The organism is Blautia sp. TF10-30 (assembly GCF_003481245.1).
In the GTDB taxonomy this organism is placed as follows: domain Bacteria; phylum Bacillota; class Clostridia; order Lachnospirales; family Lachnospiraceae; genus Fusicatenibacter; species Fusicatenibacter saccharivorans.
Window position 1 is genome coordinate 59,438 of record NZ_QUKM01000004.1, and the last position, 57,671, is coordinate 117,108.

54 protein-coding genes, 3 tRNA genes and 1 pseudogene (2 of these 58 running past the window's edge) are annotated in these 57,671 nt (G+C 44.5%); 52 read left to right on the plus strand and 6 right to left on the minus strand.

The features are described from left to right. From DXD02_RS05570 to DXD02_RS05610, 10 genes are all read left to right on the plus strand, one after another. A protein-coding gene (locus DXD02_RS05570; protein ID WP_118666510.1) for a transketolase family protein crosses the window boundary here: on the plus strand, window positions 1-2 show a 2-nt sliver of it. The gene continues 931 nt to the left of window position 1, outside the view; just 2 of its 933 coding nucleotides fall inside the window; its start codon lies off the left edge, out of view; only part of the stop codon is in view: it crosses the left edge, with 2 bases visible at window positions 1-2. A 347-nt stretch (window positions 3-349) separates the two neighbouring features. After that, window positions 350-1,837 carry an FGGY-family carbohydrate kinase gene (locus tag DXD02_RS05575; RefSeq protein WP_118666511.1) on the plus strand — a complete coding sequence of 496 codons (1,488 nt, stop codon included), beginning with the start codon at window positions 350-352 and terminating at the stop codon, window positions 1,835-1,837. 474 nt (window positions 1,838-2,311) lie between these two features. Next, a complete protein-coding gene (locus DXD02_RS16355) occupies window positions 2,312-2,431 on the plus strand; it encodes a DUF6783 domain-containing protein (protein WP_416388126.1) in 120 nt (39 codons plus the stop codon). A 62-nt stretch (window positions 2,432-2,493) separates the two neighbouring features. Further along, complete coding sequence (locus DXD02_RS05580; RefSeq protein WP_117509889.1) at window positions 2,494-3,213, plus strand: metallophosphoesterase; 720 nt, start codon at window positions 2,494-2,496, stop codon at window positions 3,211-3,213. Then, entirely contained in the window at window positions 3,210-3,437 is a 228-nt protein-coding gene (locus tag DXD02_RS05585) for a hypothetical protein (RefSeq protein WP_117509784.1), read from the plus strand. The genes DXD02_RS05580 and DXD02_RS05585 overlap by 4 nt, the downstream gene beginning before the upstream one ends. Next, entirely contained in the window at window positions 3,409-4,065 is a 657-nt protein-coding gene (locus DXD02_RS05590; RefSeq protein WP_117509785.1) for a metallophosphoesterase, read from the plus strand. The genes DXD02_RS05585 and DXD02_RS05590 overlap by 29 nt, the downstream gene beginning before the upstream one ends. An 18-nt stretch (window positions 4,066-4,083) precedes the next feature. Next, window positions 4,084-4,866 (plus strand): metallophosphoesterase, encoded by a 783-nt coding sequence (locus DXD02_RS05595; RefSeq protein WP_118666512.1) that lies wholly within the window; start codon window positions 4,084-4,086, stop codon window positions 4,864-4,866. 136 nt (window positions 4,867-5,002) lie between these two features. Beyond that, complete coding sequence (locus DXD02_RS05600) at window positions 5,003-6,058, plus strand: AAA family ATPase (RefSeq protein ID WP_118666513.1); 1,056 nt, start codon at window positions 5,003-5,005, stop codon at window positions 6,056-6,058. 19 nt (window positions 6,059-6,077) lie between these two features. Beyond that, complete coding sequence (locus DXD02_RS05605; protein WP_118666514.1) at window positions 6,078-7,907, plus strand: DUF2201 family putative metallopeptidase; 1,830 nt, start codon at window positions 6,078-6,080, stop codon at window positions 7,905-7,907. 125 nt (window positions 7,908-8,032) lie between these two features. Next, on the plus strand, window positions 8,033-8,722 hold the full coding sequence (locus DXD02_RS05610; protein WP_118666515.1) for a metallophosphoesterase family protein: 690 nt from the start codon (window positions 8,033-8,035) through the stop codon (window positions 8,720-8,722). A 112-nt stretch (window positions 8,723-8,834) separates the two neighbouring features. Here DXD02_RS05610 and DXD02_RS05615 read toward each other — a convergent pair whose 3' ends face one another. Beyond that, entirely contained in the window at window positions 8,835-9,026 is a 192-nt protein-coding gene (locus DXD02_RS05615; protein ID WP_055220177.1) for a YlcI/YnfO family protein, read from the minus strand. Between the two features lie 494 nt (window positions 9,027-9,520). Between DXD02_RS05615 and DXD02_RS05620 the strand changes: the two genes are divergently transcribed. The 11 genes from DXD02_RS05620 to DXD02_RS05670 all read left to right on the plus strand — a co-directional run bounded on the left by DXD02_RS05620 (window position 9,521) and on the right by DXD02_RS05670 (window position 22,691). Beyond that, on the plus strand, window positions 9,521-9,736 hold the full coding sequence (locus DXD02_RS05620) for a hypothetical protein (RefSeq protein ID WP_118666516.1): 216 nt from the start codon (window positions 9,521-9,523) through the stop codon (window positions 9,734-9,736). 159 nt (window positions 9,737-9,895) lie between these two features. Then, complete coding sequence (locus DXD02_RS05625) at window positions 9,896-11,170, plus strand: hypothetical protein (RefSeq protein ID WP_147399070.1); 1,275 nt, start codon at window positions 9,896-9,898, stop codon at window positions 11,168-11,170. 14 nt (window positions 11,171-11,184) lie between these two features. Then, a complete protein-coding gene (locus DXD02_RS05630) occupies window positions 11,185-13,056 on the plus strand; it encodes a hypothetical protein (protein WP_118666518.1) in 1,872 nt (623 codons plus the stop codon). A gap of 29 nt (window positions 13,057-13,085) precedes the next feature. After that, complete coding sequence (locus DXD02_RS05635; protein ID WP_118666519.1) at window positions 13,086-16,721, plus strand: hypothetical protein; 3,636 nt, start codon at window positions 13,086-13,088, stop codon at window positions 16,719-16,721. 146 nt (window positions 16,722-16,867) lie between these two features. Then, window positions 16,868-17,344 carry a hypothetical protein gene (locus tag DXD02_RS05640; RefSeq protein ID WP_118666520.1) on the plus strand — a complete coding sequence of 159 codons (477 nt, stop codon included), beginning with the start codon at window positions 16,868-16,870 and terminating at the stop codon, window positions 17,342-17,344. Between the two features lie 33 nt (window positions 17,345-17,377). Continuing rightward, on the plus strand, window positions 17,378-18,358 hold the full coding sequence (locus DXD02_RS05645; RefSeq protein ID WP_118666521.1) for a hypothetical protein: 981 nt from the start codon (window positions 17,378-17,380) through the stop codon (window positions 18,356-18,358). Between the two features lie 253 nt (window positions 18,359-18,611). Next, the gene (locus tag DXD02_RS05650) at window positions 18,612-20,273 is read left to right on the plus strand and encodes an AAA family ATPase (protein WP_330425984.1); all 1,662 of its coding nucleotides are present in this window, start codon (window positions 18,612-18,614) and stop codon (window positions 20,271-20,273) included. A 166-nt stretch (window positions 20,274-20,439) separates the two neighbouring features. Beyond that, window positions 20,440-20,628, plus strand: a complete 189-nt coding sequence (locus tag DXD02_RS05655; protein ID WP_118666522.1) for a hypothetical protein — start codon at window positions 20,440-20,442, stop codon at window positions 20,626-20,628. 24 nt (window positions 20,629-20,652) lie between these two features. Next, a complete protein-coding gene (locus DXD02_RS05660) occupies window positions 20,653-21,501 on the plus strand; it encodes a TIGR02452 family protein (protein ID WP_118666523.1) in 849 nt (282 codons plus the stop codon). 96 nt (window positions 21,502-21,597) lie between these two features. Beyond that, window positions 21,598-21,990 (plus strand): response regulator, encoded by a 393-nt coding sequence (locus DXD02_RS05665; protein WP_055228083.1) that lies wholly within the window; start codon window positions 21,598-21,600, stop codon window positions 21,988-21,990. Further along, window positions 21,987-22,691: a metallophosphoesterase gene (locus DXD02_RS05670; RefSeq protein WP_118666524.1), complete on the plus strand. Its 705-nt coding sequence runs from the start codon at window positions 21,987-21,989 to the stop codon at window positions 22,689-22,691. The genes DXD02_RS05665 and DXD02_RS05670 overlap by 4 nt, the downstream gene beginning before the upstream one ends. 884 nt (window positions 22,692-23,575) lie before the next feature. Here the strand turns inward: DXD02_RS05670 and DXD02_RS05675 are convergent. Next, window positions 23,576-24,854 (minus strand): annotated as a pseudogene (locus DXD02_RS05675) (IS110 family transposase). Window positions 24,855-25,188: 334 nt separating this feature from the next. Between DXD02_RS05675 and DXD02_RS05680 the strand changes: the two are divergent. From DXD02_RS05680 to DXD02_RS15405, 25 genes are all read left to right on the plus strand, one after another. Next, on the plus strand, window positions 25,189-26,043 hold the full coding sequence (locus DXD02_RS05680; protein ID WP_118666525.1) for a hypothetical protein: 855 nt from the start codon (window positions 25,189-25,191) through the stop codon (window positions 26,041-26,043). A gap of 45 nt (window positions 26,044-26,088) precedes the next feature. Beyond that, window positions 26,089-29,532: an RNA dependent RNA polymerase gene (locus DXD02_RS05685; RefSeq protein WP_118666526.1), complete on the plus strand. Its 3,444-nt coding sequence runs from the start codon at window positions 26,089-26,091 to the stop codon at window positions 29,530-29,532. Continuing rightward, window positions 29,522-30,547, plus strand: a complete 1,026-nt coding sequence (locus DXD02_RS05690) for a hypothetical protein (protein ID WP_118666527.1) — start codon at window positions 29,522-29,524, stop codon at window positions 30,545-30,547. The genes DXD02_RS05685 and DXD02_RS05690 overlap by 11 nt, the downstream gene beginning before the upstream one ends. Before the next feature lie 116 nt (window positions 30,548-30,663). Then, window positions 30,664-30,819 (plus strand): hypothetical protein, encoded by a 156-nt coding sequence (locus DXD02_RS15385; protein ID WP_158580127.1) that lies wholly within the window; start codon window positions 30,664-30,666, stop codon window positions 30,817-30,819. Window positions 30,820-31,245: 426 nt separating this feature from the next. Next, the gene (locus DXD02_RS05695; RefSeq protein WP_118666528.1) at window positions 31,246-31,542 is read left to right on the plus strand and encodes a hypothetical protein; all 297 of its coding nucleotides are present in this window, start codon (window positions 31,246-31,248) and stop codon (window positions 31,540-31,542) included. A 110-nt stretch (window positions 31,543-31,652) separates the two neighbouring features. After that, window positions 31,653-32,141, plus strand: a complete 489-nt coding sequence (locus DXD02_RS05700; protein ID WP_118666529.1) for an HAD domain-containing protein — start codon at window positions 31,653-31,655, stop codon at window positions 32,139-32,141. A gap of 19 nt (window positions 32,142-32,160) precedes the next feature. Continuing rightward, on the plus strand, window positions 32,161-32,979 hold the full coding sequence (locus tag DXD02_RS05705; RefSeq protein WP_118666530.1) for an endonuclease/exonuclease/phosphatase family protein: 819 nt from the start codon (window positions 32,161-32,163) through the stop codon (window positions 32,977-32,979). 231 nt (window positions 32,980-33,210) lie between these two features. Further along, window positions 33,211-33,894, plus strand: coding sequence for a hypothetical protein (locus DXD02_RS05710; RefSeq protein ID WP_147398239.1), 684 nt, complete (start codon window positions 33,211-33,213; stop codon window positions 33,892-33,894). A 96-nt stretch (window positions 33,895-33,990) separates the two neighbouring features. Then, window positions 33,991-34,437, plus strand: a complete 447-nt coding sequence (locus DXD02_RS05715) for a hypothetical protein (RefSeq protein ID WP_055228067.1) — start codon at window positions 33,991-33,993, stop codon at window positions 34,435-34,437. Between the two features lie 141 nt (window positions 34,438-34,578). Further along, window positions 34,579-35,154 carry a hypothetical protein gene (locus DXD02_RS05720; protein ID WP_055228066.1) on the plus strand — a complete coding sequence of 192 codons (576 nt, stop codon included), beginning with the start codon at window positions 34,579-34,581 and terminating at the stop codon, window positions 35,152-35,154. A 60-nt stretch (window positions 35,155-35,214) separates the two neighbouring features. Continuing rightward, complete coding sequence (locus DXD02_RS05725) at window positions 35,215-35,412, plus strand: hypothetical protein (RefSeq protein ID WP_055228065.1); 198 nt, start codon at window positions 35,215-35,217, stop codon at window positions 35,410-35,412. Between the two features lie 22 nt (window positions 35,413-35,434). After that, a complete protein-coding gene (locus DXD02_RS05730; protein ID WP_158576298.1) occupies window positions 35,435-35,878 on the plus strand; it encodes a DUF4253 domain-containing protein in 444 nt (147 codons plus the stop codon). Window positions 35,879-36,058: 180 nt separating this feature from the next. Further along, a complete protein-coding gene (locus tag DXD02_RS15390; RefSeq protein ID WP_156327583.1) occupies window positions 36,059-36,220 on the plus strand; it encodes a hypothetical protein in 162 nt (53 codons plus the stop codon). A gap of 12 nt (window positions 36,221-36,232) precedes the next feature. Beyond that, window positions 36,233-36,337: transfer RNA gene (locus DXD02_RS15395), tRNA-OTHER, on the plus strand. 54 nt (window positions 36,338-36,391) lie between these two features. Then, entirely contained in the window at window positions 36,392-36,982 is a 591-nt protein-coding gene (locus DXD02_RS05735) for a GNAT family N-acetyltransferase (protein WP_158576296.1), read from the plus strand. Beyond that, on the plus strand, window positions 36,972-37,550 hold the full coding sequence (locus tag DXD02_RS05740) for a hypothetical protein (RefSeq protein ID WP_118666534.1): 579 nt from the start codon (window positions 36,972-36,974) through the stop codon (window positions 37,548-37,550). Before DXD02_RS05735 ends, DXD02_RS05740 begins: the two co-directional genes overlap by 11 nt. 183 nt (window positions 37,551-37,733) lie before the next feature. Then, window positions 37,734-38,996, plus strand: coding sequence for a hypothetical protein (locus DXD02_RS05745; RefSeq protein ID WP_118666535.1), 1,263 nt, complete (start codon window positions 37,734-37,736; stop codon window positions 38,994-38,996). 151 nt (window positions 38,997-39,147) lie between these two features. Further along, entirely contained in the window at window positions 39,148-39,513 is a 366-nt protein-coding gene (locus DXD02_RS05750) for a DnaB-like helicase C-terminal domain-containing protein (RefSeq protein WP_118666536.1), read from the plus strand. A gap of 129 nt (window positions 39,514-39,642) precedes the next feature. Continuing rightward, window positions 39,643-39,999, plus strand: a complete 357-nt coding sequence (locus tag DXD02_RS05755; protein ID WP_055220036.1) for a DUF7352 domain-containing protein — start codon at window positions 39,643-39,645, stop codon at window positions 39,997-39,999. A gap of 69 nt (window positions 40,000-40,068) precedes the next feature. Next, window positions 40,069-42,132, plus strand: a complete 2,064-nt coding sequence (locus DXD02_RS05760; protein WP_118666537.1) for an AAA family ATPase — start codon at window positions 40,069-40,071, stop codon at window positions 42,130-42,132. Window positions 42,133-42,316: 184 nt separating this feature from the next. After that, on the plus strand, window positions 42,317-42,943 hold the full coding sequence (locus DXD02_RS05765) for an HD domain-containing protein (RefSeq protein WP_117804915.1): 627 nt from the start codon (window positions 42,317-42,319) through the stop codon (window positions 42,941-42,943). A 345-nt stretch (window positions 42,944-43,288) separates the two neighbouring features. Further along, window positions 43,289-43,411, plus strand: a tRNA-Phe gene (locus tag DXD02_RS15400). 212 nt (window positions 43,412-43,623) lie between these two features. Beyond that, entirely contained in the window at window positions 43,624-45,084 is a 1,461-nt protein-coding gene (locus tag DXD02_RS05770) for a DUF2828 family protein (protein WP_117804947.1), read from the plus strand. A 97-nt stretch (window positions 45,085-45,181) separates the two neighbouring features. Then, the gene (locus DXD02_RS05775; RefSeq protein WP_117509821.1) at window positions 45,182-45,871 is read left to right on the plus strand and encodes a hypothetical protein; all 690 of its coding nucleotides are present in this window, start codon (window positions 45,182-45,184) and stop codon (window positions 45,869-45,871) included. 280 nt (window positions 45,872-46,151) lie between these two features. Continuing rightward, window positions 46,152-46,270 (plus strand) — tRNA-Phe (locus DXD02_RS15405). A 271-nt stretch (window positions 46,271-46,541) separates the two neighbouring features. Here the strand turns inward: DXD02_RS15405 and DXD02_RS05780 are convergent. Genes DXD02_RS05780 through DXD02_RS05790 form a run of 3 tightly spaced genes read right to left on the minus strand, consistent with a single transcriptional unit; the run spans window position 46,542 to window position 49,563 of the window. Continuing rightward, window positions 46,542-47,729, minus strand: coding sequence for a pyridoxal phosphate-dependent aminotransferase (locus tag DXD02_RS05780; protein WP_117509822.1), 1,188 nt, complete (start codon window positions 47,727-47,729; stop codon window positions 46,542-46,544). Between the two features lie 55 nt (window positions 47,730-47,784). After that, entirely contained in the window at window positions 47,785-48,441 is a 657-nt protein-coding gene (locus DXD02_RS05785; protein ID WP_243106429.1) for a glycerol-3-phosphate acyltransferase, read from the minus strand. Window positions 48,442-48,447: 6 nt separating this feature from the next. Continuing rightward, window positions 48,448-49,563: an MGDG synthase family glycosyltransferase gene (locus DXD02_RS05790; protein WP_118666538.1), complete on the minus strand. Its 1,116-nt coding sequence runs from the start codon at window positions 49,561-49,563 to the stop codon at window positions 48,448-48,450. Between the two features lie 405 nt (window positions 49,564-49,968). Between DXD02_RS05790 and DXD02_RS05795 the strand changes: the two genes are divergently transcribed. Beyond that, on the plus strand, window positions 49,969-52,398 hold the full coding sequence (locus DXD02_RS05795) for a glycoside hydrolase family 3 protein (protein WP_118666539.1): 2,430 nt from the start codon (window positions 49,969-49,971) through the stop codon (window positions 52,396-52,398). A 195-nt stretch (window positions 52,399-52,593) separates the two neighbouring features. Here DXD02_RS05795 and DXD02_RS05800 read toward each other — a convergent pair whose 3' ends face one another. Continuing rightward, window positions 52,594-53,967, minus strand: a complete 1,374-nt coding sequence (locus tag DXD02_RS05800) for an MATE family efflux transporter (RefSeq protein WP_118666540.1) — start codon at window positions 53,965-53,967, stop codon at window positions 52,594-52,596. 278 nt (window positions 53,968-54,245) lie between these two features. On the opposite strand from DXD02_RS05800, the gene DXD02_RS05805 reads away from it, so the two are divergent. The 5 genes from DXD02_RS05805 to DXD02_RS05820 form a co-directional block, all read left to right on the plus strand. Then, window positions 54,246-54,806 (plus strand): biotin transporter BioY, encoded by a 561-nt coding sequence (locus DXD02_RS05805; protein ID WP_022461328.1) that lies wholly within the window; start codon window positions 54,246-54,248, stop codon window positions 54,804-54,806. A 290-nt stretch (window positions 54,807-55,096) separates the two neighbouring features. After that, a complete protein-coding gene (locus DXD02_RS05810; protein ID WP_243106431.1) occupies window positions 55,097-55,852 on the plus strand; it encodes a transglycosylase domain-containing protein in 756 nt (251 codons plus the stop codon). A 22-nt stretch (window positions 55,853-55,874) separates the two neighbouring features. Then, window positions 55,875-56,012: a hypothetical protein gene (locus DXD02_RS15410; RefSeq protein ID WP_156327580.1), complete on the plus strand. Its 138-nt coding sequence runs from the start codon at window positions 55,875-55,877 to the stop codon at window positions 56,010-56,012. A gap of 157 nt (window positions 56,013-56,169) precedes the next feature. Beyond that, window positions 56,170-56,742 (plus strand): M48 family metallopeptidase, encoded by a 573-nt coding sequence (locus tag DXD02_RS05815; RefSeq protein ID WP_118666541.1) that lies wholly within the window; start codon window positions 56,170-56,172, stop codon window positions 56,740-56,742. A gap of 18 nt (window positions 56,743-56,760) precedes the next feature. Then, window positions 56,761-57,671 carry the 5' portion of a hypothetical protein gene (locus DXD02_RS05820; protein ID WP_118666542.1) on the plus strand. The gene runs 49 nt beyond the window's last position, so the window shows 911 of its 960 coding nt (coding positions 1-911); it begins with the start codon at window positions 56,761-56,763; its stop codon lies off the right edge, out of view.

The window sequence follows — 57,671 nt, forward strand, 5'->3', positions numbered from 1 at the left end:
AACCAGAAATGGAATCAGCGGTGAATGTGATAGCCCGCAGGGAACTGTAAACTGCCGCAGGTCTGCGTATGCCATGTTCCTGCGTGCCCGGGCGGAAGAAAATCCGGGAACGCAGGAACTTTTTCTATATAATTAGGAATAAATCGTTCTGCGGAAATAATCAGGAATAAATCGTTCTGCGGAAGATTTTGGAATGTGTGGTAATCGCCAAAGATCTTGCCTATAGGGGCAGGGTGAATGCCGCGACAATAGAAAATGACGCATGGTGTGTTGAAAAACAGGGTGTATTCAGCGTTATTCGAGATGGGGATCTGGATATTTATAAAATTTTAGGAATGGAGCTGGAAAAATGGAGAAAAGGTATATCATCGGAATTGACCAGAGCACGCAGGGAACGAAAGCGCTGCTCTTTGACGAGGAGGGACATTTACTCCGCCGTACCGACTTGCCGCACCGGCAGATTGTCAATGAAAAGGGATGGGTGTCCCATGATCTGAATGAGATTTACCGGAATACAGTACAGACGGTAAAAACGCTGGTGGCAGAGTCCGGTGTTGCACCGGAAGAAATCGCCGGAATCGGCATCAGCAATCAGCGTGAGACGACGGCGATCTGGGACAAGGCGACCGGGGAACCGCTGGAAGAGGCAATTGTATGGCAGTGCGGCCGCGCAAGCGGCATTGCGCAGGAGATTGCGGAGCAGGGGCACGCAGAGAAGATCCGCGAGGCGACGGGTCTGCAGCTTTCGGCTTATTTTCCTGCTGCAAAGATGGCGTGGCTGCTTCGAAACGGCGGAGAAGAAAGACAGAAACGTGCTGCAGACGGGAAACTCTGCCTGGGTACGATTGACAGCTGGCTGGTTTACAAGCTGACGGGGGATCATGCATTTAAAACAGATTTTTCAAATGCGTCGAGAACGCAGTTGTTTAATTTGAAAACACTGGCATGGGATAAGAAGATCTGTGAGATGTTCGGGATTCCGGTCTGTGCGCTGGCCAGGGTGTGCAATTCCGATGCGGTGTATGGAGCCACGACGATGGAAGGATTGTTTTCCGAGCCGGTTCCGATCTGTGGTGTATTAGGCGACTCTCATGCGGCTCTGTTCGGACAGGGCTGTTTAAAACCGGGCATGATCAAGGCGACGTACGGAACGGGTTCTTCGCTGATGATGAACATTGGAGACAAGCCGATTAAAAGCAGTCACGGCGTTGTGACATCTCTTGCGTGGGGAAGAGGCGGCAAGGTGGACTATGTGCTGGAAGGCAATCTGAACTACACCGGAGCTGTGATTACCTGGCTGAAGGATGACCTGAAGCTGATTTCTTCGGCAAAAGAGACGGAAGGACTGGCAGGGGAGGCAAATCCGGCAGACCGCACGTATCTGGTTCCGGCATTTACCGGGCTTGGCGCGCCGTACTGGGATGAGAAAGCAACGGCATCGATCAGCGGAATTACCCGCACCACAGGAAAAGCTGAGGTGGTAAAAGCGGCACTCGATTGCATTGCCTACCAGATCACCGACCTTGTCCGTGCGATGGAGCAGGATACCGGCATGCGGATCGAGGAACTCCGTGTAGACGGCGGCCCGACACGAAACGGATATCTGATGCAGTTCCAGAGTGATATTACGAATAAACGCGTAAATATTCCGGACGCGGAGGAGCTTTCCGGGATTGGAGCGGCTTATATGGCGGGTATTTCGGCAGGTGTGTATGATCTGGAGAAGCTCGCGGGAAATATGAAACGAAGTGTGTATGAACCGAAGATGGACGATGAAATCCGGGAGAAAAAATATGCCGGATGGAAAGCGGCGGTCGACGGGGTATTAAGTAAATAGGGGACGGACGGTGTAAAAGGCCTCCCGCCCCACAGAGCACAAGTCCCCGGACAGGCACTGTTTCGGAGGGCAAGAGGCTCTGTGCGGCGGGAGATTTTTTGCGCCTGACGGTGGGATGACGAAGGGGGGACGCGGGCATTACTGTGCACTCGGCAAATACGCGTTTGCGATAAGAAAACGAAGACGCATACGTGCGTGATTGAGAAATTTGAAAAATAAAATAATCTACAAACAAAAAGGAACGATTTGGATAGAACGTTCCTTTTTTGCATATAGAGAATAAATTGTACAGAAATAAAAGGCGCTGTATAAACAGCGCGTAATGCTGATAGAATGCGAGAAAACAGCAAGAAAAAGAGGATTAAACTTGTAGTTCAATGAAGAAAAAAATAGATGTGGTATAGTATCAAGAAAAAGGGATTTCGCATGAAGGAAATTTCAATAGAAGATGTATTAGAGCGTGTCTGAAAAATCATTTCCACAAACTGGGACTCGCAGCTTGCGAAAAGCCTTTTTCAGACACGCTCTAGAGTGTACATTATGCAAAAAAGGAGGGACAAGAGTTTGTCCGGTAAAAAACAGGAAGTATGGTAAGATAAGCTGGTAATGGAGAACGTATGCAGATTCGTATGGATGAAAAAGGGAGGATTCTGTTTATGGCTACTTACGTTATTTCTGATATTCACGGTGAGTATGAGAAATTTATGGAGCTGCTGGAAGAAATTGAGTTGAAAGATACAGATACGCTCTATGTTCTGGGTGATGTTTTAGACCGGGGTGAGCATCCGATTAAGGTGGTATTGAAACTGATGGAAATGCCGAATGCGTTCTGTATCGTGGGGAACCATGAGGTGATGGCGCTGGAATGTCTGCGGTTTCTCTGTCAGGAAATCACAGATCTTGCCATCGAGGAAGTGGATGCTGAACTGTTGGACAATCTGGTTCGCTGGAAGTATAACGGCGGTGATGCTACGATCCGGGAATTTCGGGCGCTGGATCCCGAGATGCGGGAGGAAGTACTGAATTTTCTGGAGGATTTCAGTCTGTATGAGGAGCTTACAGTGGGAGAAAAACAGTATCTGCTGGTGCATGGAGGGCTGGGGGGATTCACACCGGAAAAGAGGATCGAGGAATATTCCCTGCACGATCTTGTATGGGCCAGACCAGATTATCAGAAGGAATACTTTGCGGATACAAATCTGGTAACAGGACATACACCGACGCAGACGATTCCGGAAAATGATAATCCCGGGTATATTTATAAAAAATATCACCACATTGCGATCGACTGCGGCGCATGCTTCCCGGGAGGGCGGCTGGCGGCAATCTGTCTGGAAACGGGGGAAGAGTTTTACAGTTCGGACAACAATGGGTGAACGATTTTAGACGTTCCATGATGCCAGTATCAGAAGACCGGGATTCGGAACCAGCAGAACAAGCGGGAAGATTTTTGAAACAGGACATGCCAAAACACAAGCAGGAAAGCCGTTTTGGGAAAAATGAGCGGATAACAAAAGCTTTGAAGATTGCAGGAGCTGACACGAAAGCTGCGAAAGAAAAGGAGATTTTGGATGCACTATATTATTACCGATATACATAACGACAGCTGGCGGTTCATGAAATTGCTGGAAAAAATTGATCTCAAAGAGGACGACCACCTGTATCTGCTTGGTGATTTGTTTGACCGCTGCATGGATCATCCAGACCCGGCGGGCGTGTATTTTCAGGTATTGAAGCTGGGGAAAAAATGTACTGTGATCCGCGGCAACCACGATCATTGGCTTGCCAATTACATTTTCCACTATTACGGGATGGATGAGAGAGACCGCGCCCTCCTGCAGCCGTATCCGTACAATTCCTTCCATCTTTTACAGGAACGCCTGACGGAAGTTGATTTAAAGCAGCTCGCAGAGCGCATCCTTTCCTGGCCGGTACAGGTGGAAATCGAGGTAGATGGTCAGCCGTATCTGCTTGCCCATGCCTGTACGGCAGAACCGGGGAAATGGAAACTGGACAACTATTATCTGATGGGGGATTTGTGGTACAAGGTTTTTCTTCATGAGGGAGTGCATGGATATATTTCCGTCTGCGGCCATCAGAACATGGGAAATGGATCCATCTGGAAGAATAAAAAAGAAAACGTCTATCTGTGTGACTGCGGCTGCGGCTTTGAGAATGGAAGACTGGGATGCCTTTGCCTGGAAACGAAGGAAACTTTCTACGTATAAACAAACAGAGGAAAAGCAATGAAGCGATATATGATGTCGGATATTCACGGATTTCTGGAGGCATTCGAGGCAGCTCTGAAAAAAACAGATCTTTCGGGGAAAAACCAGCTGATTCTGTTGGGCGATTACATAGATTATGGGCCAGATGGCCGGGCGGTGCTGGAAAAAGTCAGGGCATTGCAGGAAAAATATGGTTCGGAAAAAGTCATTGCCCTGATGGGAAACCATGAAAAAGCACTGCTGGACTGGCTGGAAGAATATGCGGATGTCAACCGGCATATCGGCAGTGTGGAGCAATATCGCAGCCGGGAATGGCTGGCATCGGATGCAGATGGAGACTATGAAACGCTGCACAGCTTTCTGAAAGAAAAACATTTTCAAGAGTTTCTGGAAAAAGAAGCACACCTCTCAGAGGATTCCAGAAATGCAGAAGCAGTACGGCTGATGTTCGAAGATGCGGGGGATCTGATCACCTGGATGCGCCATTTTCCTTACTTTTATGAAACAGAACGCCAGATTCTGGTGCACGCCGGAATTGCCGAATGGGGCGGTAAAGACTGGCTGTGCGTGACCAGCGAGGAGCTGATGGTGGGGAAAAGAACGGTAAGCCGCGGAGCATTCTATAAGGATGTGATTGCGGGCCACATTTCCACGGCAAAAATCAGTGGAAACAGAATATATGACGGTATCTGGCATGACGGTCAGAGTCATTATTATCTCGACGGAACCACCTGGCGGAGTGGAAAAATTCCGGTGCTGGAATATGACAGTGAAACTGGAAAATACAGAGAAATATGGTGAGACACGTTGTAATGCAGCACAGTAAGATCACGGCAGGGCAGAAAAAGTGATTTAGTCAAATCAAGCAAGTGGTAAAGTGGATTGCGAATATCCGCTTTGAAAAGACACAGGATCGAAACAGAAGGGAGTACATCAGATGCATTTACCAATCAGTGTAACACAGGATGAATTATTAGAAGTATTGCTTCAGGTTGCGCCGGTGCGGCCGGTTTTTATCTGGGGTGCGCCCGGCATCGGAAAATCCGCGTTAGTGGAAAAATTCGCAGATGAAGTCGGCCTGCCGTGTGTGTCGCTCCTTGGAAGCCAGCTCGCGCCGGAGGACATTATCGGCATTCCGCAGATCCGGGGCGAGACATCGGAATTCCTTCCGCCGAAGATGATCGCCAGAAAAGAGCCGTATGTCCTGTTCCTGGACGAACTCAACGCCTGTACGCAGGAAGTGCAGAAAGCCTTCTATTCTCTGATCCATGAGCGGCGGATCGGAGAATACCATCTTCCGGAGGGAAGCATTGTGATCGGAGCAGGAAACCGTGCCGAGGACAGCGCGATCGTAAAAACGATGTCGTCCGCCCTTTTAAACCGTATGTTCCATGTGCAGCTGAAAGCGGATGTGGGACAGTGGATCAAGTGGGCGCAGGCAGAAGGACTCCATCCGTGGGTCATTGACTATATCATCCAGCGGCCGGATCACCTCTTTTCCGAACCGCCGAAAACCGAAGAACCGTTTTCCACCCCGCGTTCCTGGCACATGCTGAGCGATGCGTTGAAGGAATACCGGGCCGGGGAGCAGAATATTTCGCAGGAAACATTAAAAATGATGGCGTACGCCTGCCTCTTGGAACAGCATGCGGGGATGTTTCTTGCTTACACAAAAACACTGCGCAACACACATCTCCTGGATGACATTATCGCGCAGAAAGCAAAATGGCCGGACAAGCCGGAAAACCGGGATGTGCTGTATTTTCTCGCACAGTCCTTCCGCGCCAGACTGCTTGCAGAACTGCCGAAAAGCAAACAGGGAATTTCCGGCGGCATGCTTTCCTTTGCGTACCGCGCCAAGGGCATGATCAAAGAACTCGCAGTCATCAATTTCGAAATCGCCCAGATGACCGTCGCAGCTGATGGAGCGGAGGCACTGCCGGACTGGTTTATGATGGAAATCATCCGCGATCTGCCGCGGCTCGTCGGATGAAAAAAGGAAGGAGAAAAGGATGCCATACGTTCGAAGCCGGTATTACCGCGAAGAAGAAAAGCCGGCCGGGTACCGCAGAGTGGAGGCCGGCTTTGGTTTGCTGGAAAAAAATACACTGTTTCATCAACTGGATGGGTACATCACTGCAAAGCCCTCCCATCTGAATGCAAAAGGAAGTCTGGCCTGTGTTATGAAAGATGGAAATATCTACGTCAACATGCGGGCGAACCTGTCGCCGGAACAATGGTGCTATGTGATGGCACACAACCTTCTGCACCTGGCGTTCGGCCACTTTGACAAAGCGAGCATCCCTTCCGACTGCGAATTTGTCCCGGCACTCTGGAACAAAGCCTGTGATATCTACATTACCAGATTCCTTTATGACATCCGCCTCGGCGAGCCGATCTGCGCAGATCCGGCGGAAGCATATCCGATCAAACTGAACAGCGAGCAGAAAATTTATGAATATCTGTTGAAGCACCAGGATAATGGTGCGCAGATCTGTGGGACAAACTCTGAAAAATTAAAGGATATGATCGGGGTAGAGCGGCCGATCGTTTATAAAAAGGGAGAAAGAAATGCATATGCTGAAAAATTTTCCTATGCAGTCACTCATTCCATCAAATCTGCACTCTGCGATGCGGGAGGATACGATCTTAAAACGAAAAAGAATACCGTCATTTCCAGAGCAGCAGAATGGTTCCTGTCCCATTATCCGCTGCTCGGAGGTCTTGCGGCTGCATTTAAAATTGTGGAGGACATTGAAATGTGCCATCGGTATGAAATCCATATTGCCGCGGTTGACGCAGAGCAGGGAATCATTTATGCCAATCCGTCGTGCGGATTTTCGGAGGAAGAGTGGATTTTTGTTCTCGCGCATGAATATCTCCATGCCGGACTGCAGCACCAGAAACGGTGCAATGGGCGTGACTTCTTTCTGTGGAACATCGCCTGCGACTACGTCATCAACGACTGGCTGCACGAAATGGAGATCGGCAGAATGCCGCCGGATGGGCTGTTGTATGATGAAACACTTCACAACAAATCGGCAGAAAGTATCTATGATCTGATCGTGAAAGAGATCCGAAAGTACAAAAAACGAAACACCTTCCGGGGCTTTGGCAGAGGTGATATGTTTAACGGAAACAGACCGCATTTTACTGGAAGAGAAAACGGGGTCAGCCTGGATGAACTGCTGAAAAACGCACTGCGGGAGGGATTGGATTACCATCAGGAGCACAATCGTGGTTTCCTGCCGGCCGGGCTGGTGCAGGAAATCAGGGCGCTTGCGATGCCGGTCATTCCCTGGGATGCCGCGCTGGCGAAGTGGTTTGATGTACAGTTTCCACCGCTGGAAAAACACCGCACCTATGCGCGGCCGAGCAGACGGCAGGGTGCCACGCCGGATATTCCAAGGCCAGGATATGCGTATTACGAGCAGGATCTGGAGAGCCGGACATTCGGTGTGGTCGTGGACACGTCCGGTTCCATGAGTGCAAAACAGATCGGTATGGCACTCGGCTCCATCGCCAGCTATGCCGCGGCGAAAGATGTTCCGTTCGTGAGAATCATTTTCTGTGATGCCAAAGCGACGGATGCGGGATATCTGGCACCGGAAGATATTGCCGGACGGGTAAAAGTCACGGGACGAGGAGGAACCATACTGCAGCCGGGCGTGGATTGTCTGGAACAGGCGAACGATTTTCCAAAGGACGGGCCGATTCTGATTATTACGGACGGGGAGATTGAGAATGACCTGAAGGTAAGACGAGAGCATGCATTTCTGCTTCCGAGAGGAAATCGGCTGCCGTTCCGGGCACGGGGAGAAGTGTTTTATTTTCGGGAATAGTGCGGCGTAGTCTGTGTCTCTGCAAGAAACGATAGCAGCGGCAGAGAAAGCGGACAGAATTTGCGGATGATGTTTTGCGATACTTTAGAGAACAGAAACAGAGAACACGAAAGGAGACGCTGAGAATGAGCATTGTCATTACAGGCGATACCCATGGCACCTTTGATATTGGAAAAGTTGTACGCTATTTTAACGAGCACGAAGACGACTACACCCGGGATGACTATCTGATCATCTGCGGAGATGTCGGCATCTGCGGCTTTTCTGCAGCATACGAAGCGAATACGAGAGCCGTTTTCCGAAGTCTGCCGGTGACGACACTGTTTATCGACGGAAATCATGAGAACTTCGAACAGCTGAACTCCTACGCCGTGGAGCAGTGGAACGGCGGAAAGGTGCATATCATTGAGGACAACATGATCCATCTGATGCGCGGCCAGATCTTTACGATTGACGGGCTGAAATTCTTTACCTTCGGAGGGGCTTACAGCATTGACAAAATGTCCCGCGCGGAGGGAATTTCGTGGTTCCCGGAGGAAATTCCGTCACGGGAAGAGTACGAAGAAGGATGGAAAAATCTGGAAAAAGAAGATTTCCGGGTGGACTACATACTGACCCACACCGCCCCAAGAGATGTGGCCGCGGCAATGGGGTATGGAGAGCTGTCTGACGATGAGGTGGAACTCCGCCAGTACCTGCAGCGCGTGGCGGATGAGACAGAGTTTCAGAAATGGTATTTCGGACACTTTCATGAAGATGCGGAAGTGGAAGAGGTGTTTGTGTGTCTGTATGATGAGGTTGTGGAATTGAGTTAGGACAGGATCTTGTCCTGAAAAAAATAAGAAGCATGGTAAGATAAAATAGAAGCAGAGAACAGCCAGAAAATGCACGTCGAACCATAAAAATCTGCTTTGAAAAAAATAAAAGTTAATTGTGTTCTTCTGACGGGGCGTCCATGTGATCCAGCGCATACTCACACGCCTGAATCACAAAACTGGAAAAGGTAATGTCCTGGTCAGAATCGGAAATTGCCTGTTCGATCTGATCGATCAGGTGAATGGGGAAACGGATGGTTTTGTTTTCCGTTTCCTTGCGGTTGCCTTTTAACTGAAATGCCATATCAAACTCCATTCTGCTGCCGGAGAATATAAGAACGGAGCATGCTTCCGGATCTTATGTGGAAACTACGGGCAGCATAAAACATAACAAAGGTGTTTCAAAAAAGGTTCGGCAAAAAATAAATTTTTCGAATCTGCGAAATCGAAAAATGAAGAAAAAGCTGTTTTGGGGACAGCTTATTTCAGTGCGCTTTTTTCTGGCTGTATTCTGATTTTAAAGAGTACTGGAAGTCCAGTCTGTTTTATTGTATTGCATGACTCACTTGAAATATGCATTGCAAAATGCAAGACAAAATATATTGCAAATAAAGAGAGAATGTATTACACTAAAAGAAAAAATGCGAAAAGTAGACAAGGTGAAATGAAAAGATAAAATTTGTGGTGGCTATTATATTTTCATTAGCCCAAGAGTTTGTCGGAAAGGGGTGGAAACATTCGATTAAAGAACAATATCACTTATACCACAAACAAAACAATGACAGGAGGAAAAGAAATATGTCATCAAATGATCATTACATTGTAGATTATCAAAAATTTGGAGGAATCAAATTGTATAAAGTTCATGGATTTATGGGGGATTATATCGAACTTGACAATTCCGTCGTAGAAAGAAAAGTGTGCAGCCTGGAAGAAGCAAGAAGCGGAAAACATAAATTCTATGAAAAAGAATCGGGAAGGGAAATCAAGTTTGATGAGATTCCATGGAAGTAAAAAAGAATAGGTATAACTGGTTTTTCAGCACCAAAATAGGAAAATAACAGCCTCTTCAGAAACAGAGATAGATGCTTTTGAAGAGGCTGTTGTATCAAAATAACAATAGATGGGGGAAAGAAGATGAAAAGAAAATTTATCATATTTTGGACAATGATAATGGCATTATTTTTAATGCTGACCGCCTGCTCCGGCAGTGTACCAAAAGATAGTGATGTTGAGGAAGATATCCGTACGTTTGGAAAAGGAAAAATTCTGGAAGAAAATGAGACCATCACAAAGATTGAAATCAAAAATCGCGATACCGACAAAAAGCAGAAAACAGACAAGGTATTAACTAATATTACGACAGAAAAAGATGATGTTTCCTATGAAAAGAAAGTAACGTTGACATATCACAAATACAACAATGGCTGGGAAGTGCAGGATATATATGCAAATCCGCCGGGAGAATGGGTTGTAAAACCGCTGAAGGAGGTTTCGGAAGAGCAAATCAACAGTACCCTTGCAAACGAATCCGTCGTAGTCGATGGGGAAACATGGTCCATGGATGAGTGGACGGAATACAGCTTTACGGTAAAGAATCACAAGGCAGATCTGAACAAAGGAACAGACGCGGTTACGGTTGAAGTGACTTTAGACGGCGATGTAGAAAAAGCATCGGGTACAATGACAGCAAACTATGAATTTCAGGTTGACCAGTGGGAACTGGTTGCAGTAACAGATCAGGAAGAGATGACAGCAGAAATAAAATCGGACAAAGCATTGAATGTTACAGCAGATGAACTGTTGGACAAACTGGATGGCGGAGTGATCGTGCCTGGCGGTGATGACATGGGCTATGTTGACCAGGAAGCGGACATGGATGACTGGAGATCACAGAATCTACAAATCCGGAAAACAGAAGTAAAGGGATTTGAACTGAAAAGCCAGGAAACAACGGATCAGGGAAGAGATCAGATTTATATGTGCAGTGGAACGATCGAAAGAGAAAATGTTGAGTTCGATCTGGAAGCACAGTTTGAGTACACCTATGAAGGCGGATGGAATGACCCGATGGTCAGCGCAAAAGCAGACCTGACATCCATCGACATCAGCGGAAAGTGGACAGGAACTTATGTCGGGGCAGGAGACAATGGAAAGGTAGAGTTAGACTTTACAAAAGAAGGCGAAAATGAGTGGAGTGTAATCTACAGCTATTATCCAGATGAAATCCTGGAAGGCATCATTGAGAATGGCAGTTACACAGCCAGAGGAACATTCGATAGGGAGAGTATGCATTTTAACCTGACAGCAGGGGACTGGATTCTGAAACCAACGGATCCAATGTCTTTTGAAAAATCGGATGTTCTAATATACTATTATGTCGGCTCGGACATGATGGAAGGTCTGGGGCAGTCGGAAAATGTATTTAAAATAACGAGAGCAGAATAAGGAGCAGCCTGAAAATGAAAAAATGGATGCGCATAGCAATTGGTGTGATTGCCATTCTGGCCTGTACCCAGATTGGAATCTTTGCGGTTCAAAATCACCGGAACCAGAAAAGAGAAGAGAGTGAGACAACAGTACAAAGTGCAGGTACGGAAACACAGGAGAAAGATACCGCAGAAAAAAACACAGTAGATTCAGAGGCAGCAAAACAGGAAAAATCGAACAGCGGTATTATTGTAAAATCGAATGTAAAAGTAATCACGAAGGATACAGAATATGAGGAGCAGCCTTTTGAAATTTCGGATCATAGCATGAAATTTGAAAAGGATCCGGGTTATCAGGAAGGCGATGTTATCGTAGCAGGAAAAACAGCCAGGGTATCCGATGGACTGATCCGGAAAGTAGTTCAGGTCAAAAAGGCAACGGATGGTTACTGGGTCGAAACAGAAGATGCATCTCTGGCGGATGTCTTTGAAAAAGTCCATGTGGTACGTCATTTTGTATATACCAAGAAGAGCGTCAGCGAATCAGAAAACTTATCTGAAGAGGAAAATGGACAGGACGGCGAGTATGCATTTCAGACATCTTTTGAGGAGACGAGTGACCCTTTCAGCTACTGGGGAGAGGCAGCCTGGAACTGTGGACTGGATTTTCAGCTTGACGTAGAAAATGGAGAGTTTCAGTACAGCATTGCAGTGAGAAGTAAGGCAGATCTCTCCGTCAACAGCAGTTCTGGTACCTGCGAAGACAGCAACGGAGAAACAACTGTTTTTCAGGATGACCTGCCGGACATTGAATTTACCATCGAAGGTGTGCCGATCATGATTACAAATGAGATGGAAATAACAGCAGGAGCATCGGGCACAATGGAAGGCGGAAGGTCACTTTCTTTCCAGGCAGTCGAAGAGAGCACGGTTGGTGTGCGGTATGACAGCAGAACGGAAACGGCAGAAGAAATCAAAGAAGGCCAGGTTACTTCCGAGGGGCTTCACTGGAGTACCACGGAGGGAACGGGAACTCTGAGCGGATATCTTGAACTGCATATGGTTCCGAAGTTGTGCGGAGAAAACAGTCTGGATTTGTATGAGGGACTGGAAGGAAAGACAGATGGTCAGGCAAAGGTGAGCGAGAAAGAAGATCTTGGCGGCTATGCCGGTGCGCTGGATCTTGCCATCACGCCGCGGCTCCGCGGAACCTTCCGGGATACACAGGAACTTTTTACGGAAGAACAGCAGCCGGTATGGTCGGATCGCTGGGAATCCAGTTCTGACTGGCAGGGCGATCTGGAATGGTCAGACACGGGAGAACAGGGAGATACCTATGTTACGCGGTATGGAGAAGTGAATCATTGTGACAGCACTGCATTTCAATTTGAAGTTCCAAGAGGCTGGGAGATCCAGACAGAGGAAGTTGGCGGTCCGATGGATGCTGTCAGAGAAAACGTTGTTCTGGTAAATGACAGAGGCGTTACTGTTTCGTTCTGGTACTGTCAGGGTGCACTCGGAGGCTATTCGCGCGATATGCTGAAGGCACAGATTTCACAGGCAGACACTTCAGATTTCGTACCGGGATATCCATGGGGAACCGATCGTGACTGCTCGGATCTGGGTGAATTCATGGTAGCACGGATACATATCACCGGCGAGATGATGGCCGGAATTGATGATGATTATGTGCCGGTAGACAGCATGATGTTTGCTGTTATTCCGACATCCCGTCTTGGCGAGGTAGAATTTGCAGGTCAAGCCGGAAACGTAGACGAGTTTTCGTTTAATTACACGACACCGGTTGCCTTTATTGCAGAGGCACCAGATGGAATCTTCACATCACAGGAAGAAAAACAGGTGATCCGCATTCTGAAGAGCTTTAAAGTAGCTGGATCAGAATAAGCAAGAGATACAGGGTATGAGGAGGAAAAATGAGAAGACTCAAAAAGACTTTGATTTATTTACTGGCAATGGTGCTTTGCAGCGGCATCTTTATGGTGCCGGTTTTGGGCGCTGTGCAGGAGCAGGATGGAATAAAAGTTACTTTAACTACGGACAAAGATACCTATGCAAAAGGGGAAACAATTTCAGCTGTTTTAAGTGTAGAAAACACGAATGAAGAAGCTGTACAAAATGTAACATTAAAAAATTATGTACCAGACGGTTATAAGCTTGCGGAAAACGCGGAAGAAGTAAAGACGGCAGCTGCTTTACAGCCGGGAGAATCCATCTCTGCAGCGGTTACTTACGTGTCAACAGAAAACGTAAAAGATGGAAATTCAAGCAATGGGGAAGAACCAAAGCAGGACAACAAGCAGAATGAACAGCAGAACAATCAGAAAAACGACCAGAAGCAGGAGCAAAAAGAAAGCTTAAAAAGCGTTGGCGTAAAAAGTACAGGTCAGACAGCAAACGCGGAAAACACAAAAAATGTAAAAAGCAATCCAGGAACAGGAGATAGCAGCAAGGTTGAGATCTGGATTGTTTTAGGTGTGATTTCTGGGATTGTCATTCTTTCTGTTATAGCAGTTAGAAGACGAAAAGGAAAAAAACTGTTATCACTGTTGCTGGTAATTACTTTAGCAGGTACAGCAGCAGGAGCAATGCCAACAAAAGCAGAAACACTTGAAAATGCAAAAATGATTTCTGTGAGCACCAGTCTTATCGTAGGGGGAACCCCACTGGAACTGAAAGGAGAGGTTTCCTATCAGCTTCAGGAAAAAGAGGATCCAGAGAAAACCTATACCAGAGGGGAATGGATTCATGAGTTACTGGAAATTTACGGATATGCTGCAAGAGAAGAAAGCGCAGAGCCTTCCTATTCGGATATTTCAAATTCGGAATACAAACAGGATATAGAAAATGCGGTTTTCCATGGGATCTTGATTGCAGGTGGAGAAGCGTTTCAGCCAGACGATCTTGCAACGAGAGAATTTGCTGCTGTTACGGCAGTCCGGAGTATGGGATATCAGGCAGACGAGGAGATTCAATGCGCCGATGCCAGTGAGGTCACAAATCCCAAAGAAGCATTTCTTGCCGTGAATCTGGGTTTACTGGAGTTGGAAAATGACAAATTTTATCCAACTCGCCCTCTGAAAGAAAAAGAAGCGAAAAATATTCTCAATGTTACAGAGAAAACATGGGATAGTACAACAGTCAGCGGAAATAAGGATGAAGTAGTATTCAAAGAAGGCGTAATCCGGCTGGAAGATTCGATAGAGCATTCCGATGACGGGACAACACTATGTCTGCCGTTTTCAGAAAAAACAGAGAATCTGAAAAAAAATGATATTATTGTCATTGGATATTCTGATGCATATAAAGTTGTGAATTCACGGATAGAAGGAAATGATGTACTGATTCAGTATACAACACCGGAATTAGACGAATTTCTGGAATCCATGGATGTGGCAGGAGAAGGATATCTTGACTTTTCACAGTTTGTTCCTATTACAGCACCGGAAGAGGAAAATCAGATACAGACGTATGGTTTGCTGGATCAATATCAAAAAGTATTTGGGGACACAACACTTACGATGACAGAAACGGGAGGTGTAGAATTAGAAGGAACGGCAGATTTGGGAAATGACTGGTCGTTCAACTATACCGTTGCGGTAGATAAACCAGAAGTAGATTATAATTTCAAAGTGGATTATCGAAATCATAGGATAGAAAATGTATCTGTTGTATTAACGGATGGCCTGACTGTCACGGGAGAAATTGGAAAAGATCTGGATGGAGATGATAAAGGGATTGTAGTAAGAGATGATTGCTTGTATACAGAAGTCCCACTAGGAAGGATACCAATTGCCGGTTCGAATATTGCAGCAATGGTTGTTGAAATTGATCTTGTTTTGAATGCAGCGGGCACGATTACAGCAGAATGCAGTTTATCGGGTTCCGTAGGTGCGCAGATTCTGGATAATCAACCAAGACCAATTTGGGATGTAGATATATCTGCAAACTATGGTGTTGCAGGAGAAGCAAAACTTGGTCCGAAATTAGAAGTGGCGGCAGAAACTTTTCATCAGGAACTCTTGGACTTTTCAGGAGACGGAGGAATCAGACTAGGAGGATCAGCTATAGTAAGATCAAGCGGTGATATCTGCTTTGATGGTGGATTTACACTTTATGCGGAGTTGAATGCATTTGAAGATACAGTGCTTAACAAGTGGTTGAAAGGTAAGTTGACTTGGGAGATATGGAACGAATATAATAGTCCTTTGAAACGTAAGGTTCACCTTGAAAACTTAAAAATAGTTCCTGGATGCAGTTTTGAGGATGATGATCCAATTGTTGTGATAGAAGGAAAGGTCGCAAATGCAGATGATACATCGCAATACATATCTGGTGCAACCATAGAGGCATATGAAACGGATAAGAATGATAACGCAACGAAACTAGTAGCAACAACGGAATCGGATGAAAACGGTGATTACAAATTATACGTGAAAGTTCCTTTTGATCTCTGGCACAACATCAAGTTCTGGGAGGAAGGAAAACATTATTTGATCCGTACTTCAGCAAAAGGATATCTTACCGATGAAGATATCCAGCCATTGGAAAGAACAGACAGAATTTACAGAGAACGTCTGCTGATGGCAGAAGGAGAGGACGGTACGCTGGATACCGGAATCATAGGTGGAACCATTACAAATTCGGTAAATGGAACAGAACTTTCGGATACAATCCTGACAATCTATCATAATAGAAATAAAACAGATGGAGAGATTGTAGAAACAGCTGTGACGGATGAGTTTGGACATTATGAAGTAGAATTACCGATCGGATATTATACGATTGTAATGAAAAAAGGTGGTTACATCACCGATCACTTCAATGTCACAGTTACCAGAAAGGGAAATCATGACTGGAATGGAACGATGGTTCCGGATGGAAACAGCAGTATTGCTTCAGGCGATTTGAGAATTGTGTTGCTGTGGGGAGAAGAGCCAAGCGATTTGGATTCTCATTTGTGGGGACCAACGATTGACGGAACCGGAAAATTCCATATTTTCTATGGAGATAAAACATATTATGAGTTCGATGAAACCGGAGAAAGCACAATACCTGCATTTCTGGATCTGGATGATACGACATCATATGGACCGGAAACGACAACGGTATACGAGATGAATCAGTCGGGAACCTACAGTTTTTATGTGCACGATTTTACAAATCGTGCAGAACTGGACAGTCATGCACTGGCAAATTCCGGGGCAAAAGTAGAAGTTTACCTGGGAACAAAACGGATTGAAACCTATCATGTTCCGGCCTCTGGCGTAGGAAATGTGTGGCATGTTTTTGATTTCGATACTGTGACAAAGCAGCTGATTCCGGTAAATGAGTTTTCATCGGAAAGCAATGCTTCTATGGTAGGAGCGGAAATGGTATCTCTTGATGCGGAAAGAATCGCTTCACCGGCGAAGGAACCATCGGATGATGTAGAAAACAGTACAGAAAATAATACAGAGGACAGCGTAGAAAACAATGCAGAAAGTAATACGGGCAGTGTTGAAGATGATTCAGAAGAAACACCGGAAGCAAGACCAGCTGTAATCGAATAGAAAATATTTGAAAATAGAAAAATCTGGTAGTAACATAGGAAATAGATGAACCCTTGCTGATAGGGGAGAAATCCTTTTATCAGGCAGGGGTTTATCTAAACTGCGAGATATGATGGAAAGAAAGCAGAGTAAGGAGGGAAGAACATTTGTATTTTCAAAATCAGTTTTGGGACGAACAGAAATCTTTTTTATGGTGGAAAAAAAGACAGAGAAAAAAATATCTGGAAAGTGCGTTGATGATTTTGTTTTTGGAGGTACTCGCTGGTACCGTTTGTTTTTACGGGCAGACAGAAACTATAGAATTAAAAGATCAAATATTTGGGATAGCAGGTCTTGGAATATTTGGGGTAGCAGCAATTTATCTTCTGATACAATGGCGGAAAAGTGCACAGTGGGAAATGGAGTGGTATGAATGGGGTACTGTAAAAGAAAAAACTAGATACAACTCACAAGGTGCTGTCAGAAGATATGACAAAAAAAGATACTACATCAAAGTTCAGACGAGTGAAAGAGTTATAGAAGGAGAATGTGAGTTTGAAACATATAAGAAGGTAAAAAGTGGGGAAAAAGTCCTTGTGTTTGAGATAGGGACAAAAATGTTTTATGCTGTTCATCCGTTGTAGAAAAAAACAAAATTTTCGAGGAGAATTTATGAGATGAAAAAGAAAAACGGAATTTTGATATTAATCATAGTTGGCATCCTTGCCGTTTGTGCAGGAACTGGTGTTATTGCAAAAAAAGCATATGACCGTCACCAGGAGGAGCTTCGTTTGCAGGCGATTGAGACAAAAAACAGTGAGATTGATGAGGAATATCAGAGATTTGAAAAAGGAGAAGACAGAGATAAAAAACTGGAAGCATTGAAACAAGAGATGGAGAGTGCGGAAAAATATAAAAAGACAGAAGGCGCTTATAAGGAATGCTCTGTACACTATGAAAAAATCATTGCGCAGATGAAGAACTCCTTTGTATCCGAATATGACGATACGATCAAAATAATTGCGGATAAAATTGGTGATGATGTTGAAAAAATGGATGATAAGGAAGCACTCAAAAGTGCTTCCAGCGAATTTACGATATTCAAAGATACCTTGAAAGATGACTTCGAAAATTATAATACCATCGAGCAGGACAGTTTTGACAAATATAATAGTACGATTGATGAATACATGACAAAATATAATGACAGAGTGACCGCGATCGAGAAAGCGGAAGAAGAGGCTCGCAAAAAAGCAGAGGAAGAAGCGAAGAAAAAGGCAGAAGAAGAGGAGAAAAAGAAAGCAGAAGAGGAAGCTGCGGAAAAAGCGGCACAGGAAGAGGCCGAGAGAAAAGCAGCGGAAGAGGCTGCCGTAACCGAGGCAAGCCAGAACTCAGAAAGTGCGTCTAGCGGTGATTCAGGGACAGAAGAAAGCGACTATTATTACGATAACAGCAGCAATGATAGCAGTAGTGGCTCCGGATCCAGCAGTAATTCTAATGGAGATGACTGGAGTGCAGGAATGTATCATAGCTGGTACGTAGATGAAAATGGAAATAAAATTGAGGGAAGCGGCGATTACTTTGATCGAAGCACAGGTGAATTGTATGATGAAGATGGAAATGATTTAGGAAATCTGGGAGAGTGGCTTTGGGATTAAGTAAATTATCGGCAAAAAAGTGTGAAAAAACAATGGAAAGAGTATCTCAAGATAGAAATAAAGAATAAAAAAATGAAAGAAGGTTATTATGTTTTTCTATTAGCAGGAGTTGATGCAAGATTATGAAATTGGACAGATTAGAAATCGACAAGAACCATTGCCAAAGCAAATAAAACCCGCTAAAATAGAGATCAGAACATAAGCACAGCTGCTGGTGTCAAAAGCCGCAAAAGTTGGAAAGGAAGGTTTCAAGATGAGAAAACCAAAACTCCCGACCGGGATTGACAACTTTAAAAAGATTCGCAATGGAAATTACTATTATGTAGATAAAACTTCCCTTGTAGAACAGATTTTAAATAACGGAAGTGAGGTCACGCTTTTTACGCGCCCACGCCGTTTTGGAAAATCCCTGAATATGAGTATGATTCAGCATTTCTTTGAAATTGGAACGGATCCAGCACTTTTTGACGGCTTGAAGATTTCTAAGAATACAGAGATTTGTGAACAATATATGGGAAAATATCCCGTTATTTCCATCAGCTTAAAAGGAATTGATGCCGATTCCTATGAAAAAGCCCGTGCGCAGCTCATAAAAACAATCAATCGTGAGGCAAGAAGATTTCAATTTCTTCTGGAAAGCGACAAATTGAGCCGGGTTGATAAAGCACTTTTTTCAGAACTTCTGACAAGAAATATGGAAGAAGACACCATTACCAGCGGTCTTCAGGAACTGACAGAACTGTTGGAAGTTCACTATGAACAGCAAGTGGTTGTCCTGATTGACGAATACGATGTTCCGATGGCAAAAGCCCATGAAAATGGATATTATGATGAAATAGTATTGCTGCTTCGAAATATGTTCGGAAATGTTCTAAAGACAAACAGCAGTCTTGCCTTTGCTGTTTTGACGGGCTGCCTGCGAATTGCAAAAGAAAGCATCTTTACCGGACTGAATAATTTCAAAGTATATTCGATTACAAATACAGAATTTGATGAAACCTTCGGCTTTACAGATGAAGAAGTAAAGACCATGCTGCATGACTATGAAATGGATGACCGATATGACGAGGTAAAAGAATGGTATGACGGATACCGATTCGGAAAAGCAGATGTGTACTGTCCATGGGATGTTGTGAATTACTGCAATGATCATATCCATAATCCAGAGGCCGAGCCGGAAAATTACTGGATGAATACAAGCGGGAACAGTGTGATTCATCATTTTATCGACAGCATCAATGAACCGGATATGCTCACAAAAACAGAACTGGAATGGCTGGTAAATGGAAAAACAGTGATCAAACAAATCGATGAAATGGTTACCTACAATGACCTGTATTCGACCATGGATCATCTGTGGAGTACACTTTTCATGACTGGATACCTGACACAGCGCGGAAGAGAAAGCGATGGCCGCTATTGCCTTGCAATTCCAAACCGGGAAATACGAAATATCATAACAGAACGGATTCTTACACTGTTTCAGCAGGAAGTGAAAAAAGACGGGAAAATGGCAGAACAGTTCTGCCAGGCACTGCTTGGGGGAAAAGCAGCAGAGGTGGAAAGTCTTTTGGATTTATATTTGCAGAAGACAGTCAGCGTACGCGATACCTTTGTGCGGAAATCACTGAAAGAAAATTTCTATCATGGAATTTTGCTTGGAATCTTAAGCTATAAAAATGACTGGCGTGTATCTTCCAATCGAGAATCGGGAGAAGGATTCAGCGATATTGTGATTGAAACGGGAGATGCAGAAACAGGAATTGTGATAGAAGTGAAGTATACAGATGAGAAAAAAGATCTGGAAAGAGATTGCCGGAAGGCATTGGAGCAGATTCGAGATAAAGATTATACGCAGATATTGCGGCAGGAGGGCTATAAAAAATGGTGCAGTATGGAATTGCATTTCATTTAAAACAGTGTTGTGTGATGGAAGAAGAGATGCAGCGTAAGCGGAATCGGAATGGGGCTCTGAATAGTTACAATTTGTTATAAAATTCAAGGCAGAGAATATTCGCGTTACATTCACCGGATTCCACTACATAAAGGATGGCGATTATCCAAATGACTTCGAGGTATGCTTGCTGATCCTGAGAGACAACAGCTTATCAGCAGGCTGCTGGGATACAGGATTATATGCCACGGAAGGCGGCAAGCAGCCAGGTGCATTTCGACAGGCAAGGGGCTGTTTTATCGATGCGGACTATGTAAAAGCCTGGACGAAGCTGGAGGATAAGGTGTATGATTTTCAACAGAACAGCATTGTATGATAGGAATACGGGAGGAGAAGTGTAATGGATAGAAGAAGTAATAATATCGCGATATTTCAGGATTCCATGGATATGATAAAAGCAAGCCAGAAGCTTCAGCAGGCAGTTCAGCTTTCAATTCAGAACCAAAAACTGTATGTTCCATCTCAGGCGATTGCACTTCCTGAATCTGGAAAATCACCTTGCAAAACGATTGTTTCATCCAAAAGAAGCTTCGAAGCCGCCTCTGCATACGCAAAAGCCGGAAAACGAGTCTGTGTCCTGAATTTCGCCTCTGCAACCAACCCCGGCAGCGGTGTAACACGGGGAAGCACAGCACAGGAAGAATGTCTTTGCCGATGCAGCACACTTTATCCATGCCTGGACACAGAAACGATGTGGCATCAGTTCTATCAACCGCACCGGAAAGCAGGCGATCCACGCTATAATGATGATCTGCTATATACACCAGAAGTCGTCGTATTTAAGACCGATACCTCTGCGCCGGAACGAATGGAAGAAAAAGACTGGTATCAGGTAGACATCATTACCTGCGCAGCCCCGAATCTCCGAAAGAAACCAAGCAATGCCATGAACCCGTCTGCAGGAAATGCGCCGGTTAAGATTAGTGAGAAAGCACTGTACGAACTTCAGATGCAAAGGCTGGAACGTGTTTTTCAGGCGGCAGCATCGAACGGAGCGGAAGTTCTGATTTTAGGCGCGTTTGGCTGTGGCGCTTTCTGCAACCCGCCAAGAATTGTAGCACGGGCATTTCGGAGCGTACAGGAAAAATATGCATCCTATTTCGACACGATAGAATATGCGGTGTTCTGCAGCAGAAACGACACGCAGAATTATGATGCATTCAATATGGTGCTTGGAAGTAGAAAATAGAATCTAAATGGTGTTCTGAAAGAACACAAAAGCGAACAGAAGATACGAGCGTATGAAAAGCACAAACAACAAAAATGAGAGGGACGGCTGTAGAATATGAAAGTTCTGAACTTCGAGGACAGTGTTTATAAGGCAAATGCAATTCGAAAAATATTAGGTAATCGCTGTGGTGTGGCATCGGTTGAGCAGGTGTCTAATGTGGAAGATGGTCTGAAAATGTTGAAAGATGCAGAAAACGCAGGAGAGCCGTTCAATCTGATCATCACAGATATGCATTTTCCAATGAGGTCAGGAGCCATCAGCGACACAGAAGCGGGAGAAAAATTAGTTCAGATTCTGCAGGCGCAGGGAAATCAAACCAACATTATCGTATGTTCTTCAAGGAATATGAAACTTCCAGGTGTGTATGGATGTATCTGGTATTCGGAAATCAGTGACTGGGAAGAAGAACTTTGTGATCTTGTAAGAGAGATGGAAAAAAGCAAATGATTTATGCGATGAGTGATATTCACGGACAATATGAGCTGTTCAGGAACCTGATGGAGCAGATACCCCTTGGAAAAGATGATACACTCTATGTACTGGGTGACGTAGTCGACCGGGGGCCGGATTCCATGAATACCTTGAAATATATGATGGCAAACCCTAATATCATTCCCATTATGGGCAACCATGAGCTCATGGCTCTTCCGTGTCTGAAACTTCTGGTATCGGAACTTTCGAAGGACTTTCTTCATAAACTGTCATCACAGGCACATCAGTCCTTTGCAGAATGGACGTTGAACGGCGGAATCAGCACAATTCAGGAGTTCTTGAAACTTCCGCAGGAAGAGCGGCGACAGGTAGTGGAATATATAGAATCATTTCGTCCGTATGGGAAGAAGATCATAAATAATGGGGAATATTGGCTGATTCACGCAGGGATGGAATATTTTTCGGAATCAAGGCGGCTTGAGGAGTATTCCGTGGAAGAACTTGTGTGGAAAAGAACCGATTTTGATATCACATATTTCAAAAACATTACTGTGGTAAGCGGACACACCCCTACGCAGAATATTCTTGGAAACAGCAGACCCGGATATATCTTTAAGAAAAATAATCACATTGCGATTGACTGCGGAGCAGGCAAAAACAATGGAAGACTGGCGGTGATTTGTCTGGATACAGGGGAAGAATATTATGCAGAATAAAATGCATCAGAACAAATTAGGCGGACAGAAGAGAAATACTTTATGATGGAAAATATGAGAACAGTATTGTGATAAAGTTGTAGAGAAATTTCTTGTTTTCGCTTGCAGAATAACGGAAAGTGCGAGAGAATGTAATAGAAACTGTGTAAGTTTTTCTAACCTGCTCTCAAGATTTTATCAAATGCCAGAATTGTCAGTCAAGGCTGGAACCCTTACCTTGACTGGCATTCCGGCATTTAAAGCAAGGTAGTCAAGCAGGCAAAGGGGAAATTGTCAGACAATTTACTTACACACTTTTTTAGACATTCCCAAGTGCCGACTTAATTTGTTGTGGTCAAGCTTTTTGGTAGACTATAAGCATTGTGAAGAAGTTGGTAAAATTCAATATGAACAATGTGAGTATTCTAATGCAATAGTGCATGCTTTCCAAAGATTCAGAGCACCCTTTTCATAAACGCTTCAAAATCAATACTGGATTTTCAATCAATTCAATACTTTTTGATACCTGTCATTGAATAGAACTAAGGTTATGGAGTGATCTTTACCTCATACAGAGCATATATATAGTAATAATGGGTGCACCAAATAAAACGTCATCACTATTCGTTCTAAATGGCCTCGATGTGTACCTATCCCTATATGGCAGCTCACCTTTCATGTCCAACAGGATCATCATCCTTACGGTGGGTCCTCACTTCCTTCGTTCTGCCTGTCCATAACCAGGGTGCCAGCTTAGCTATTCATCAGGGTCATGCCCTCCGGAGAAAATTCCTGCCGGCTACCAGCTCATTCTTTGTACTTTCATCACTGATCCAAACACTCCGATTACAGCATCTTTCGGTGGACGCTTCCTGTAATCATTATGGTTGTTCTTTATTGCTCGGTTATGCAGCCTTTAACTGCTCTCCCGGATGTCGAATATCTTTCAATATCTTTGATGCATCATAACTGATTCCCTTGGTAAGGATCACATGGAATACTCTTATCAGCTTACATGCTACTGCTATCAGTGACTGCATCTTTTTTAATGGATTCTTTTCTCTAGTGGTATAATACCTGTGGATTTCTTTGAATCCTTCATTCTTTCCCACCACCGATATCGCTGCCTCGAAAAGAAGATATCTGAGACGCTTGCGTCCTCTTTTGCTTATCTTTGTCTTTCCATTGTGCTTGCCAGAGCTATCTGCTACCAGTTCCAATCCTGCCAGTTTCTGAAGTCCTTTCGTGCTATCGAAGCGCGTGATATCACCGACTTCTGCTATGAAATCAGCTACTGTTGTTATTCCTATACCTTTTATTTCAAGTAGCTTATCCGCATAACTGATCTGCTGGCATAGTTCTTTGATCAGGTCATTGACACGTTCAAGGCGTTTTGTTTGGAGTTCATAATCCTCTATCAGATCCTGTATCTCCATTCTGGCTTCTGTAAGGCCTGCCTTTAATCCTATGCTTTTCATGGCTGCATTCAAAATCAACATAGCCTTCTTATGCCCATTTCCTCGGAGTTTAGCATCTTTCCATATCTTTATGATACCGTCCACTCCAAGCCTTACTATCTCCTCAGGAGTTGGTGCCTGTTTTAATACCAGCAGCCCTCCCTTGGCATCTATGTGTGTATAAATCTCCTTATATTCCGGGAAATACACTGCAATCCACTTCTGCAGACGGTTCTTCGCCCTTGTCTGTTCTTTTGCAAGCACAAACCGGCGGTTTGACGCATTCCGCAGTTCTGCATATATGCCTATCGGCATATATGAATAAAAATACCGTTCATCCCTTACAAGCTCTGCAATAACACGAGGATCTTTTCTGTCATTTTTAGATGGACTGCTGTCATCTGATTCTTTGGTCTTATGCACATGGTGCGGATTTACCATCACAAACTTTATGTCCTTTTCGCCCATGAACTGCCCAAGATCAAACCAGTAGTGACCGGTCGGCTCTGTTCCTACCAGTGCCTCTTCAAGTTCACTTTTCTGCATCAGTTCCACAATCGTATTGTAAAAGCTGTTGAATCCCTCCATAGAGTTTGAAAACGCTACAGGCTTTCTGGTAAGCTCGATGCCTCTCCAGTTAAAAGCTCTGAAAGAATGCTTTTCAATGCCAACAATTATTGTTGTTTCTTTTTACTTGCTCAATCTTCTTGTTCTGTGTAGAATTCATTTGTAGATACCTTCCTTATTCTGTTCATTTGCTAACTGGCCGGTCAGCAATGACAGTTTAACTTAGGTATCTATTTTTGTAAAATCATTTACTTTCTACACTTTGAATTATACAGGAAGCTATTCAGCTCTTTTTTGTGACAGGAGCCAATATAAGATCATAAAAAATTGGATAGATTGGATAGATTAGGCTTTTTTCGACTGGTGGACATGTGGTTTGTATGGTAAAATAGAATCTAAGAAATTGGCAGTTGTTGTGCTAAAAAATGCCGTATTTCTGCAGCTTATGGCGTTTCGTAAACGCCTAGAATTTGAAAAAGAGAAAGGTTGATAAAATGACATTAGAACAATATATGAGAGAACTATGGCTGATGGATAAACAGTATGGACAAGAGGAAGAATTATATCCACTAATTAATATGCTTTTGAGAGATGGTGTGAACACGGAAAACCTTTCGATACGTGATGTTCATAAGAGTGAAAGAATCAAGGCGGATAATGAGAAGAATGTTAAGTCAAGAAAATATATAGATGGGTTTGGAAGTTTTCCAGATCTTGCGATTTTTGATGAAAGTTTTCCAGAGGGAAAGGAGCCTAAAATTTATGAGGTAGAAAACACAATTTTAAAAAATATATATGGTTGCGTGGAAGCAAAGTGCATTGGCAAAGACCTCATAGAATGCCTAGACACAAACACAATTGATATAAGTTGTGATAAGAAGAAAAAATATTATGTAAATAAAAAAAATACAAGTTCTTTGAATGAATCGAATGGTGGAGCAAATGATGCAGGACAATTATTGGGAGAGTTATTATGGTATGGAAAAGTTCTATATACAAATGGAGTGATATGGAAATATTATAAACTTTCTCAAAAATCAGGAAAAAAGATTAATGCTTTACGGGGAAAATGGTTTACTGCTGATAGAAATAATGGTGATACTTCCCAAAACGGAATGCACCCGCATAAAGAGTGGAATGAAGAACGTAAAACATGGATTTTTGAACAGTGTAAAGAGAAAAATTTGGAGATTACAATTAAATCAGAGGAAATCGGAAATTTAACAGAAATATATGAAAAGATAAAAGATAAACCGAGTATACCAACATTTGATTCCCAAGATTCCCAAGAATGGAAAAATTTTAAAACAAACCTTGCAGCAATTGATTGGACTGAAGTTATTTTTTAGTGTAACAGGAGCTAATAGCCCTACTAACCAAAGAGGAGTAATATCATGCCAGACATTAGACAAAAAATTATAACGATTAATGCCCAGGCTTTTTTCAACTTTTGTTCAAAGAGGCCTGGCGAAGAAAAAGAACGGTTCAAGCTTTATCTTGAGAATTATTCGTTGCGAAGATACGTTATAAAACAGGAAGACGAGCGAGAAGACTGTGCGCTATTTTATCAATTCTGCAAAGAAATAGAATCTGTATGGCGTGATAAAGAGAAGCAATCTTTTAAACGTACAGATAAAACATTATATGACAAGTTAGTGATTGTAGATTTTGGTAAAATATTTCAGCCACTTGATAAAGAGAATGCTGGGGCATGGAAGATAGAGAACCAAAAAGTTTTGCTGAACGATTCAAAAGATCTTGTAAAAAATGGATTTGATATGTATTTTGAAGGTTTTGAAAATCCGGTCCATATGGTTGCTTTTGATAAGAGCGGAAGCATGAGCCGGAATAGTCGTATTTCGTTTATTGATGAAGATTTTTATGAAGGATTGAATACACGTCTTAACTTAGGAATGGATTTTTCAAAGATATCGGTAATTGAAAGTAAATATTACGCATACAGAGGTTTATATCTTTCTTCTTCTAAAAGAGTTAAACATCCAAAGTTTGTGATAAATCCGGAGACTATTGTAATAATAAAGGATGTACGAACAAAGAGGGATAATCCTGAAATGCCAGTTACAAGGTATAATTATGAAAAAAAAGTTCCATTAGCAACTACAGAAATTAAAGCAGTAAAAGATGCAGATTTTAGAGAAGTGTTGCAATGCAATTTTCAGAAACCTCAAATAAAAGATTTTGAGTATGTGGATATCCCATTCGATGGTTCTGGTTTTATTACGCCGGAATATGCTTCTTACATTAATGAAGCATTGAACATAAAAGGAGCCACTTCCTTTCAGATTAGGTTACCGTTTATGAAGGGAATGCTTCATGAAGTGGATGTGCATGAGTTTTTAGAGACTTATAACGGAAAAAAAGGTGAACAGTTGTATGAAGATGCTTTTGGTATAAAGAGAGATTTGAGCAAGGCTCATATTTTTATCACAGAAAGTATGTTTAAAGGTATGAAATGGATCCGACAGTATTTGGATAGTGCATCTGATAAAGCTACTAATATGGATCCTATGGTATTCTATTGTGATGCAATGAAAAAATATGATCATGCATTGTATATTTCAGGGACAAATTTACCTTACGGAAACTCCCAATATACACATCTGAGCTATCAGATGATCAATACACTGCATTTTACGGAAGGGCAATTTAAAAGGATTGTAAAAAGACATTGTTTTTTTATACAAAATCCTATCGAGTATCTGAAAGATTGCGAAGAAATGACAGTGGATGATGATAATAACAATATCCAAGAGGAGGATAGTGATACACAGGAGAATGATGAGGAAACGATAGTTGTAAGACAGATATCTAATTGGAAACGGGCGTTATTTAAGAATTCTGCTTTAAAAAGCGACGGATATATAAAATCACAATTAAAAAATGTACAGAAAGGACTTTTAACAAAGCTTGCAACAGGAAAATTAGTTGTGGAAGGACAGAATCGATATCTGTGCAGAGATTTACTGCCATTGCTTGCGAGTTTATTGGAGGATGAGAACGTTATATCTAAATTCTGGCCCAAATATAGATATTTTCGTTTTTATCTGCCTGTAGGTACACAGAGTGGTTGTTGGGAAGATTTGAAGTTAAATTGTGATTCTTATTATGCATTCTTTCGGAGTCCGCATTTGTCAAGAAATGAACAAGTAATAATGAAGCGTTTTGAAATGACTACAGAGGATTTATATGCAGACAGGGTCAACTATAACTCTTTCAAAGGACATATTGAATTATATGATAAGTATTTTAAGAAGCTGACTGGTATTGTCATGGTTCCGAGGGGATCATCGGCTCCGCTATGTCTGGGAGGTGCCGATTTTGACGGGGATCTGGTCAATGTTGTGGCGAATCAGGATGTAGTAGAAGCGGTTGCATCTGGAGCATATGAGGCTGGAAATTATCTGGGTTATAGAACGAATAGATTAGTACCGTATTTTAAGCGAACACTTCCGGTTATTAAAATACCTACTTCTAAAGGAAATCCAGTTACAATTCAGAAGCATGTTCCGTTTTTTCATATCCAGAATACATTTTCTAATCGGATTGGACAAATATCCGATGCTGCAATTGCTATCGGGCAGATAGAATATGAGAGGAATCAGAAATTACCAAGCAAAGACGAATCAGGTTTGGTATTTACCTCAAATAGTCCCACATGTGCAAAATGTACGATATTAACAGGGTTGGAGATTGATGCGGCTAAAAACGGCCTACATCCTGATTTAGACATTGTACTTAAAGCAGGGATTGATAAGAGTGCTTATATTATATTTTTGAGAGACATAGAAAAGTTGCGGGGAGAAGAAGGGTATAATCTTGATAATCTGTCAATGACTCGGAAAAATATTGTGGGAAAAAGATGTCTTTGCGTGTCTGCAAAAAATTGTAAAACACAAGCTACGTTTGAAATTCAGGATGGTGGTACATATATCAACGAATTACCATTATATTTTGAAGAAGGACTAAAACAATATAAAAAGAAGAAAGAAACGAAAAGGGTACAGTTCTTTAAATATTCAAAAAAAATCTCAGATACAGACAAAGAAAACATTGAAAGATTCAAATTAAGATGTCAAGGGATTTTAAATTCGTATGCGTTTTATGTAAATAAGTTTTTGCGAGTCTTAAAGAATGAAAAGAAAGATACTTTTTATGCACCGGAGAATCTGCAAACAATCTTATTTGAAATATATGATGAAGAAAATGTAATAAAAATTCAAAGAACAGTGCTTCCATGTATACAGAAAAAAATAGAAGCATGTTTAAGTAATGATAATACGATTGAAGATATGAGAGATCGCTTGAATCAGATGCAGTGGTTATTACAACCAATGCAAAATAGAGGAAAAGCATTAGAACAGATTATAGGTAATGGATTTAATGCTCAAAGTTTGAAAAAAGAAGAACAGGAAGTTCTGTTTCATTTTGAACAACGGGGATATAAAACTTTATGGAATGTACTTACTTTAATAGAAGGTCCAAAAGTTACACCGTTTAAGACTTTAAAAGAGAGAGTTGAAAAAAATAGAACAGAAATGCAAGAATTGGATAAATCATTAGAAAAAGATCTGGAAAGTATTGTTCAAGGATTTTATGAAAAAAATGAGACAGATCCGAAAAACAAATTATATGGGGTATGTCTTCAGAAACTTAAACAAATAGTGACGGAAACCCAAGAGTTACCTTTGAAATTAAAGATTGCAACATTATATGAAATTACAAAGAAGTCAGAAGATTATGGCAGATTTTTTTGGGAAGTATTTGAATGGAAAGAGATGGAACCATATATAGAAGAGGCAAAAGAAGATGTTAAATGAAATTTTAGAATTTGAAGCATATGTAAAGGCTCCGGAATCTGCTGACCCCAGAATTCAGCCTAAAATGTTAACTAAAAATTATGAAAGTGATGATTTGAATGGAATTGGAGGAATTCTTGTAATTCTTGCAAGAGGTTTTATTTTTGGATTTGAAACAGAACAAAAGATTTATAACGAAGATGGACTTGTTAATGAGAACATCTTAAATGATACAAAGTACATTTTACTTCAATGGTGTGGATTTGATCTTAATGTTTTAGAATCCAAAGAAAAAGCAATCAATGATGATTTGGAAAATCATAGACAGTGTATTTTAGAATGGCAAAAAACATATCCGGAAGCGGATGGATGGTTAAAAAAATATTGGTTACACCATTGTCCGGAAAAAAAGAAAGAACAGTGGGAAAACGTCGAAAGTGAGTGGAACAAAAAGTTATGCAGTAAGAATAAGGAGTATAGTCAAAAGCAAATTACTTTAACTTCAGTAATAGCCATTGCGTTGGAACGTGGCCCATTGCGGAAAAGATATATGACATTAAGAAAAGATACATCCGAAAAGCCGGAAAAAGATCCGAAGAAGCGTTTTGTGTATTTATATAGTAGGATAGAGCCGCATAAAGATGGATCGGGAACAAGTATTCACGAAACAACACGGGAACAAATATTAAAGAATATTGCAGCATATCTTATAGGTAAAGAATATCATCCGAAAAATCAAAGGTTTATTCTATTAGATAGAGGACGACTTATGGGGTGGTATGGGAAGGATGATTATGGTTATGCTGATGAAGCATGGTATAGGCCAAGAGTTATCTGGGAAGAAAAACAGATTATGGAGGCTCATAGTGGGGATAGAGGATGGAACTTCATCAAATTATCTATAAACCAGGAGTTTCTGGAACATTTTGAATTTCAATTAATCAGCGAAGAACAGATTGCTGATATAGACAAATCTGGATACTGGATTTTGGAAGATATAGGACATGGAACCAAGAGCTTAAAATGTCTGGAATAGTATTAAATAATACCCCAAAGAAAAAGTAATTGCAGAAAAAGATCAGATATACTTAACAGATATCTGGTCTTTTTATATTGCGCTACGTTCAGTGGAAGTTGCTGATAATGGAGTAGATGGGAGTTTTATTTTTAAACATAAAAGAAAAGAGGTGGCAAGAAGAGATGTATAATGAAAATGAAGAAATTGAGAAAGAGTTGACATTATCTCAGTATATCGATGAACTGGACATTCCAGAAGAAGTCTTAGAAGACAATGTATTTGGATTGTAAAGAAAAAATCCAAAAGGACGATTTATGCATTTTTATAAACAGATTGCGGTGGATATTCTGGAGACTATGGAGATGTGCTTCTGACATCAGATAACGGAGCTTTGAACCGTCGGGTATAGGAAAAGTAGCAAGTTAGAAGAAATAAGATGCAGCTACCTTTATGGTGGCTGTATTTTATTGGTTGCAAATGGAGAAGAATATGACCTTACCCCAAAAGTGTTTTTTGCAGAGACAAAATGTAGGTTATTGCAAAATGTCATGTATGTAGATTGTTGCAAACAGACCTTGGGGGCTACACCCCCAAACCTCTGTGAAATCAACGAATGTGGCAAATTAGAACCTCCATTTACCCCATCCGTTGATTTTGTCAGAGGATTTGATGCTGACTACTTTTCGGGAAAAATAAAAAAATGGAGGACATCCAACATGTTAAATTCTAAGTTATTTGAAAATCCCGAATATGAAGAACTGCAGTTAAATCTGAATGTGTATTTAAGGGCACAGCAATATGCGAATGAATACGAGTGCCCACATTGTGGCTTCAAAGGCGGTCTGGTCGTGAGCCAATCTGATTGCGACAAATATGAATGCCTGAACTGCGGTCATCGAGGCAGTTTTGATCAGAAAATTGTTGATCGAAATGATGTGGAGAGTGAGTGGTTGTCATCGTACACGGAAGAAGAGCGAGAAGAAGTATACGATAAGGACTGCAGTGAATGGTAATAAAAACACCAGATAATTAAAACAATAAAAACAACACCCCCGGAAAAGCAGTCGGATAGATTTGATCTATTCGGCTGCTTTTTTGCAAGGGCAGGGAAAGGAGAAAACAAATGGGCAAAAAACATAAAAACTTTGTAGTATTTCTGGATGTCGATGGCGTCCTGAATACCAGGACCACCGTCCAGCAAACCCCAAAAGGATATCAGGGAATTGAAGATGCGCGCGTGGAGGTTCTGGCAAAGACAATCAGCAAGTTTGGCGGAGCGGATATCGTTCTGTCATCTGACTGGAAGGAACTAGAACCCACAGATGAAGATTACAGATATCTGGTTTCCAAGCTCGCCCGATATGGCCTGATTATATCGGGACACACGCAGGACAGGATGTACAAAAGAGGTGCCGGAATTGCAGCATACCTGGAAGAACATCCAGAGATCAAAGAATATGTGATTCTGGATGATTGCAGATTTGATTTCCAGAGTTATCCAAAACTTTGGGAGCGGCTGCTGCTTACCGAGGGGATAGAGCATGCTCGGTTCGCAGCCGGAACGCCGGCTGTGGAGACGATGGTATTTCTGAATTATGTAAAATTATTTTAACCAAATGGAGGAAAAGCAAATGAAGAGCAAAGTAATTGGATGGAACATCAATCAGCGCAGTGGTATGGGAAAGGGGATTCCACAGTTTGTGATCGATGAACTGATCGACCAGAATGCAGACATTATTGTGTTAACAGAACTGTTTCAGCACAGCACGATTGGCTATTTCTGGGCTGAGATGGAGAGAGCCGGATATCAGCACGCAGTCACACAGAATAATGGAACAAATGAAGTTGGAATTCTCTGGAAGAGGGACGTATACACTTTTCATGCAGTGGATGATTCGGTGGTTACAACGATGAAAAACAATCATCCGAATTTCCTGCTGGTGGATCTGGAAGACCAGAACGGACAGTTTCTTACCGTTGCCGGATTTCGGATTCGAATGGTGGATTACAGCCAGCGTGCCGAAGAACTGAAAATTGTTGTGAACAAGGCAAAGGAAAAGAAAAATCCAGTGCTTATGATTGCAGACTGCAATAACCTGCGGCGGGAGACGACGGAGACAAGCTGGAATCTGCAAGTGGTTGACCATATTCTTTCACAGGGTGGATTCGAGAGACACACGCCATGCGGTCAAAGCATCTTTGAGGAACACGCAGACAGAGGATATGCATATGAATTTGCAGAAGATCATTTGATTACACGCGATATTGTAGTTGAGCTTGGAGATTATGAAAGAGAATTTGTAAGGCGCGATCGGATTGCGTATCCGTGGGGGAAAGATTTTCAAACCCATGATAAAGAACACCGCCGAAGAGTATCCGTGGAACCTGGATTTCCGGACCATGCGATCGTAAAGGGATATCTTAGTACAGAGAAAGATCAGAAAAAGTAAATCTGATGAAGCTGTAGACTATAAAAATAACACCCCCGGAAAAGTGTGACCGTTGTGTAGCAAGATGTTTGCTGATGCAGCGGTTACACTTTTTATGGGGCAAAAGGAAAGGAGGAGAATGAAAATGTTAGGAAAACTGCTTACCTTTTTGCTCACACTGTTCCTACCCTTTTTAGAAGGAACAAATATTGTATGATAAAATCGCGGATTAAAGAAAAAGGAGGAAGCGAAATGATGAAATTTGATAATGCAAAATATAGAACCGTACTCAATCTGATCAAGAAAACGGGCGAATTCAAGGGGAAAGCAGTACCCAGTAAGGCAAGGCTTCATGAGATGATTGGCGACGCACTTGGGATATCACATAATACGGTAAAGGACTGGGAAAGAGCAACATCAAATGGGCCAGATCCGAGAATTCCAGGCTTGCTGGAACAGCTGGAAGCATATCTGGAATTACCGGAGGGTGGACTGCGGGAAAGAACAGCTGAACCAATTAAACTGAATGAAGAGGAGAGAAAGATCATGAATACAACAACTGATTTTCAGAAACAGCAGATTATGGAGTGCTATGAAAGACTCAGAAAATTTGTCAGCGACATGGATATTGAGGATGAAAACGTATATTACGACATTCGCAATATGATCGAGGTGAAGAAAATTGCATTGCCGACAGCAGTATACAAGGCAATGATGAACTTCATGGATCAGGTCGTTGAACCATATGTATTTGAAGATACGACGGAGATCTTTTCCGAAGAGGAAGCAAAGCGCAATGAGAAAGGAATTGTGGAAATAAAGTCGGAGCAGGCATTTCAAAAGCTGATGGTTCGATTTATGGAGAAGCTGTCAGAACTGGATGCGAAGATCGAAACGTTTGCAGAGAGTGAGTTAAAGCCTTATCTCGAACGATAAGGCCGTGAAACAGGGCGGAGAGATATTGTCGATTTCGGTCGGGATATCTCTCCCACAACAAAGACAAGATCAGAAGAAAAAAGTTGGAGGGACAAAATGGGAAAACAAATTCAATTTACTAAGAAAGATGCTTATCATACCCCGGGCAAGGCAAAACGGGAGCGGATCAAAGTTACAACCATTCAAAAAGCCCATCTGCTGAAGAAATTCTCGAATGTCCTGCGGGATAACAAGGATGGTATCAGTTTCTGGTTCAATACAGAAAGATTCATGACAACGGCAAGAAGATATAATTTTGTAGCCTCCAGCATCCTGCGGGATATAGAATTATCAGAATATATTGAAGAGGATGAATCAGTGAGCCTCAAGACAATACGGAGATTGTTAAACTATTGTCAATACCCGGAGGAAGAGGAGCTTATGGTTGGAATTCAGGCGATCAAACATATTGGCAAGGCGTTATACGGGGATGAAGATGCCTTCCTGGAGGTCATTGACGAGGAAAGTCTGTGCTGCATGGCAGAGCAATATCTGGCAATGTAAGAGCCATAAATTTCAGAGTGCGGAAGTTCGGACAAAAGTCTGACACCAGAAGGACAGTGAGTCATGATAAGATACTGCACAGAACTTCAGTCTGTGCAGTATCTGAACCCACATGCAGTATCAGTACAGGAGGAAGAGCATATGAAAAAAGAGAGCATGGAAGTCGTAGGAAGAATTGTAAAACGCGAGAGGGAGCTATTTGGCATTCGTGTAATAAAAAAGGACAACACATCAAAAGTGCGTCAGATGTACCCGGAAGCATGGCACATGTTTTACTTGTTAGAGAATGAAAATAATCTGGTTCCGCCGCTGGAAATCCAAGGTACGATGGAGGTGCTGAAAAATGATCAGATCCGCCTGCTGTGGTTCATTCATCCCATCATGATCAATGAGTGGAATATGGAGAACTGCATTTTGTTTGCCAATGAAGTAAACAGAGAGCTTGGCAACGGCGGCCGTTTCTGGGTAGATACGGAGTATTTTGATTTTGCGTATGAAGAGCGTTTTGAAGAAGAAATGCTGCAGCTTAGTGGGATGAATGTATTAGAACGGCATATGTTCGAATGGCCGCTTGGACAGTTCCGGGATATTCACATTCCGCTTATGATGCTTCTGCAGGGAAAATGGGGAGCTGAAACAGCCATTCGGTTTATCAAAGAACTCAGAGAAAATGGTTTCGTCGAAAATGAAAAATACGATCTGTTTCCGGATGCGTGATTTGAGAGCTGTTTTGGAAATGCAGCGAAATAAATGAGTACAAAGAATGGAGAAAGAAAAATGGCTAAAAAAGTGGATTACAAAAAATATAACTGCGTATTAGAGATGAGCAAATGGATGGGAAGCACACCGAAAGCCTTTAAAGCGGCAATCCTGAAAGAGGCTGTGCGCCAGAATGCGAACAGCGGTGGGAAGGTGGAAAAGAAGGAAATAAGAGCATGCAGAGCCGAAAAGCATAAGAAAAGGACATGCAAATAAAAATATGGTGGAGGCGAAAGATATGACGACGATTATCTGTGAGATGGATTCTATGGAGTTGTGTGTCTGGAAGGAAAAGCATCTGCAAAGGGTATGCAGCGGAGATGAATGGATTTTCCGGGAGAAGGAAAAAGAACCGGAAGGTATACGGGTGAACTTTGATGTGGAGCATGCCTATGAGATCTTTGAATGTCTGGGCAGGTATTGGGGCGATTTCAATTCTTGCCCGGACAGCGAAACCATGGGACGGGTGGCAAAAAGATGGGAAGAAAAATATGGATTAAAGCTGGTGGAACTTTCACATGATACGTTGACCTTTCAAAGTGATCGTCGGATTTCGAAAAAGGAGGCGGCCGAGATTACAGAAGAAACGGTGGAGCTTTGTGCAGAAATTGTAAACGGAAAAGAAAATCAGCAGATCGAGACAATCAGCAGAACAGGGAGGATTACATTATGGTGGGACTGAGTGTATAAAAGGCCAAAAGAGTGTCCACATGCAGGAACGGTTCCATGATAAGATAAGGCATACCCGGAAAGTAAACCACAAGTTCAATGCAACCGCCGGGAAAAAGTGGAATAATAGGAGTACATCAGAACACCGGCGAATGCATTCGAATACCGAACAGATCAGGAGGAACAACTCGATATGACGTTGAACGAACTTTTCGCAATTCAGGAAGCAGACGTAACAAAAGAATTCCTGTTGAAAGCCGGCTGGAGTGAGATCGCAGAAGAACCGGCGGAGATATTCCGGCGGAGCAGGCTGGTTCCTGACAGAGTGGAATCACATAAGGAATACAAAAGTTAAAAGAGAAATATGAGTGAGGTAGCTCAGCCATGGTAGAGCAGAGAAACCAAGCCGATCATGGGTGTGGTCGGTACAGCAAAAGATCTATTGTCGCTGGTTCGATTCCAGCCCTCACTCCTGAAACATGAAAACTCACAGTCAACGTACAAAAGAATGGAGACGAGATCACAAATGAACACAGGATCTGCAATCGAAACTGAAAGATTATTCCTTCTCCCAAGCCGGACGGACAGAGACTCCGAGGCATTTTTACAAATGCTGCGGGATGATGGCGACTTCTACATATTCTGCGGAGTCAGCCCATCCGAAAAACATGTGATGGGGTTTGCCAACTACTTTGAGAGAACCGATCATGAGCTTTGCACCTATTCCATTTTTCCCAAACAGCAGAAAGACAAGTTTATCGGCTACGTAGGCGTACATAGAGAAATGGAAGACGAATACGAAATTGAATTTTATATCGCCAGAGAATACCGAAGAAACGGCTACTGTGAAGAAGCCAGCCGAGAGCTGATTAATCAGCTCTTTGGTGATGGGGTTTCTGCAAACGGAAAGAATCTTTTCGTCGATAAGCTGTATGTGACGACCCAGACAGAAAATGAACCAACGATCAGCCTGCTGCGGAAGCTGGGATTCAGAGAAGTAGAGGACGGCCCGATCATGGTTGTGCTGGGTAACATTTTCGAAAAAGAAGATAATTTTTTCGCACACGAAGTAGTAAAACTGGTACTGACAAAGGAAGAGTTTTCTGATGGCAATTAAATTTGAAGAACTGAGAAAATATGTTGCACGCAATGTCCGCTTATCCATCTGTTTTGAGGATGGTTATTACCACGATTATCTGATGATGTCAGACATTCCGGAACAGAAATATGCTGGCTTTTACATCTATGGAGTCGGAATGGTGGATGTGGAATTTTCCAGAGATGTCTATATGGCTTTGCCGGAACCGGAAGGAGAATGCTGGTGCAGCAAAGATGATACAATGAAACCTGCGATGGAACTTATGATTTCGGAAGAACCGCGGGATATCAAACGGAGTGTGGAACAGAAGCTTTTGTTCCGTGACTTAAAACCGTATCTGCAGATCGGCAGACATTTTTCTATCGTAAATCGAAATGACTGGTCATCTGAATACTATGAATATCGGAGTGAGATACCGGAGAAATACGATGATATGTATGTGTACGGCATCGGAATGGAAGAGTGTCCGCATGCTGAAAAAACGTGGATGGATGTTCAGTATGAAACTATTCGCAGAAAGCAGATGGTAATTGTGCTTTCTAATCAGCTGAGAGAAGATCTCAGGTCACTGTTCACACAGCAGTGAAACACTTACTGTTTCGATGCGTAAGAATGTGATTCAAATGTGAGCAACCCTCCCTTTGCGAAGCAAAATTTTAAATGAGAGCTGTGAATGTTCCAGTTCGCTGGGGCCGAGTGAACTGGGACGAGCTGGGAACAGAGTAGTCAAATATTTTTCATTCAACAAAAAGGAAAGAAGGCTAGACATATGGATAGAGATCATACTTTTGATTTACCGGATTTAACAGAAGATTTCTGGAAAACAGTTGTGTTTGCACAGAAGGAACATCCTTCTGGAATGGGAGGCCCGGGCTGTGTATGGCTGGTCAGCGAAGACGGCAAAGTATACTTTTTCGGTTTTGAAGAGACACCATTTTACAAATGCGACGAGCTTTTTCCGATCTTTGAGACGACCGATGAAAGAATTGGCTGGCATTACAAATACAAAGCAGAAGATCACGGATGGAAATATCTGGAGAAAGAAAATGCACTGATCCGGGAAGATATTCTGGATGCTTACAGCAAAGCGGCTGCAGAGGAGAAACAGACAAATGAAAAGTTCTGGTATTTGTATGGACCCAAGCTGGCAGGATTGGCAATTGGTGTGGATCATCTGGAACGGTATGATTATATTGGAAGCGTTCTTTACATGGAAAAAATAGAACAGGAAATGGCGGAGCATCAGAAAACATGGGAAAAAGACAAGCTGACGGAGAACGAATTTGACTGGAAACCGATGCATATGAACAATATTCCGGACAATCCCGAGATGGGTGTTTACGCACTGCTGATGAGAAGGGATGACGAAAAAATCAAGGGTGTAAAATACTCAATTCTGTATCAGTACGAGGAAAGCAGTCCTATGCTGTTTGACAGTGATGCAGAGATAGAAGCGTATATTCTTTTCTGTGAGGATTACGATGATATCATCGGTCCGTGGGACTATCATTCCGTCAGCAGACAGGAATGTGCAGAGCTTTACGGAAAAGAAAATCATTTCCCACCAGAGCTGGCATATTATGACTGGATCACGTTTTCGGATGGTGATATTCACAGTTTCGGCAGATTTCTCCGCACATTCCAGAGTCTGGAAGAAGCCAAAGAATACGCGATGTATTATGCCAACGTGAACAGCGGCGGAATCAACAGGAAAACAATTCTGAAACAGGAAGAGGAATCCAGAATGGAAGACCATGCAAACCGCATTGCGCATTACGAGGCATATCAGATGTATCGAAAGCATTATAAAGAAATTCTGGATGCTATCAGCGAAGAAAACTGTTTCCCGGATTCCTGCAGCGGAGGCGGTGTGTATCTGCGGGATGCAATTTTAAAGAAAGTACCGGAAATCACAGAAGAACAGCTCAGGATAATCTGGAGAGAACTTCCATTTGTGCTCGAGAAGAGAACGCAGGAATGGATTGAACGGGAAAAGCAGTTCAGTGAGAACTATATCCGGAAGCATAGATAAGAGAAAAAGGATGGAGGAAAAGAAGGATGATTTTCCTGGCGGGATCTGAGGCGAGCGGAAAAACGAAAAAAGCGTTTGCATATGGCTGGAAAGAGCGAAAAACCAGCGAGGATGGAGTTCTCTTTTTTCACTGTAGCATGAAAAGAAGGAGATGTGGAAGATTCTGCAGAGCATGTACGGGCAGGAGGAGCTTTCCAAGATAGAAATTGATGATACACCAGCGATAATGGTGGAGAGAATGGCAGAAATCATAGCGCAGAAAGCAGAGAATGGAGCAATTTCTGTTTTTGTGATTGATGAAGTGTCGATGATGACGAGCAGGAAAAACTTTACCGACAGAAAAGAAGAGCTGCGGTATATGATTGGTCTGCTGAAAAAATGTGAGAAAAAAGAACGTGTTGTGATTGTAGCTGTTATTCCGGTATCGAAATACTGTACAGAAATGCAGAAGAAAAAAGAAGTGAGTACCTGTTATGGAGAAATAGAAAAACCAGAAAATTGTCTGGTTTTCGTATAGACAAGAACCTGTCCACATACGGAATACGGCTGGTGGTAAGATGACAGATAGAAAAAGATAATAAAAGGTTCCGGTTTCAAAAAACAGTGAATCGGAACAATAGGAGTTCGTAGGGATGGAGGAAAGCAAATGCTGATTTACAAAGAACAATTACCAGAAGATACCATGGATGTCCGGCTGCTGGAACTGCCGTTTTCAACGGTGGAAGCAGCAAGAAAAGCAGTTTTAAAAATAGACATGCAGTATGGCACTCCGTGTATGTGGTATCAGGCAGATGCGGAGGAACAATGCTTGATCAGCGGGAAAAAGAACTCATTTTTGGTAATGGCGATCGGAACAGGGCATGACTGGGGGCATGTTCTGTCACGTGATGGTTATATTGGAACGGCATTATTATATGACGGTGCACTGGTATTGCATTATTTTCTGCTGGAAAAGCCGAACACGGAAAAGACAGAGACTGAAAAACAGGAAACGAAACAGTAAGAAAATACTTGCAGATAAGATACTCAAGGAATACAAAAAAACCGGACAGGACCAGGGAGGTATCATCGAATGATTCTTTACAAATACACGGCAGACTGTTCAAAACTGAATCTGGACCAGGAAGGTACAACGAAGGAAGGATATGAGGGCCTCTATCCCCGGCGAAGTGACATTGCGGAATGGAACAGTAAATTTTACACAGCCTACCGTACAGAAAAGAAGTTTTTCATTATGATCAGTGATATTCGGAAGGATAAGATGACGATTGTAGCTGAACTTGAAATGGAAGTGGATCCTCGGGAATGTGTGGATTATATTCGGAAGATACTGCCGGAAATGGAGCTGCTTGCATGTGAGGAAATCACAAGTGATGAGTTTTACAAAGAAATGGTCCGGACAGAACGGAATAACTGGACGGAGTGCTATATCCGGTCAATGAAAGAGGACTTAAAGCTTGCTACGGAACCGGAGCACAGCTATTATGAACCTGTTGCGTATCAGGTAAGTGAACGGATTTACACGTCCCAAGATATGAACAGACAAAAGCAGTCAGAACAGATGCAGGAAATTATGGCATCGGAGAGTTTCTATGAAGAGATGGAGCGGATTTATGCTCCGGAAAATGAAAAACGTTTTGTTGGGCATCCCGTGCATTATCTGATCACAGCCGGGGACAAAGCGGCTGCGGATGATATGATTGATATTCTGATTCCAGCCCTTCTGGAGAATCAGAGACTGCTGAGTGGCAGGGCTTATGATGTACAGAAGATGACACATAAAGCAGAACAGGAAGGAAATTTTGAAAATATTTTCTCCGGTGCCAAAGGTGGTACGGTGATCTTAAGTCTGGAAGGTGAAAAGAGTACCGGAATGTATGCCACCGGCAATTATGATCTGGCGAAAGCACTTGGGAATAAGCTGAATGAGTATGGAAATTCTACCTTATTTATCTTTGTAGATATTTCCGGAAACCGCAGTGTATCGGATGATACGATAGCGGAAATTCTTTCCAATGCGGATCTGATTCAAATTCAGGAAGGCCAGGGAGATCTGAAGCGGGCGTCTGCTTATCTGAAACGTCTGGCGGAGAAAACGGAGTATCACGATTACACGATAGACGAGCTGACGCAGTATCTCCCGAAAGAAAAGAAGCTGTATTCGGTTTCGGATATTTATAACGCTTACAACCGCTGGTATGGCCGCGGATTGAAAACCCATATCTACAAGGCCTATAAGGAAAAAGACCTGGTCAAAATTGAGCTGAAAAAGAAGACAGATAAGCCTTACTTGGAGCTGCAGAAAATGGTAGGCCTGTCGGAGGTAAAGAAAGTGACAGATGAGATTCTGGCGGCGGCCAAGATGCAGAAAATGCGGAAACAGATGGGTCTTCCGGGGGTTCAGTCATCTATGCATATGCTGTTTTCCGGAAATCCAGGGACAGCAAAGACAACCGTGGCGCGTCTGCTATCCCAGGTCTTGAAGGAAGAGGAAGTGCTGAAATATGGCCACATTGTAGAGTGCGGCAGGCAGGATCTGGTCGGAAAGTACGTCGGCTGGACAGCACAGATTGTTGAGAGTAAATTTCAGGCGGCGCGTGGCGGCATTCTGTTTATCGATGAGGCGTATTCTCTTGTAGAAGACAACCGCACGTATGGCGCCGAGGCAATCAATACCATTGTGCAGGAGATGGAGAATTACCGGGATGAGGTCATTGTCATTTTTGCAGGATATCCGGAGAAGATGCAGGAGTTTCTGGAGCAGAATGAAGGTCTTGCAAGCCGCATTGCCTTTCACCTGAATTTCCCGGATTACTCACCGGTAGAACTGACGCAGATTCTGGATCTGATGCTGGAAAAATCGGAATACCGGATGGACGAAAGAACAAGGGAAAAATGCTTTTCCATCTGCGCCGATGCATGCCGGGAAGAAAATTACGGCAATGGACGGTTTGTCAGAAACCTGCTGGACCACGCTATCATGCGCCAGGCAGACCGCCTGATTCGGGAGCATCAGAATGGTACGCTGGGAAAAGAGGAGGCCTGTCTTCTGACAGCGGACGATTTCGAGATGATCGGACTGAAAAAGAAACCACAGAGCCGGCAGATCGGGTTCTGCGCCGGGCGAACAGCATAAAAATTAAACCAGCGGTTAAGTGCAGAAAACGAAAGCATGTGATACAGTATATACATGAAGATTGCGGGAGTGCAAAGCACGTAGCAATCTGGTATCAAAGGGGTCAAAAAACCTTTTGACCCCAACATCTATACATAACAAAACACAGATATTCGCAAAAAGACCAGAAAGGGGGAGTGAACACATGAAGTTAAGCGAGCTGTTGAATGTGTTGAAAACAGCAGAAACTGCGGAAGAGATGGATGTGAGACGAGAAGAAATCGCAGCGCTGATTCCGGCCGTACGAACCATGTTCGGCTATGATCAGAAGAACAGTGCACATCAGTATGACTTATGGATGCATTCCCTCCATGTGGTCTGCAATCTTCCGCGGAGGATGGAAAATGACATGGTCTATCTGGCGGCGCTGCTGCACGATATCGGAAAGCCAGAAGCGCAGTGCAGGGGAAAACGCGAGGGTGATCCGGACATGCATTACTACGGTCATCCCGAAAAAAGCATGGAAATCGTGCGCGATATCGTGATCCCGGAGCTGGACCGGCAGGGGTATGTGATTCCGTGTTTCGATGTACAGGAACTTCTTTATTACGTGAAATACCACGATGATCATGTCAGTGTGAAATTAAAGCACGTCAGACGCCACACAAAAATGGCCAGCTTTGCGATGTTTCAAAACCTGATGCTGCTACAGACGGCAGATGCCAAAGCACATATCCAGATCCCTGTTATCGCCGAGCGGGCAGAAATCTGCGGACGGCTTGCCGGTGAGGAAGGCAGACTTCTCTATCAGAAAATTCTGGATGGGGAGTAGGCTGATGAGCCGAAGCTGTAAAAAAACGCCCGTCAGCAAAGGCCGATGCAAAAATTCCCGTTGGGCAAAGCGCGCGGCAAATAAGAGGGTTCGACGGGCGAAAACACTGTGGGGAAAATCAAAAGCATTTCGAAAAATTTCTGAGACATGGGATATCTGCGACTGGAAATTTTACGGTGAGAGACCCTGAAATCCGAATCGGGAAGAAAAAAATCACTGGGAAAAATGCTATTACAGAAAATGATCTGGAAAAGATGCATGAAACCATGGATGAATTATGAATCAAGATCCCGAAAGGAAATCCTGAGCTGGGGACAGAAGACAGAAACACTAAAATAACAGAATAAGGCGGTAGTTTAACGGGCAAAACCTGTGCAGAAAAAAAGGTTTCATGTTTGTGGAACACACAGCAACTTTTTGAGGAGAATAGGGAGGCACAGAATGCAGGTTCAAGTCCTGCCCGCCTTACGCGAGTGAGGTAGCTTAAAAGAAAGAGCGCGAAAAAACGGTCATGTGCGTGACCGTAACGGCAAACTTTTTTCCAGTGGTAATGGCGAAGATGCCGGTTCAAATCCGGCCCTCACTCAGAAAAAAACAGAAGAGCAAACGAGAAAGAATGGAGTCCATAGATCCAGAAAAGGATGTCTGGAGAAAACAGTGGAAGGAAAGGAGCGGCAGCGATGGATTTTGCAGAATGGATACGGGAGCAGGCGACAAAAACTTATACAGAAAATGGAGCAGCAGCACGGAACACAACCGGCGATGCGCGGCTGGATCTGTTTGCGACAATTGGATCCCTGCGCAGAGCAGATCCGGAAAGAATTGAGCTTCTGTTTGCGGAAGCATATCAGGCAGACCCGCTGTTCGCGTTGAAAATCCTGTTTTATGCGCGTGATATCCGGGAAGGTCTCGGCGAGAGACGTGTCTTTCGGATTCTACTACAGTATCTTGCCGAGTACCATCCGCAGGCAGTCATTGCCAACCTTGACCTGATTGGTGTTTTCGGCCGTTTTGACGACTGGTACTGCCTGATCGGAACTGGCGTTGAGGACGAGATGTGGAGTGCCATGAAGCAGCAGCTGGAAGCAGATCTGAAAAACTTCCAGGAGGGAAAAAGCGTTTCCCTGCTTGCTAAATGGATCAAAACGGCAGACTCTAAAAATACGGAGACGAGAAAACTCGGCATTCTGACGGCGCAGAAACTCGGCTATCCGGTTTACAACTTCAAAAGAATCGTCCGTTCCCTGCGGAAATATATCGGTGTGCTGGAAGTGAAAATGTCAGAAGGAAAGTGGGAGGAGATCGTTTACCCGGAGGTCTCCGGAAGAGCCATGATGATTTACAGGAACGCATTTCGAAAACATGATGAAAAGCGTTTTAACCAGTATCTGGCGAAGGCACTGGATGGAAAAGAAAAGATTCATGCGGAGACGCTGTACCCGTACGATCTCGTGGAAAAAGTTCTGTATGGACGTCAATGGAATCAGGTATTGGAGGCGCAGTGGAGGCAGCTGCCGGATTATGTGGCGCAGGAAACGAATGCAATTGTCATTGCAGATGTTTCCGGTTCCATGAGTGGAAGACCCTTGGCGACATCCATTGGTCTTGCTATTTACTTTGCAGAGCGGAACCGGGGCGCTTACCACAATCTTTTCATGACGTTCAGCCAGAAGCCGGAATTTGTTTCTCTGAGAGGGGAAACCCTGTTGCAGAAAATCAAATACGTCGAGCGTACGGAATGGGGGATGAATACTAATCTTCAGGCTGCATTTGAGCGGGTTCTGGAAACAGCGATGGATCACGATGTACCGCCGGAAGAAATGCCGAAAGCGCTGATCGTTGTATCTGACATGGAGATCGACAGATGCGGAGACCGCAATTGGATGTTTTATGATCATATGAAAGAAAAGTACGAGTATTGCGGCTACCAATTGCCGAATATTATTTTCTGGAATGTAGACAGCCGAAACGATATTTTCCATGCCGACAGTCGGAGAAAAGGTGTCCAGCTATACAGCGGCCAGTCGGTTACGACATTCCAGAATCTCCTGAACAATATTGACAGCACACCGGTCAAATCGATGGAAAAAGTGATTGAGAGCGAGCGGTACGCATGCGTCAGAACTGGAAATGCGGCATGAAAATGTTAAAGTTAGCAGTATGGATAGAAAGCTTTCAAAAGATGTAAAGCTGATATTGGAAAATAGAATGTAGAAGAATAAAGGAAAAGAGGACACTATGGCATCAAGCATGATTCACTTGGCAATTGTACAGGAGATGAGAAAGAAAGTCTCGTTTCGAGATATCAACCGCCTGTTCCTTGGGGTGATTCTGCCGGATGGGGCGGTGGCGGGAAATAGCCATTTAAAGAAGAAAATCTGCGAAAATACCAGATACACATACGATCTCGAATGTTTCCGCGACAGATACGGGAAATACATGGAGAAGGATGATTTATATCTCGGCTATTATCTTCATCTGATCCAGGATATGTTATATCGGAGATTTATGTATGGGGAGCATGGCTGGAATTCGAGCGTTCCTGGAAATGTAGAAAAACTGCATCGTGACTACGAGATATTAAATGAATATGTTTCGAAAAAATATGGCCTTTTCCAGGAAATGATCCAGGAGCTGGATCTTACAGAAGATCCATTGGCACAGCTTGCTGAATTTGATGTGAAAGGTCTTATAAAAGAAGTACGCAGGGAATTTACCCAGAGAAAAGAAGAGAAACTGTCCATCCTTACCAGACAAATGGCCAACGAGTACATCGTACGCGCGACGGAATTCTGCGTGGAAGAGCTAAAGGCACTGTCCAAAGGGAAATCAGGTCTGGACAGTACTGTGTGGAGCTGGGAAAAACCAGAAAACATATCACATGAAAAATTAAACCAGAAGTTAAATGCAAAAATCGAAAATATGTAATATAGTATATACAGAACAAAGCACGGACATTCACAAAAAGAACAGAGACGTGCAGAAAGCAGGAATGCAGCAGACACATTTATGAGTGCAGACCGCAGGCATACAATGTGGGATGTATGAAGCCATGGATGAATTATGAACCAAGGTCTCTGAAGGAAATCCTGAGCTTTAGAGAGAAGGCTGAGGCAGGAAAATAGCATCTCCACCGATGATATAAAGCAAGTCAGAGTGGAACAGCATTTGATACACATCAGTATCCACAAAAAATGTGGCTGAAAATAAGGCGGTAGTTTAACGGGCAAAACCTGTGCAGAAAAATGTTTCATGTTTGTGGAACGTACAGCAAATTTTTCGTAGAGGATAAGGCACAGAATGCAGGTTCAAGTCCTGCCCGCCTTATGCGATTGAGATAGCTCAAAAGAAAGGAGCGGCAGCGATGGAACAGATCATCGAAAGCGAGCGGTATGCGTGTGTCAGAACAGGGATGTGGAAGAAAAGATGTAAAGTTGTGATTGGAAAACAGGATGTAGGAGAATAAAAGAAAAACGGACGCTGCGTTTCAAAGATGAAGCAGTGTCCGTTTTTTACTATATGTAAGATACCGGGGTCAAAGGGGTCAAAAAGCCTTTTGACCCCAACATCTATTTAAGAAAAGTTGACAGTTGAAAAATTATGCAAAATACTCTCCTGCCAGTTCCTTAAACGCCGGCAGTGCCCGCGCAATCTGTGCGGTGGTAACGCAATAAGCAATCCGCACGAATCCCGGTGCACCGAAGTCATCGCCGGGTACAAGAAGAAGTTCGTACTTTTTCGCTTTCTCACAGAACGCATACGCGTCCGGTTCCGGAGTTTTCATGAAGAGATAGAAAGCGCCGTCCGGGTGAACGCAGGTGAAGCCGTAGGCGGTTAATGAATCATACAGCAGATCGCGGTTTTTCTTGTAGACCGAAAGATCAGAAACCTGTCCTGCGCATTTGGCGATGACGTGTTGGATCAGGCTTGGTGCGCAGACGAAGCCGAGGGCGCGTCCGGCGCCGCAGACGGCTGCGTAGATGGTTCTTGCATCATCGACCTCATCCGGAACGAGAACGTAGCCGATACGCTCGCCCGGCAGGGAGAGGGATTTGCTGTAGGAGTAGCAGACCAGCGTGTTTTTGTAATATTTTGTCAGATACGGAACTTCCACGTCTCCGTAGACAAGCTCGCGGTACGGTTCATCAACGATCAGATAAATCGGATGACCGTATTCGGCAGATTTTGTTTCCAGAAAAGCAGCGAGCTTCTGAATGTTTTCTTCGGTGTAGACAACGCCGGACGGATTGTTCGGGGAATTGACGAAAACGCCTTTGGTGTGCGCTGTGACAGCGGCCGAGAGGCGGTCAAAGTCGATCTGGAACGTGGAAGAATCAGCCGGCGTTTCGATCATGGCTGCGCCTGCAGATTCGATGAAAACACGGTATTCCGGAAAGTACGGGGTAAATACGATATACTCGTCGCCCGGAACGGTTAAAGCGCCAAGGACGATGCGGAGCGAAGCGGCTGCACCGCAGGTCATATAGAAGTTGTCAGCGTGGAACGCGGTACCAAAGCGTTTGTTCAGGTCGGCTGCAACGGCGGCGCGGGTATCGGCATCGCCCTGCGCGGAGGTGTAGCCGAAGAGATAGTAATCGTCTTTGGAATCGAGCAGCTCCTTGATGGTCTCATGAACGGAGGCCGGAGCCGGCACGTTTGGGTTTCCGATACTGAAATCAAAGACGTTTTCTGAGCCGATCTCGGCAGCACGTTTTTTACTGTATTCGAAAATCTCGCGGATTACCGATTTTTTTGTGCCGAGAGTTACCATTTTTTCTGAAATCATGTGTCAATCCTCCTGAAGTAAATTGTTTGCCGCTGTTTTAAATGAACTGTAAATGTTATTCTTTTTTCTGCTTTTTCCTTATTTTAGCAGACAAAGACTGAATTGTAAATGCAGCATTTTCGGTCTCATGCTCCCGCAGGCTGAAAAGATGGCGGAGGCAGACCACGAGCGATACCAGCAGACTGCCGAGCCGCACGGACGGAAGAAATCGGGAAATTTGTGCGGCGACGGCAAACCCGGAGAACGAAACGATCGAGCGCAGACTGTGTGGCTGGATAATGAGAATCAGCGAAAACGTCAGATAAAACGCCGCCAGAAGAAGCGCCGGCCGCAGATCCGGCAGGAGGCCGAGTAGCACGCCAAACGAGACAGAGATCGCCTTTCCGCCTTTCGCAGGCTGCAGAAATGGCCATGCGTGTCCGGCCACCGGGGCGAGCAGAATCAGGGCGAAAATCCAGGAACCCATCGAAACAGCGGAACTGTGCGCCGCCAGAAACACCGGCAGAAATCCCTTCCCGATATCGCACAGGACGCAGAGCAGTCCAATCCGCGGTCCGGCCACTGAAAAGGCGTTGAAGGCACCGGGATTCTGATCTTCATTCACAGTTCGGACATCCACGTGGCAGAAGTATTTTGGAATCAGGTACGAATACAGTACGCTGCCCGAGAGGTACCCGAAGAAACTATAAAACAGATAAGCAGTAAGCATCATAAGCAGTTACTCCGAAACTAATTTTTCCAAAAGGTGTGTAATTGACGTTCCCGCCTGCGGATGGCTGTTTTTTCGCTGGGCATCGCGCATCGCAATCTGACGTGCACCATCGTGGGCAAGCGAAATACCGGCCTCTGCCAGCTCTTTCTGATGTGCGCCGGTCACGGACATTCCGCGTGAGACAAAAAAAGCACGGTTTTTTGTTTCGCAACCCGGAATCGGATCAGTGTGGACGAGCGGAACGCGCCGCACAGCGGCCTCGGTACTGCTTAAGCCCCCGGGCTTTGTAAACAGCACATCGGCAGCGGCCATATATTCCGCAACGTGGCGTGTAAAACCGATGATATGTACATTTGGGTTCTTATGGAACTGCAGCCGGAGCGAACGCATCCGTTTTTTATTATTTCCGCAGATGATCACAGCCTGTTCGCCGTTTTCCAGCCGGGAAACAAGTTCATGTGCGAGCAGATGCACTTTGCCGAATCCCATACTGCCGCTCATGACGAGAAACAGCGGAGCATTCTCGGGAAGACCGAGATGGCGGCGCACATCCTCTTTGGATGCAGGGCGCGCAAATGCGGGCCGCACCGGAATACCGAGAGGAAGCAGTTTTTCTTCCGGGATACCGCAGGATGCAAACTCCGGGATCAGATCCTTGTGCGGAACCACATAGTAATCGCAGTTCGTCTCTTCCCAGAACGGAATGCACGCGTAATCGGTGGCAACGGCAACGCAGGGAATCGTCAGCCGTCCTTTCTGTTTCATCCAGGTCAGTGTTTCCGCCGGATAAAGATGTGTGGTGACAACGGCATTAAAATGGTTTTGATCAATATAATCTGCAAGCGCATTTCCAAGCCGCGCATTTGCATAGTAAACGGGGGATTTCCAGGGAAATTTCCGTACCAGCTCACCAAGCTGATAGAGTGCGCCGAAGCCGGCCGGAAAAACGGAGACGAGCTTCACATAAGCTCCGCCGACCAGTGCGGAGGTATGCTTTCGCCCGAGGCTCATCAGATCCAGAACCTCGGCTTCGTGGTGATAAAAATTCAGACTTTCTTTTAATGCAGAGGCCGCAGCATTGTGGCCACCGCCAGTATTGCAGGATAAAATCAGTACCTTCATAAGAAAACTCCATTCTTTTGTTGTATCCCAAAGAGAACCTGAAAAAGGGGATGCCGATGATTTGTTTTCAGACACGCTTTAGTATAGAACGCTGTTATTTTTCGGACAATCCACAAAATGAGAAAAGTGTCTGATATAACAGAAAAGCGACAGACAGCAGAAACACCGGGGAGACGCAGAGGGAGCATCCACCTACGGATCAAGATATTGAGAGAAAGGAAAGAAACGACGAATGCCTGAAAAATTGGCAAAATAGAATAAAATCAAAAGAAAAAGAAACGAAAAACAGGATAAAATGCTGAAAAATCAATTGACATCCACTCCAAAACTTCGTATCATAAAGACAGAATGGGGCGCGTTCGGAAAGCGATCTGCGCACCGGAAAATACAGGAGGTAAGCTTAAAATGGGTAAATGGCAGAGAAGTCTTTACCAGCCGGTTCTGCCGCTGGGAAAAGACGGAAAAAGGGTAACAGGAAGCGCTGAACATATCGCACTTTCCAGAAAAGCAGCAGGCGAGGGTATGGTTCTGGTAAAAAACGAGAACGACACACTGCCGCTCGCAAAAGGCACAAAGGTAGCCTTATTCGGAAAAGGAACGATTGATTACGTAAAAGGCGGCGGCGGAAGCGGTGACGTTACGGTCGAGTATATCCGCAACTTCTACGAAGGCATGAAGATCAAAGAAGCCGAGGGGGAGGTTTCTCTGTTCCATGAACTTCCGGAATTCTATGAGAAAAATGTAAAAGAACAGTATGCTGCAGGTGCTGTACCGGGCATGACAAGAGAGCCGGAAGTACCGGACGAGCTGGTACAGAAAGCAAAAGCATATACCGATACCGCAATCATCACCATCTGCCGCTTCTCCGGCGAGGGCTGGGACCGCAAATGCCAGATCACCGAGGAAGGCTATGAGCTGTTTGAGGATGAGAAAAAACAGATCGAGCTGAGCGCCAGCATCTTCGAAAACGGCGACTTCTGCCTGACAAACGGCGAAGCAGCCATGGTAGAAAAAGTAAAAGCAAACTTTAAAAATGTCATCGTTGTCATGAACGTCGGCGGTATGGTTGATACCAGCTGGTTCAAAGACTGCAAAGAGATTCCGGCGGTGCTGATGGCATGGCAGGGCGGCATGGAAGGCGGCCTCGCGGCAGCGGACGTTGTAACAGGCGACGTCAACCCATCCGGTAAACTGGTTGATACCTACGCAGCAACCCTCGAGGATTATCCATCCACCGAGAACTTCCATAAATCCGTTTATTACGTGGATTACAACGAGGATATCTACGTTGGCTACCGTTATTTCGAGACGATTCCTGGCGCAGCGGAGAAGGTCAATTATCCGTTCGGCTTCGGCCTTTCCTACACCAGCTTTGAGACAGAGGTTCTGGGGGCAGAAGAGAAGGATGGAAAGATTGTTGTAAAAGCATCTGTTACCAACACTGGAAAACGTGCCGGAAAAGAAGTTGTACAGCTCTACTATGGCGCACCGCAGGGCAAGCTTGGCAAACCGGCCAAAGAGCTCGGCGCTTACCGGAAAACAAGACTGCTGCAGCCAGGCGAGACACAGAGAGTCGTTCTTTCCTTTACAGTGGAAGATATGGCATCTTTTGATGATCTTGGAAAGGTTGCAAAATCTGCCTATGTTCTTGAGGCAGGAAGCTACGTCTTCTACGTTGGAAACAATGTAAGAGATGCGAAGAAACTGGACTTCACCTACGATCTGGCAGAGGCAAAAGTGACTGCACAGTACACCAGCCTTGCCGCTCCGCATAAGCTGGAAAAACGTCTCCTTGCGGATGGAACCTACGAAGCGCTTCCGACCGATAACGGTCTTGTCGAGGAAGAAGGACTGGAGCGTCAGGATAAGCTGACTCTGGAAGGTTTCCTCCCGGCAGTCAAAGCACAGGAGAGAAAGAGTTTTGGCGAGCTTATGGAGGCAGCAAAGACGAATCCGAACCTGATGAATGTGGTCGAAGGAAAAGAAACGCTCGACGAGTTTGTAGATAAGCTTCCGACAGAAGCACTCATTCATCTGCTCGGCGGTCAGCCGAACACTGGAGTTGCCAACACGTTTGGCATGGGAAATCTGCCTGAGTACGGCATCCCGAATATCATGACCGCAGACGGACCGGCAGGCCTTCGAATCCAGCCGCAGTGCGGTGTCAACACGACCGCATGGCCGTGTGCAACATTGCTTGCCTGCACCTGGGATCCGGAGCTGATCGAAGAGATCGGTAAAGCCGGCGGAGAGGAAGTCAAAGAAAACAATATCGGCATCTGGCTGACCCCGGCTGTCAACATTCACAGAAGCCCGCTCTGCGGAAGAAACTTCGAGTATTATTCCGAGGATCCGCTTGTGGCCGGAAAATCCGGTGCGGCAATGGTACGCGGTATGCAGTCCGAGCATATCGGGGCAAGTGTGAAACACTTCTGCTGCAACAACAAAGAAACAAACCGAAAAGACAGCGATTCCCGCGTTTCCGAGCGTGCGCTGCGTGAGATTTACCTGAAAGCCTTCGAGATCATTGTAAAAGAGGCAGATCCATACACAATCATGTCGTCCTACAACCTGATCAACGGCGTTCAGGCATCTGAGAACAAGGATCTTTTGACCGGTATTCTGCGCGGTGAGTGGGACTTTAAGGGAATGGTAACGACCGACTGGTGGACCCACGGCGAGCATTACCGCGAGACAAAAGCCGGAAATGATATCAAAATGGCAAACGGATACGAGGAGCGCGTACAGGAGGCATTTGAGAAGGGATACATCACCCGCGACGAAATCGCTCTTTGTGCAAAACGAATCCTGACCATGATTCTTCGCATGGACTGATGTGGATGCATGTGAATAAATAAAGAAAAGTGTGGATAACGCATAAAAAAATCGTATGCTGTTGTGGAAAAAGCAACAGCATACGATTTTTTTACTTACACGGCAATGATCTAAGATCCGTATTTTAACAGGACCCTGGCAACCGCAGCTCACGAAAAGTCTTTTGCAGAAACGCTCCGGGAAAGAAACCTGTTTTCAGGCGGCAGCCTTCTGTAGCTCTGCCATGATCTTAAATTCCCGCACGACCATAACGATGCTGACTGATGCGGCTGCAAGGTCTGCAATCGGTGCAGTGTACATCACGCCGTCAATGCCGAAGAGATACGGAAAAATCAGCAGCAGCGGAAGCAGGAAAATAATCTGTCTCGTCAGCGAAAGAAAAATACCCTTCTTCGGTGCTCCGATTGAGGTAAAGAAGTTTGAGCTGACCGGCTGGATACCGTTCAGGAATGTGAAAAACAGGAAAATGCGGAAGTACCGCTCTGCAAAATGCAGGTACTCTTCTGAACCGGAACCAAAAATGCCGATAATCTGGCGCGGAAAGAGCTGGAAGCAGAGGAAGGCGACGATGGAAATGGCAGTCGCCGCAAAAACTGCTTTTTTATAAGCGTCCTTCACGCGGTCATATTTCTGTGCACCGAAGTTGAAGCTGACAATCGGCTGAAGTCCCTGGGAAATGCCGATGACAAAGGAGAAGAACAGCATATTCACCTTTGAAATAATACCGGCGCATGCAAGCGGAATGTCGCTTCCATAGACGGAATTGGAGCCGTAGTAGGTCAGTGTGTTGTTCATAACGATCTGAACAACCATCATTGCCACCTGATTGAATGCCGGAGTTGCACCAAGCGCAGCGATCCGTGCCCAGCAGGCTATTTTTGGCTTCAGATCGGAAAGAGAAAGCGGCAGCGTTTTAAAACCGCGCAGATAGAAGACAACGAGCGCGAATGATAAAATCTGTCCGGTGATCGTGGCGAGCGCTGCACCTGCCATGCCCATGTGGAAAACGAAGATGAACAGCGGGTCGAGAATCGTGTTGACGATCGCGCCGACCAGGTTGCACAGCATGGAAAATTTCGGGCTGCCATCCGCGCGGATCAGGTTGGAGCCGCCGATTGTGACGATCAGAAACGGGAAGCCGATGGAGGTAATTCTGGTGTAAGTACAGGCGTAATCAATGACATCCGGCGTCGCACCAAAGAGAAGCATCATCGGACGCAGAAAAAGCTGAACGGCAACGCAGAGGATCACACCGAGGATTGCCAGCATGGAGATGGCATTTCCAACATAGGATTTCGCGTGCTCCGGATCCTTTCTGCCCATGCAGAGATTGAAGTTTGCAGCACCGCCGATGCCGCAGAGCAGACCGATGGATGTGCAGACCATGCTGAGTGGGAACGCTACGTTGGTCGCTGCGTTTCCGAGCACGCCGATGCTGTGACCGATAAAGAGCTGGTCTACCATGTTATAGAGGGCGCTGACGAGCATCGCGATGACGCTCGGAATCGCAAAACGCCGCAAAAGAGTGCTGACCGGTTCCGAGCCGAGAGGATTTTCGGAAGGTTTCATAGAGGGTATCTCCTTTCAAATGGAATAAAAATTCATCGTTTGTATCGGGTGAACATTCACGGAAAAACTCCGAGACTATACAGTATACCATAGAAAGAAAATAGAAAACAAGAGGGTGACCGTTATTTTCAGGAAGTGTAACAGAACCGTAGCAGAACTCTCTGCATTTTTAAAAAAGGGATTGACAAAAGTGAAATATTAACCTATATTGAAACAAGGTTAACAATTCAAAAGCAGAAAGAATTGGATACAAGAACCTGCGAGGAGGACTTACATTCATGAAAAAATCAAAACTTACCACAAAACAGATTGTACTGACCGGCATGATGACGGCAGTGCTTGCGGTACTGTCCATTGTGACGATTCCGCTTCCGACCGGCGTTCCAGTGACGCTGCAGACCTTTGCAATGGCATTTTGCGGCTACGTGCTTGGCTGGAAATTGGGAGGTGCATCGTCCGCTCTTTATCTGATCCTCGGCGCGATCGGCGTTCCGGTTTATGCCGGCATGAGCGGTGGCTTCGGCGCTCTTCTCGGACCGGCCGGCGGCTTTATTTTCGGATTTATTCCGATGGCAATGCTCTGCGGTGCCGGAATTAAAAAAGGCTTCCCGGGCAAACCATTCGTTCTTGGAATCGCAGGTCTTGCGGTATGTCACGCATTCGGTGTGGTACAGTTTTCTATTGTAACAGGAAACACGATCCCGGCTTCCTTCCTGGCAGTTTCCGTTCCGTACATCGTAAAAGATGTGATTTCCGTTGTAGTAGCTGAAATTCTCGGTGTAGCCGTTCGAAAAGCACTGTCAGCAGCTCATGTAATGAACTACGGAACCGCAGCATAATCACAGAGCGTTTCTGAAAAACCAAAAGATAAAAACAAGAGACAGGCATCCTGACAATCTGCCAGGTGTCTGTCTTTTTCTGTTTTGTCAAGCGGATATTCGCAATCCGCTTCGCTACTTGCCTGATTCGGTTAAAGTATTCCGCAGCAGCAGCGGTTATTTGAAAACGTGCAAAATGCATTTCATACAGTTTCAAAATTTTAATGAATTCCTAAGAAAGAGGCAAGAAGGCGTTAAGGGAGATATGGTAGGATAGAAAGCAGGAAAGAACAACAAAGGGGTTTGAAACCATGAGAAAAAGAACACGAAAACACCGGGGAACAGCGGGAAAAATGGTTGGAGGTTTTCTGGCATTTTTCTGCCTGATCCTGCTGACGGCCGGAATGTTCTGGGCAATCCAGGGATATGTTTTCTATCAGAAGGCAGTGAAGGAAAAGCCGCTTGCGCAGGCAGTAGAGGAAGCCAGAAGCGGAGCACAGTGGGCTTCTCTTGAACAGGTGCCTGATCTGTACAAAAAAGCGGTGCTTGCTGTTGAGGATCACCGGTATTACACACATCACGGGATAGACTGGATCAGCATGGCGCGGGCCGTTGTACATGATATCCGCGTGATGAAACCGGAGCAGGGAGGCAGTACCATCACACAGCAGCTGGTAAAAAACATGTATTACGATCAGAATAAGACACTTGCCAGGAAAGCGGCAGAGGCGTGGACGGCACTCTATGTGGAACGGCAGCTCTCGAAAGAAGAAATTCTGGAATTGTACATCAATACCATCTATTTCGGGGATGGCTACTATGGACTGAAAGAAGCGTCGCTTGGCTACTTCGGGAAAGAACCGCAGGAGCTGAGCGACAGCGAAGCCGTTCTCCTCGCCGGAATCCCGAATGCACCGTCCGCCTACGCACCGTCGCGCCACGCGGATCTGGCGCTGCAGCGGGAAAAGCAGGTGCTGGCGGCAATGGTAAAATATGGATACCTGGAACAAAGTGAGACGGACAGCCTGCTGTGGGATGCGGCAGCCGATCCGGTTCTGGCACGATAGAAAGAAAAGTGAGGAAAAAAGAATGGGAAAACTGATCAGACTGGGGGCAACAGCGCTGTCTATGATTGGAATTTTGGTGATGATTCTCTGTGTGCAGGCGGCGATTTTATTTGTGAGGCTGTGCATCCGAAGAAAGCAGAAAAAAATTGAGCTGAAATAAGAGAAGGAAAAATGTGAGCAGAATTGCTGGAAGAAAAACGGTGATTCTGCTCGCGTTTTTTTTCTGTGAGCAATCCGATTGCGTTTCCGCCGGGAAAAAGGTATAATGAAAAACAGGCAAAAAAATGGTAAAACAGACAGCTTTTGAGGAAAAATAAATGGAACAGAAAGACAGCGCAGAACGGATTTTAAAACAGATTCCCTATGAGATCGTGTATTCCGCCCGTAAAACGCTCGCCGTCCAGGTCAAAGCGGATGGAAGCGTGGTGGTGCGCGCACCGAAACGGATGGCAAAATACAAAATCGAAGCATTCTTAAAAGAAAAACAGGATTGGATTTACACACACCGGGAAAAAGCGTTGGCGGCCGCAGAGCAGAAAGCAGCGAACCGTCTGACGGAAGCAGAACGAAAAGCGGCGGTTAAACGTGCGGCGCAGATGCTGGCGGAAAAGACGGCACATTTTGCAAAAGAGATGGGCGTAACGTATGGCAGAATCACAATTCGTGAGCAGAAAACCCGCTGGGGCAGCTGCAGCAGCGCCGGAAACCTGAACTACAACTGGAAGCTGGTGCTGATGCCGGAGCACGTGATGGATTACGTCGTTATCCACGAGCTGGCGCACCGGAAAGAGATGAACCATTCCGCGCGGTTTTACGCGGTGGTGGCACAGCAGATGCCCGATTACAAAGTGTGGCAGAGCTGGCTGAAGGAGCATGGAAGAGAGTACTGAAAAAGAGAGGCAAAACAAATGATACTGACCGAAGAAAAAACATATATCATCAATGTGACGGAAGTCGATACCGACGCAGAGCTCGGTTTAAATAAGAAAGATATTATGATCAAATACACGAATCTGGAGCTGCTGCACGCGGTTCTTGCAAGCACGATGCCGTATGGCCGTCTGTCGGCGCGCTACCGCGGAAAACGGAAGGCGGAGCTGCAGTCACGGATTGCGATGGTGGAGAGTGTGCTCGAAACACGCGGCGACCAGCTGGCAAAAGCGGAGCAGATTATGTATCTCGACACGGCGGAGCGCAGTGCAATCTGTCATTATCTCGGCATCATCTACACGCGGCTGATTGCGCAGAAGCTGTACGGAATTGACTGTATGGTACCGCTGAACCTGATCGAGCAGCCGGGGGAGAAAAAATTTGTAAAATACAACGGTGCATACCGCCAGGATCTGATCGGATACGGAAAGCAGAACGCATGGAGCGTCTGGGAGCCGGTCGGCAGGAGCGAGAACAGCCAGGCGGCCTTTGGAAACGGATGCCGGGCGGCGTCGGAGATCGAGAAGATCAATGAAAATCCGCTGGCGAAGAGCGCGGCGTGCATGACGTATTACGAGAGAGGCTATCTGAATGCCGTTGTAAAAGAGCCGGAGCGGACCGGGGACGGGACACTTTGGTTTCCAGAGGAGAATTATTTCAAAGCATATTATCAGCCGCTTTTCGAGCTGTTTGCGGACGAACAGCCGGGTGAGCTGTACGGAAGCAGCGGCGGCTTTGAACTGGAGCTGACTCTGCCGTGGACGGAGGAAGGAAAACGCGGCTTCCGCCATCTGCAGATCGGAACGGATCAGGTGACGATTGCATTGATGCGGGAAGGGAAGTACGATCAGATCTTAAAGCGGATGGAAAACGTTTTGGATTTATCAAA

Bases quoted from the DNA above. Each gene is read 5' to 3' on its own strand.
- DXD02_RS05575 (WP_118666511.1), top strand. From the start codon at position 350: ATGGAGAAAAGGTATATCATCGGAATTGACCAGAGCACGCAGGGAACG.
- DXD02_RS05580 (WP_117509889.1), top strand. From the start codon at position 2,494: ATGGCTACTTACGTTATTTCTGATATTCACGGTGAGTATGAGAAATTT.
- DXD02_RS05590 (WP_117509785.1), top strand. From the start codon at position 3,409: ATGCACTATATTATTACCGATATACATAACGACAGCTGGCGGTTCATG.
- DXD02_RS05595 (WP_118666512.1), top strand. From the start codon at position 4,084: ATGAAGCGATATATGATGTCGGATATTCACGGATTTCTGGAGGCATTC.
- DXD02_RS05600 (WP_118666513.1), top strand. From the start codon at position 5,003: ATGCATTTACCAATCAGTGTAACACAGGATGAATTATTAGAAGTATTG.
- DXD02_RS05605 (WP_118666514.1), top strand. From the start codon at position 6,078: ATGCCATACGTTCGAAGCCGGTATTACCGCGAAGAAGAAAAGCCGGCC.
- DXD02_RS05610 (WP_118666515.1), top strand. From the start codon at position 8,033: ATGAGCATTGTCATTACAGGCGATACCCATGGCACCTTTGATATTGGA.
- DXD02_RS05615 (WP_055220177.1), bottom strand. From the start codon at position 9,026: ATGGCATTTCAGTTAAAAGGCAACCGCAAGGAAACGGAAAACAAAACC.
- DXD02_RS05620 (WP_118666516.1), top strand. From the start codon at position 9,521: ATGTCATCAAATGATCATTACATTGTAGATTATCAAAAATTTGGAGGA.
- DXD02_RS05625 (WP_147399070.1), top strand. From the start codon at position 9,896: ATGGCATTATTTTTAATGCTGACCGCCTGCTCCGGCAGTGTACCAAAA.
- DXD02_RS05630 (WP_118666518.1), top strand. From the start codon at position 11,185: ATGAAAAAATGGATGCGCATAGCAATTGGTGTGATTGCCATTCTGGCC.
- DXD02_RS05635 (WP_118666519.1), top strand. From the start codon at position 13,086: ATGAGAAGACTCAAAAAGACTTTGATTTATTTACTGGCAATGGTGCTT.
- DXD02_RS05645 (WP_118666521.1), top strand. From the start codon at position 17,378: ATGAAAAAGAAAAACGGAATTTTGATATTAATCATAGTTGGCATCCTT.
- DXD02_RS05650 (WP_330425984.1), top strand. From the start codon at position 18,612: ATGAGAAAACCAAAACTCCCGACCGGGATTGACAACTTTAAAAAGATT.
- DXD02_RS05660 (WP_118666523.1), top strand. From the start codon at position 20,653: ATGGATAGAAGAAGTAATAATATCGCGATATTTCAGGATTCCATGGAT.
- DXD02_RS05665 (WP_055228083.1), top strand. From the start codon at position 21,598: ATGAAAGTTCTGAACTTCGAGGACAGTGTTTATAAGGCAAATGCAATT.
- DXD02_RS05670 (WP_118666524.1), top strand. From the start codon at position 21,987: ATGATTTATGCGATGAGTGATATTCACGGACAATATGAGCTGTTCAGG.
- DXD02_RS05680 (WP_118666525.1), top strand. From the start codon at position 25,189: ATGACATTAGAACAATATATGAGAGAACTATGGCTGATGGATAAACAG.
- DXD02_RS05685 (WP_118666526.1), top strand. From the start codon at position 26,089: ATGCCAGACATTAGACAAAAAATTATAACGATTAATGCCCAGGCTTTT.
- DXD02_RS05690 (WP_118666527.1), top strand. From the start codon at position 29,522: ATGTTAAATGAAATTTTAGAATTTGAAGCATATGTAAAGGCTCCGGAA.
- DXD02_RS15385 (WP_158580127.1), top strand. From the start codon at position 30,664: ATGGGAGTTTTATTTTTAAACATAAAAGAAAAGAGGTGGCAAGAAGAG.
- DXD02_RS05695 (WP_118666528.1), top strand. From the start codon at position 31,246: ATGTTAAATTCTAAGTTATTTGAAAATCCCGAATATGAAGAACTGCAG.
- DXD02_RS05700 (WP_118666529.1), top strand. From the start codon at position 31,653: ATGGGCAAAAAACATAAAAACTTTGTAGTATTTCTGGATGTCGATGGC.
- DXD02_RS05705 (WP_118666530.1), top strand. From the start codon at position 32,161: ATGAAGAGCAAAGTAATTGGATGGAACATCAATCAGCGCAGTGGTATG.
- DXD02_RS05710 (WP_147398239.1), top strand. From the start codon at position 33,211: ATGATGAAATTTGATAATGCAAAATATAGAACCGTACTCAATCTGATC.
- DXD02_RS05715 (WP_055228067.1), top strand. From the start codon at position 33,991: ATGGGAAAACAAATTCAATTTACTAAGAAAGATGCTTATCATACCCCG.
- DXD02_RS05720 (WP_055228066.1), top strand. From the start codon at position 34,579: ATGAAAAAAGAGAGCATGGAAGTCGTAGGAAGAATTGTAAAACGCGAG.
- DXD02_RS05725 (WP_055228065.1), top strand. From the start codon at position 35,215: ATGGCTAAAAAAGTGGATTACAAAAAATATAACTGCGTATTAGAGATG.
- DXD02_RS05730 (WP_158576298.1), top strand. From the start codon at position 35,435: ATGACGACGATTATCTGTGAGATGGATTCTATGGAGTTGTGTGTCTGG.
- DXD02_RS15390 (WP_156327583.1), top strand. From the start codon at position 36,059: ATGACGTTGAACGAACTTTTCGCAATTCAGGAAGCAGACGTAACAAAA.
- DXD02_RS05735 (WP_158576296.1), top strand. From the start codon at position 36,392: ATGAACACAGGATCTGCAATCGAAACTGAAAGATTATTCCTTCTCCCA.
- DXD02_RS05740 (WP_118666534.1), top strand. From the start codon at position 36,972: ATGGCAATTAAATTTGAAGAACTGAGAAAATATGTTGCACGCAATGTC.
- DXD02_RS05745 (WP_118666535.1), top strand. From the start codon at position 37,734: ATGGATAGAGATCATACTTTTGATTTACCGGATTTAACAGAAGATTTC.
- DXD02_RS05750 (WP_118666536.1), top strand. From the start codon at position 39,148: ATGTGGAAGATTCTGCAGAGCATGTACGGGCAGGAGGAGCTTTCCAAG.
- DXD02_RS05755 (WP_055220036.1), top strand. From the start codon at position 39,643: ATGCTGATTTACAAAGAACAATTACCAGAAGATACCATGGATGTCCGG.
- DXD02_RS05760 (WP_118666537.1), top strand. From the start codon at position 40,069: ATGATTCTTTACAAATACACGGCAGACTGTTCAAAACTGAATCTGGAC.
- DXD02_RS05765 (WP_117804915.1), top strand. From the start codon at position 42,317: ATGAAGTTAAGCGAGCTGTTGAATGTGTTGAAAACAGCAGAAACTGCG.
- DXD02_RS05770 (WP_117804947.1), top strand. From the start codon at position 43,624: ATGGATTTTGCAGAATGGATACGGGAGCAGGCGACAAAAACTTATACA.
- DXD02_RS05775 (WP_117509821.1), top strand. From the start codon at position 45,182: ATGGCATCAAGCATGATTCACTTGGCAATTGTACAGGAGATGAGAAAG.
- DXD02_RS05780 (WP_117509822.1), bottom strand. From the start codon at position 47,729: ATGATTTCAGAAAAAATGGTAACTCTCGGCACAAAAAAATCGGTAATC.
- DXD02_RS05785 (WP_243106429.1), bottom strand. From the start codon at position 48,441: ATGATGCTTACTGCTTATCTGTTTTATAGTTTCTTCGGGTACCTCTCG.
- DXD02_RS05790 (WP_118666538.1), bottom strand. From the start codon at position 49,563: ATGAAGGTACTGATTTTATCCTGCAATACTGGCGGTGGCCACAATGCT.
- DXD02_RS05795 (WP_118666539.1), top strand. From the start codon at position 49,969: ATGGGTAAATGGCAGAGAAGTCTTTACCAGCCGGTTCTGCCGCTGGGA.
- DXD02_RS05800 (WP_118666540.1), bottom strand. From the start codon at position 53,967: ATGAAACCTTCCGAAAATCCTCTCGGCTCGGAACCGGTCAGCACTCTT.
- DXD02_RS05805 (WP_022461328.1), top strand. From the start codon at position 54,246: ATGAAAAAATCAAAACTTACCACAAAACAGATTGTACTGACCGGCATG.
- DXD02_RS05810 (WP_243106431.1), top strand. From the start codon at position 55,097: ATGAGAAAAAGAACACGAAAACACCGGGGAACAGCGGGAAAAATGGTT.
- DXD02_RS15410 (WP_156327580.1), top strand. From the start codon at position 55,875: ATGGGAAAACTGATCAGACTGGGGGCAACAGCGCTGTCTATGATTGGA.
- DXD02_RS05815 (WP_118666541.1), top strand. From the start codon at position 56,170: ATGGAACAGAAAGACAGCGCAGAACGGATTTTAAAACAGATTCCCTAT.